A 54697-nucleotide genomic window follows, 5' to 3' on the forward strand; every position below is an offset into this window, starting at 1 on the left:
ATTCTGGATCGGCTGCTGCGGTGCGCTGACCTGATTGAGTTCGTAGGGCAGGCGCTGGCGCAACAGGCTCAGCACCCACGGCTGGATCAACGACAGCAGGGCAATCTGGTTTTGGTCAAAGCGCTGCCTAGATCCCAGTGACAGGCACAGCGTGCGACCATCAGGCAGGTGGCAATTGAACTGGATCTCATCGGCCACCACGTTCAGACGGAAGTAGCGTTGATAATACTCGGTGAGTTCAAAGTGCTCCGGCGCGACTTCGGCCAGGCGCAACAGACCGGTACGCGAATGCTCGCGGCTGGCGATGTAGAAGGGGTCGAGCAGGTAAAGGCCGTTGAGGTAGTCCTGGAACAGATGGTCCGGCGTGCCATCGGCGCCAGGGCACTCGGCGAATACCAACGGCCGGTGCTCACTGCTGAACAGCAGCACTACCCAACTGTCGAACGGCACGTATTGGTCCAGCAACCGCACCAGTTGGGTCCAGAAGTTGGCCTGGTCCAGGGCGTCTATCATTTGCCCCACCGAACGGTGCCAGGCGATGTCTTGCAGCGACATGGTCATTATCTACCCCTATCGGGTTACCCCCGCCGCGTAATTCCCTGGCCTGGTGTGGCTGCGCATACTGCGGCACAGATTGAGAACAAGGAATACCCATGAAGGTCGAATTTGCCCAGTTGGCGGGCCGTGATAACGGTACAGCTTACAACCTTGAGCGCGCTTTGGCGGCGATTGCTGCCAGTGCCGGCGATACGCAGCTGATCGTCTTCCCGGAAACCCACCTGATGGGCTTCCCGTCGGCCGAGACCGTCGCCGACATTGCCGAGCCGCTGGACGGCCCGACCGTGCAGGCCGTTATCCAGGCCGCCCGCGAGCGCAACATCGCCGTGGTGATCGGCATGGCCGAGAACGATAACGGCCAGTTCTACAACACCACCTTGCTGATTACCCCCGAGGGCATCGCCCTGCGTTATCGCAAGACCCACCTCTGGGCCTCGGATCGCGGTGTGTTTACCCCGGGCGACCGCTACGCCACCTGTGTGTGGAACGGCGTACGCATCGGCCTGTTGATCTGCTACGACATCGAATTTCCGGAAACCGCCCGCGCCAATGCGCAATTGGGCGCCGAACTGTTGATCGTCACCAACGGCAACATGGACCCGTACGGTCCCACCCATCGCACCGCCATCATGGCTCGTGCCCAGGAAAACCAGGCGTTTGCGCTGATGGTCAACCGGGTAGGCGAGGGCGATGGCGGCCTGTTGTTCGCCGGCGGCAGCGCTCTTGTGGACCCGATAGGCACCTTGCTGTTCGAGGCCGGGCGCGAGGAAGGGCAATTCACGGTCGAGCTGGACCTTGACCAACTGGCAGCGGCGCGCAAGGACTACCGCTACCTGGATGACCAGCGCTTGAAATTGCCGGGTGAGGTGATCGAGCGCGCAGACGGCATACGGGAGCTTCTGATCCCCAATTTCCCCGGCTGACGGCAACCCTGTAGTGAGCGAGCTTGCCTCGCGCTGGGGGGCGAAGCCACCCCAACCAGGCCGCCGCAGTGTTTCAGTAAGACCGAGGTGCCTGGGTTTGGGGCGACTTCGCCACCCAGCGCGAGGCAAGCTCGCTCACTACAACCCCGTGCAGTCCATAAGAAAAAAGACACCTGCAACACCCATTTCAGTTCTGCCATAAATCTAATAAATCAGCGGAGAATCGCTCATGGCTCGTTTGCAACGCACCCTGTCATTAGGGTCGGTGGTGCTGTTTGGCATCGCCTATATGACGCCGATCATTGTGCTCGGCACCTTTGGCATCCTGGCGCAATCCACTGCGGGCATGGTCCCCGCCGCGTATCTGGCGGCGCTGGTAGCGATGTTCTTTACCGCCATGAGCTACGGGCGCATGGCCTCGGCCTTTCCGGTCGCCGGTTCCGCCTACAGTTATGTGCGCAAGGCAATCAGCCCGAAACTGGGGTTTATCGCGGGTTGGGCGGTGTTGCTCGACTACCTGTTCTTGCCCATGGCCATTTGGCTGATCGGTGCGGCGTACCTCAATTCGGCGTTCCCGGCAGTGCCGCAATGGATCTGGGTGCTGGCGTTTATCGGCATCACCAGCGCCATCAACATCGTCGGCCTCAAGCTGGCCAACGGCATCAATGCGTTGCTGATGCTGGTGCAGTTCCTGGTGCTGATCGCGTTCGTGGCGCTGTGCATCCATTACATCGGCGGCGACGCCAGCAAGCCGCTGTGGACCATCACCCCGTTCTTCAACGGCCAGATGCAGATGCCGTTGATCATGAGCGGGGCGGCCATTGCCTGCTATTCGTTCCTGGGCTTTGACGCGGTCAGCACCCTGACCGAAGAAACCCGCGACCCACGTCGCACCATTCCACGGGCCATCATGTTGATCACCTTGATCGGCGGCCTGATTTTTGTGGCGGTGTCCTACTTCGTGCAGATCGCTCATCCGTCGTTCGAATTCGCCAACGTCGATTCGGCGGCGTACGAAATTGCGCGCAATATCGGCGGCGACCTGTTTGTGTCGATCTTCCTGATCGGCCTGATCGTCGGTCAATTCGCTTCGGGGCTGTCGGCCCAGGCCAGTGGTTCGCGGTTGTTGTTTGCCATGGGCCGTGACGGTGTGTTGCCCAAGTCGTTCTTCGGCACCTTGCATGCGCGCTTCGGCACACCGGTCAACAGCATCCTGTTGTGTGCAGTGGTGGCGCTGCTGGCGTTGAAGCTAGACGTGACCACCTCCACCTCGTTCATCAACTTCGGTGCGTTCCTGGCGTTCAGCCTGGTGAACCTGTCGGTGATCTTCCACTACTGGATCGGCGCCAAGCAGCGCGGCGTGCGGGAGTTGATCCTGTTTCTGGTGTTCCCGACCATCGGCCTGGTCGCGGATTTATGGCTGATGGTCAGCCTCGACCACTTGGCGATTTACCTGGGCCTGGTGTGGTTGGCGATTGGTTTGGTGTACCTGGGCGTACTGACCCGTGGCTTCTCGCAACAGCCACCGGAGATGGATTTCCAGGAAGCTGCATAGACTTTCCCGGCCTATTCTTATTGCAATCGGTTCTCGTTTGGGTGCATGATTTGTGTTATTGTATAACACTTGTTTTGCACCCAGACGCCCCGGAGGCCTTATGAAAGCTGGAATCCATCCCGACTACCGTACCGTGCTGTTCCATGACACTGCCGCCGACGTGTTCTTCCTGATCGGCTCCACCGCCGACAGCGATCGCACCCATAAACACAGCGACGGCAATACTTACCCTTATATCCCGTTGGACGTGTCCAGCGCCTCGCACCCGATCTACACCGGCCAACAACGCAAGACCCAGGCCGAAGGCCGGATTGCCGGGTTCAACAAGCGCTTTGCGTCGTTCGGCTCAAGCCCGAAAAAAGCCGACGCGTGAGGCGTACCGGTTTCACCTCGAAGGCCGCTCCCGTTTATGGAGCGGCTTTTTTTTGCATTGATATCGGAAGGCCATCATTTTGCCAAAAACCGACTAAACTACTCAGTAATCGCCAAGGAGGCAGGCCCAGACTGTAGGGAGCGCATACCGACGATCCGAGGTGTCCCATGGGAGAGTCAGTTACTTTCACCGATACCGACCGCGCCGTGGTGCTGTTGATCGATGCCCACCCGGACGTACTCCGCAGCCTCACCCACCTGCTGCGGCTGGAGCCCTTCGACCTGTACAGCGCTGCTTGCGCCGCTGATGCCTTGGCGATCCTCGCCAGCCAACCCGTCGACCTGGTGATGAGCGCCGCACGCCTGCCAGACATGGACGGCGCTTCGCTGCTGGCGCACATCCACCAACACTATCCCCACACCGTGCGCATCCTGCTTACAGGTGAGACCGACCTGACGCTGATCATCAAGGCCATCAACGAAGGCGAGATCTACCGCTACCTCAGCAAACCCTGGAACGATGAAGAACTGCTGTCGGCGTTGCGCCAATCCCTGGCTCATCAGCATTCCGAGCGTGAGCGACTGCGCCTGGAACAGCTGATCTTGCAGCAGAACGAAGCACTCAAGCAGCTCAACGCCACGCTGGAAAAACGCGTGGCCGCACGCACCAGCGAACTGCAGCAAACCGCTGACATGCTCGACCTGGCCTACGAAGAACTCAAACACAGCTACGCCACCGGCGCCGAAGTGTTCTCGCTGCTGGCCAACCTGCGCCTGCCGCGTGCCAAGCAGACCAACCGGCAGATCATCGAACTGGTGCGCACCTGGTGCATCGCCCATGGCGTGGACTCTGCCAGCAACCGCGACCTGACCATGGCCGCAGCGCTCTACAACATCGGCAAGTTGAGTTGGAGCGACAGCATGATGGCCTCGCCCTCGGACCTGCTGCACAGCAGCGACCGTGAACGCTATCGCGCCTACGCCACGCAAAGCGAGTCGCTGTTGATGGCCCTGGAACCGATGAAAGACGCCGCACGGCTGATCCGCCATCACCAGGAACGCTGGGACGGCAGCGGTTTCCCCGACCACCTCAAGGGCGAGGCGATTCCCGCAGGTTCACGCCTGCTCAAACTGGCGGTGGATTTCATCGAGCTGCAAAAAGGCCTGATCCTGGAGCGGCAGATGAACAGTGACGAAGCGCTGCTGTACATCCGCAAATACGCAGGGCGGCTGTATGACCCGAACATGGTCGAGGACTTTGTGCAGGTGTGCGCCACCTACCTCAATGACGTGACCCTGGGCGACCCCAACGTCAAGGTGCTCGGTACTCGGGAACTGGAGGAGGGCATGGTGCTGGCGCGCAGTCTGAACGCCGATAACGGTATGTTGCTGCTTAATGCCGGCAAGGTGTTGAACTTGCCGTTGGTGGATAAGTTGATTGCCTTCGAGACCATGGAAGGCGCGCGATACAGCGTGTTTATCAAAGATACCGCCGTGAACACGGTCTGAAAATGTGGGAGCTGGCTTGCCTGCGATAACGATAGCCATGCCAGCAAATAGGCAGGCTGACACTCCGCCATCGCAGGCAAGCCAGCTCCCACATTGATTGCGGCGAGCCTGTCGGTCATGTGATCCTTGCGCCCTTTGCCGCCAAGGAAGACCACTCATGCCCTCCACCATCCGCATCGCCGCCGCCCTCCTGATCGGCACTGACGGCCAGACCCTGCTGGTGCGCAAGCGCGGTACCCAGGCCTTCATGCAGCCTGGCGGCAAAATCGACGCCGGCGAGCAACCCGCCGAAGCACTGGCCCGTGAGTTGCACGAAGAACTCAACCTGCGCATCGACCCCAGCGCCGCCGTTTACCTGGGCACGTTCTCTGCTCCGGCCGTCAATGAGCCGGGTTTCACCGTGGAAGCCGAGTTGTTCCAGGTGAACATCGACGTAAATGTCACCCCGGCGGCCGAGATTGAAGAGGTGCGTTGGATCGACCCGGCTGGCGACGGTGGCCTGCAGTTGGCGCCGTTGACGCGCGATTTGATCCTGCCGTTCTACCGCGAATCGTTGACGGCGTAATTCTCTGGTGAAACCCTATCGAATGTGGGAGCGGGCTTGCTCGCGAATGCGGTGGGTCAGTCAATACCTCTGTGACTGATCCACCACATTCGCGAGCAAGCCCGCTCCCACATTTTGATCTTCATTGTTTCCAACTTCAGCGCACCGCGCTGACGCCATCCAGTGTGGAAAAGGATGTGTCCTTCGCCGTCAGCAGGAAGTCGCGCATGTACGGCGCATCCAGCATGTCCGCACGGATCCCCGCATACAGCGTCGCGAACAAACCTTTTTCACCCAGGCGCTTGCCCTTCACGTACCCGCGCGAGCTGTATTCATGCAGCGCCCAGTGCGGCATGCCGCACACACCACGGCCGCTGGCCACCAGTTGCATCATCATCACCGTCAATTCAGAGGTCCGCACCTGGGCCGGCTCGATGTCGGCGGGTTCCAGGAAGCGCGTGAAGATGTCCAGGCGGTCGCGTTCCACGGGGTAGGTGATCAGGGTTTCGGTCAGCAGGTCTTCCGGCACGACGTACGCCTTGTTGGCCAGCGCATGCTGGTTAGCCACGGCCAACATGGCCTCATAGGTGAACAGCGGCACATAGGTGATGCCCGGCAGCTCCAACGGATCGGAGGTCACCACCAGGTCCAGGTCACCACGGGCCAGGGCCGGCAGCGGGGCGAAGGCGAAGCCCGAGGCCAGGTCCAGCTCGACTTCGGGCCAGGCATCGCGGAACTGGTCGATGGTCGGCATCAACCACTGAAAGCAGCTGTGGCATTCAATCGCCATGTGCAAACGCCCAGCGGTGCCGCCGGCCAACCGCGCAATATCGCGCTCGGCACCGCGCAGCAACGGCAAGGTCGCGTCAGCCAATTGCAGCAGGCGCAGGCCGGCGCTGGTGAAGCGCAGCGGCTTGGTCTTGCGCACGAACAGAGGCATACCCAGGCGCTCTTCCAGCTCTTTGAACTGGTGGGACAGTGCCGACTGCGTCAGGTGCAGGCGCTCGGCGGCTTCCACCAGGCTGTCGGCTTCACGCAGGGCGTGCAGGGTCTTGAGGTGACGGATCTCGAGCACGGGCTCTCCATGAATATAATTTGTGATGATTAAGAATGGCGTGAGTTTGTCTCATGTTGCCAGGTCTGTCGATAAGCAGGTTGAACATGACCGCTGAGCACTCTTCATCAAACTGTCACGCAACTGTGGCAGCGCGCTTGAACAAACTTCATCAGACTCGCGCTCTACTGGGGTTCTGCGTTTCGGTGTTTTTCATGCGCGTGTTTTTTCTATTGGCCGCTCTCTTGTTCGGCCTGCCGTCTTTTGCGGCTTCTCGATGTGATGTCAATGTCCCGACCCAAACGGTCGACCTGGAAAAGGTCAGCATCGCTTACCAGAGTATCGGCCGTGCGTCCGACCCGGCTTTGCTGCTGGTGATGGGTTTGGGCGGGCAGTTGATTCACTGGCCAGATGAAGTGGTCGTCGCGCTGTGCCAGCAAGGCTTTCGGGTCATCCGCTATGATAACCGCGATGTCGGCCTGTCGACCTGGCGCCAGGCGCCCGCGAGCGCCAACCTGACCTTTGAAGTGCTGCGCTACAAGCTCGGCCTACCCGTGGCAGCGCCATATACCTTGAGCGATATGGCCGACGACGCGCTGGGCTTGATGGATGCCTTGCAGATCCAGCAATTCCACGTATTGGGCGCGAGCATGGGCGGCATGATCGCCCAGCACTTGGCCGCGATGGCGCCGCAGCGGGTGGAAAGCCTCACCTTGATCATGACCAGCTCCGGCGCCGAAGGCCTGCCTGCGCCGAGTGCGGCGTTGGTGCAACTGCTGTCGCGACGCAGCGCGCCTAATCGTGAAGTGGCCCTGGAACAACAGGCCGATTTGCTGGCGGCGTTGGGCAGCCCGAATGTGAAGGATGACCGTCAGGCGCTGTTGCACCAGGCTGCGCTGTCCTACGATCGGGCGTTCAACCCGGACGGCGTGAAGCGTCAGATCATGGCGATCCTCGCCGAGCCGAGCCGCGTGCCGTTGCTCAACCAACTGCGCGTGCCGACGCTGGTGGTGCACGGCACCGCCGACCCGCTGTTGCCGGTGATGCACGGCGTGCACCTGGCGGCGCATATCCAGGGCAGCCAGTTGAAGCTGATTCCCGGCATGGCCCATCGTTTCCAGGAAGCGTTCAAGGCGCCGCTGCTGACGGCCGTGTTGCCCTACCTTCAAGCTCATCGCGAAGACGCAGCGCACTGGGCGCAGATTGACCTGGGCGAGCCTTCGAAGGTGCTGTGACATTGGTGTATCGTGAGCCTTTTACGGCACGTTTCTGCCTGCGAGGTTGCCCACCATGAGTACTCCCCTGAAAATCGATTTCGTCAGCGACGTGTCCTGCCCCTGGTGCATAATCGGCCTGCGCGGCCTGACCGAAGCCTTGGACCAGCTTGGCGCCGAGGTGCAGGCCGAGATCCATTTCCAGCCGTTCGAACTGAACCCGAACATGCCCGCCGAAGGGCAAAACATCGTCGAGCACATCACCGAAAAATACGGCTCCACCGCCGAACAATCCCAGGCCAACCGCGAGCGTATCCGCGACATGGGCGCCGCACTGGGCTTTGCCTTTCGTACCGATGGCCAGAGCCGCATCTACAACACGTTCGATGCGCACCGCCTGTTGCATTGGGCCGGGCTGGAAGGCTTGCAGTACAACCTCAAGGAAGCGTTGTTCAAGGCTTATTTCAGCGACGGCCAGGACCCTTCCGACCACGCCACCCTGGCGATCATCGCCGAGAGCGTCGGGCTGGACTTGAAACGCGCCGCCGAGATCCTTGCCAGCGACGAATACGCCGCCCAAGTGCGTGAGCAGGAGCAACTGTGGGTGTCGCGTGGTGTGAGCTCGGTCCCGACCATCGTGTTCAACGACCAATACGCGGTGAGCGGTGGCCAGCCGGCCGAGGCGTTTGTGGGCGCGATTCGGCAGATCATCAACGAGTCCCGAGCCTGACACCGTGCTGATGTGGGAGCTGGCTTGCCTGCGATAGCGATGCAAGATTCACGACCGCTATCGCAGGCAAGCCAGCTCCCACATGTGTTTCTTGTTGTTCTTGAAATAAGTGCTGGCCCGGCCCTTGCATTGCCCCCTTAAAGCCTAAGGGGAACACTGCCTTGAATATTCTTGACCTCGACCACAGCCTAACAAGCCAGGCTCCGATTGCCCGGCGGTTGGCCAGCGGTCAGGCCACGCGCCTCGACCTGCTGGACCTGGGCCCGAAGCTGCGCCTGTGGTCCACCGAAAAAACCTGGAAGGTCTTCGCCGAGCGCCTGGCCAAGCGGCCCCGGCCGGTGGATGCGCGACCGGAAATCCTGTTTGTCGGCTCTGGTGACTACCACCACCTCACCCCGGCTTTTCTGGCCGACCTTAAAGAACCCATCAGCCTGATCCACTTCGATAACCACCCTGACTGGGTGCGCTTTGCGCCCAAGCGCCACTGCGGCTCGTGGGTCAACCGCGCGTTGAAGATGCCGGCGATCAAACGCATCGTCACGCTGGGCCCGTGCAGCGACGACCTGCATAACCCGCAACTGCGCGGCGGCAACCTGGGCGCCCTCAAGCGTGGGCACTTGCAGCTGTTTCCCTGGCAGCATCCGCCGTCGAAAGTCTGGGGGCGGGTGGGCGATGGCGCCGGTCACCAGCAGCAGGAAAACCACCTGCACTGGCGCAACCTCGCGGAGTTGGATTGGGCGCAGTTTCTGGAACAGATGATCACCAGCCTGCCCACTGAGGCCATCTGGATCACCATCGACAAAGACGTATTGGCCAGCGAGGACGCCGCCACCAACTGGGACCAGGGCGGCATGCGCTTGACCCACTTGTTGCAAGCCCTGCGAGCGTTGGCGGCGCGTAAACGCATCATTGGCATCGACGTGTGCGGCGAGTTCGCCACGCCTGCGTTCAGTAACGCGTTCAAGCGCTGGGAGGCCAAGTCCGACCAGCCTCCGCCCGAGCGTTGGAGCGCCGAGGATATACAGCGCAATGCCGCCACCAATGAAGCCCTGATCGACCTGTTTGAGGAGTTGTTCCCGTGACCCTGACCGTGGTGTTGCTGGTGGCCTTTTCCATCGTGCTCGATGTGATCGGCCAGTTGTGTTTCAAGATCGGCCTGGACCGCCTGCCCGAGCTGGAAGGTGGTTTTCGCCTGAATGCGTTCTGGGGCCAGGTGTTCAATGCGCCATTGCTGTGGGCCGGGATCGGTGCCTATGCCATCGAGTTTTTCGTGTGGCTTGAAGCGTTGTCGCGTGCGCCGCTGAGCCTGCTGTTCCCGGCGGCCGCGCTGGCCTATTGCGGCGTGGTGCTGGCGGGCAAGGTGGTGCTCAAGGAAACCGTCAGCCGACGCCGATGGGCGGGCACATTGGTGATTACCGTGGGTGTGATGTTGGTGGCAATTGCCGGGAGTCAGGCATGAATTCGCAGGAAATGGTGGTGGAACGTCCAAGCGGATGGCTGCACGGTCGCCTTGGCACCGTGGTGCTGTGGGCGTTGCTGATCGGCTTTGAAAGCGCCGGCCAGTTGTTTACCAAGGTGGCCGGTGACCAGTTGGGCCAGATGGACCTCACTTGGCAGTGGTTGGCGGATGTGGCACGCAACCCAGGGATCCTGGCGGCGATCGGCAGCTACATCGGCGCCTTCTTCGTGTGGATGCTGATTTTGCGACGCAGCAGCCTGTCCCTGGCGTTCCCGCTGAGTTCACTGGTGTTTGTGGTGGTGTTGCTGGGCTCGTGGCTGGGGCTGGGGGAACATATCAGCCCACTGCACTGGGTGGGCGTGGCGGTGATTATCGGCGGCATTGCGCTGTTGGCCGAAGGCGAAGAAAACTGAGGCCACCGCTGTTTGTAGTGAGCGGGCTTGCCGCGCGCCGCGGTGTACCAGGCACATCACGCTTACCTGGCACACCGCCGCGCGTACTGTCAGGGTTATTTACGGTGTGCAACCAGGAAACCCAAGCCGTGGGACACCGGCAGCGTCTTGACCCCGGCTTCACGCTGTTGCTCGGCGATCTCGCGGTGAAACGCCTTCACTTTGGTCCAGTGCATCTTTGGCCGGTAGTGATGCTCGGCGTGATAGCCGTTGTTCATCCAGATCAGGTTGTACAGCACGCTGTAGGAACTCACGCCCCAGGCAATCGGCAGGTCCGGGTTGCCGCCGAAGTGTTCGTAGTAGCCATTGAGCGATGACAGGCACTGGCCCAGGTACCAGAACGGCAGCAGCCACAGCACCGCCTGCCAGTTGTAGAACGCCAGGGCGATATAGAACGCCACCGTCACGACGATTTCTACCTTGACCCAACGTGCGTCCGCCGGGCGTTTGCGCTTCATTTCGTCGTAGAACGGCTTGGGATCGTCACGGAAAAAGCTCAGGAACGTGTAGGCCCACGGGTTTTCCGGCTGGCCATTTTTGCCGCGCTGGTAGATCGACAGCGGGTCGATGGTTTGCCCATCCGGCCCCGGTAGGTCGGCGTTGCCACGGTGATGGCGGTTGTGGATGTCGCGGTACAGCGTCTGGGAAAAACCGATGGTTACCGACAGCAGCAGGTCGAAGGCACGGTTCACTGCGCGATGGGTGAAATAGGCATTGTGGATCTGGTTGTGGGAGATGCTGTTGATGCTCCACGACAGGCTCACCGCGTACACCAACGCCAGCGGCACCAAGGCCCACCAGCTCAGGCTATGGAAGGCTGCGACCAACCAGATCACAAAGGCGAAATGCGCCAGGCCCATGGCAATGGGGATCAGGTCCCACAGCGAGTGATGGAGCAGGCGGTAAGCGGGGCGAGCCATGAAGAACGTCCTGGAAAAATGGATTCAGGGGCGTTATTGCAAGGCTCAGACCAGTTTGTAAAAAAGTGTGTGGTTTTAGTCGAACTTGTAGCTGATCGCCGTCTGCACCTGGCCTTGGTTCACGTCGCCGGTCTCCTTGACGATGGTGCTGTTGGCCGCCGAGCCCACCAGGTGGACCCAGCTGGCGCTGGTCAGCAGGGACCAGTTGGAGGCCAGTGGGAATTCAAAGCTCTGGGTCAGCGTGAGGTTCTGGAAGCCCGCGCTGGCGTTGTAGGGGCGAATGCCGGAGGCCGCGGATTCGTCGGCATCGACGCCGAAATAGGTCTGGGTTTGGCGGGCGTCGGCGAAGTGCGCCATCAGGCCGCTGCTGCCGATAATTCCGCCACCCAGCGGGTAGCCCAGCTCGCCGCCGAGTTTGCCGACCACGCCACTTTGGTCGCGCCCGCCGCCGACGGTTTGGCCCATCTGGGCGTACACCCGCCAGAACTCGGCCGGTGCGTACTGCACAAAACCACCGACTTCGGCCATGTCCGAGACGTTGCGCAGGCCCTGCAGCGAGCCATTTGACGTACGCCCTTGCAGGTAGTTGATGTAGGGGCCAGCCGTGAAACCGTTGGTGTTCAGCGCGCTCCAGGTCAGGCCGTCATCGGTGCTCAGGCTGACGTTGCCCCAGTCCAGGTCCAGGTAGGGCACGGGACGTGTTTCGTAGCGGCTGCCGGTAGGGTCGTGGGGTTGATAGCTGAGGCCCGCGCCCACTTCACCGGTGATCGGATCGGCCAGGGCCGTGCTGGAAAAGCCCCACAGCCCCAGCAAACCGATGAATACAGCAGAACTGACCTTGAGCATGAAACGGTTTCCTTGTGTGGACATGCGCGCATGAACGCGCGAAGGGCCCCCCTCGCGCAAGCACTCATCTTGTTTGTAGCAAGCTCCAAAAATTGTAGCTTGTGCGACACATATCATCATCGATACCTGCCAAACCCCCAGCCCCGCTGGGCGATCGCCAGTTGGCACACTCCCTGCTGTACACCCTCTGCAAGCGCACAGAGCGCTCTCTTCCAAGGCCCTTCACCTCAAGGAAAGGCAGATGATCCACTGGCATATCGTGTGTGACTTCGACGGGACCATTACCCCCACCGATGTCATCGACAACGTCCTCCAACGCTTCGCCGGCCCCGAGTGGGAAACCATCGAACAGGAATGGCTGGATGGGCATATCGGTTCACGCGAATGCCTGAGCCGCCAACTGGCGCTGATCAAGGCCACCCCAACCGAACTGCTGACGTATTTCGACAGCGTCGAGATCGACCCGGACTTCCCGGACTTCGTCGACCACGTCATGGGCTTGGGCGCGACCATCGAAGTGGTCAGCGACGGCATCGAGCAAGGCATCGCGCGGATCCTGTCGCGCAACTACGTGACCTTGCTGCCGATCCTCGCCAACCGCCTGCGCCAAGTCGACCAGAACAGCTGGCGCATCGACTTCCCGTATTCCAGCGATGCCTGCCGTGCGGCCTCCGGCAACTGCAAGTGCAAATCCACGCCGCGCAACAAGCGCGTGCTGGTGATCGGCGACGGCAAGTCCGACATGTGCGTGGCCTCGACCGCCGACTTCGTCTTCGCCAAAGGCAGCCTCGCCGACTACTGCGTGACCCACAACATTCCCCATGCGCGCTTCGACACGTTCGCCGAAGTGCCTGCATTGCTGGCCCAACTGCCTCAAGGCATTGCTGCCAACGCCACCACCTTTACTGCTGCTGACAATCAGGAACTCTTCCACCATGTCTGATATCCGTATCGCTACCGCCGAAGACCAGATTCTTCTGGATAAAGAAGCCAAGTATTGCTCCTACGGCGACACCGTTCACTACATCGAGCCACCGCGCATTTTCAGCCGTTGCGAAGGCTCCTACGTGTGGGACACCGAAGACCAGGCCTACCTCGACCTGCAAATGTGGTACTCGGCTGTCAACTTCGGCTACGCCAACCCACGCCTGAACAATGCACTGAAACAACAGATCGACACCCTGCCGCAAATTGCCAGCCAGTACCTGCACAAAGGCAAGATCGAGCTGTCGGAAATGATCGCAGTCGACGCCAAGAAAAAGTTCGGCCTCGACGGTCGCGTGCACTTCAACGTTGGTGGTTCGCAGTCCATCGAAGACTCCCTGAAGGTCGTGCGTAACGCCACCAACGGCAAGAGCCTGATGTTCGCCTTCGAAGGCGGCTACCACGGCCGCACCCTCGGTGCATCGTCGATCACCTCCAGCTACCGCTACCGTCGTCGCTACGGCCACTTCGGCGAGCGCGCGCAGTTCATCCCGTTCCCGTACCACTTCCGCGGCCCTAAAGGCATGACCAAGGAAGAATACGGCAGCCACTGCGTGCAGCAATTCGCGCGTCTGTTCGAGACTGAATACAACGGTGTGTGGGACCCGAAAGTCGGTTCCAGCGAATACGCCGCGTTCTACGTCGAGCCGATCCAAGGCACCGGCGGCTACGTGATCCCACCGATGAACTTCTACCGCGAGTTGAAGCATGTGCTGGATCAGCACGGCATCCTGATGGTGTCCGACGAAATCCAGATGGGCTTCTATCGCACCGGCAAACTGTGGTCGATCGAGCACTTCGACGTGCAGCCGGACGTGATCGTCTTCGGCAAGGCGCTGACCAACGGCCTTAACCCACTGGGCGGCATCTGGGCCCGTGAAGAGTTGATCAACCCGAAGATCTTCCCACCAGGTTCGACCCACTCCACCTTCGCCTCCAACCCACTGGGGACGGCGGTAGGCCTGGAAATGTTCAAGATGACCAGCGAAGTCGACTACGGCGCGATGGTCATGGCCAAGGGCAAATACTTCCTGGAAGGATTGCAAGACCTGCAAAAACGCTTCCCGATCATCGGCGACGTCGACGGCCTGGGCCTGGCGCTGCGCTGCGAAATCTGCGGCCCGGACGGTTTCACCCCGGACAAGGCGACCCTGGACTACATGGTCGAAGAAGGCATGAAAGGCGACATGATCGTCGATGGCCAGAAACTCGGCCTGATCCTCGACGTGGGCGGCTACTACAAAAACGTGATCACCCTGGCACCGTCCCTGGAAATCAGCTACCCGGAAATCGACCTGGGCCTGAAACTCCTGGAACAACTGCTGGTGCGGGCAACCAAACGGTGAGCAACATCGAGATCGACCTCGGTGAAGGTGATGCCGGCTTCGTTCTCGGTGAAGGTCCGGTCGGGATCCTGCTGATCCACGGCCTGACCGGCACCCCGACGGAATTGCGCCAGGTCGCCAAGGGCCTGGCCAAGGCGGGCAACTGCACGGTGTACGTGCCGACCCTGGCCGGGCATTGCGGTGGCAACAGCGACCTGCAGGCTACCGGCTGGCTGGACTGGTACGAAGGGGTGCGCAAGACCTTCGTCCAGGTCAAGCAGCGGCACGAACAGGTGTTTGTCGGTGGCTTGTCCATGGGCGCGGTGATGTCGATGTACGTGGCGTCCGAGCACCCTGGCCAAGTGGCCGGGTTGCTGATGTATTCCACCACCTTGAAGTACGACGGCTGGAGCATTCACAAGCTGGCGTTCCTGACGCCGTTGCTGATGAAGATTCCGTTCGGCGTGCATATCTGTCGCTTCGAAGAGAAGCCGCCGTATGGCATCAAGAACGAGCGCCTGCGGGCGATCGTCGAGCGCCAGATGAAGGAAGGGCACAGCAGCGAGGCGGGCTTGCTGACGATGGAGGGCATCACGGTGCGCGAGTTGCACCGGATGAACGCCGTGGTCAAGAAGCGCATGCCCCAGGTCAAGGTGCCAGCGTTGGTGCTGCACTCCATCGAGGATGACATTACCAGCCGCTGGAACGCCGATTACGTGGAGCGCCACCTCGGTGGTCCGGTGACCAAGATCCTGTTGGACAACTGCTATCACATGATCACCGTCGACCTGCAATACCGCCGCGTGATCGAGTTGAGTGCCGAGTTCATCGAACAACATGCCCACGCCATCGAGGCACCCGAAGACTATCGACAGCGGGCGTAAGCCTTAAGGACCTGACGTGATAACCGCCCAAGCCTTCTCGACTGTCCGGGCCATCCAGCGCAGTGCCTGGAACGACTGTTTCCCCGGTGCCCTGGAGGACTGGGACTATTACGTTGCCGTGGAAAACGCCGCTATCGATGACTTCCGGTGGCGTTACCTGGCTGTTTACGAAGATGGAACGCTGGTGGCGGTAGCTGCCGCGTTCATCACGCATTATCGCCTCGACACTACGGTGTCGGGCGCCGGCAAGCGTTTGACCGAACGCCTGGAGCGACTGTGGCCGGGTGTTTTGCAGTTGGGCCTGTATGCCATCGGCTCGCCGGTGGCCGAGCGCTGCGACGCAGGTTTTGCCAGCAGCGTGCCCGAGGCGCATCGCCCGCTGCTGCTCAAGCATGTGCTCGCGGCTGCACGCCAGGATGCCGACGAGTTCGGTATCGGCCTGGTGGCGGTCAAGGACGCGCCGACCAACGACCCGCACTGGGCAGAAAGCTGCCGTGCCGCGGGTTTCCAAAGCATGCCAAGCCTGCCTACCGGGCTGTTGCCGCTGCCTTATGGCTCGGTGGACGCCTACCTCGGTTCGTTGGGTAAATCCACCCGCAAAGACCTGCGCCGCAAACTGCGAGCGCCGGGGCCGCGGGTAGAGTGGCGGCGCAACATCGACGATGTGTTGCCCGAGATCATGCGCCTGTACGAAGCCACGCTGACCCGTGCCGACCTGCAATTCGAACGCTTGCCTGCCGGTTACTTCACCGGGGTGCTTGAACGCCTTGAAGAACGTGCGGTGTGTGTTCTTTACTGGGTCGACGAGCATCTGGTGGCATTCAACCTGATCCTGGTGGACGAGCACCGGCTGGTGGACAAGTTTTTCGGGCATGACGTTGAGTTCACCCGTGAATACAACCTGTACTTCCGCAGTTGGCTGACCAATGTCGACTACTGTATTCAACACAATATTGCGTTGTACGAGTGCGGGCAGGCCGGGTATGCCAGTAAGCTGCGCCTGGGCTGCGAGTTCCAGGGCAACAGCCTGTTTTTCCGGCACCGTAACCGGCTGGTGAACGGCCTGCTCAAAGTAGTAAAAATGTTTATTCGACCGGACCGTTCCGACCCTGCCATGGCTGCTGCGATAAGCGAAACCTGATGATCACCAAGACCCGCCAAAAAGCCCGCCCCTTTGCCATATCGCGCTGGAGCGTCCAGCGTAAGCTGGTGCTGGCGTTCTGGTTGGTCAGCGTAATTCCCACGATGATTGCGGCGGAGTTGGCGGCGACCACGCTGTCGCAGATTTTCGACAGCAACGTGCGCATCTGGCTGCAGGAGTCGACCAAGATCGTCAAGGACGAGATTGGCGACATCCTTCACGACAACGCGCGCATGGCCAAATTGTTCCTGCGCTACACCAGCCCGCCATCGTCCAGGCAGGCCGCCAAGCATGATCGACTGACCGCCGACATTGCCGACGCCACGGACATTGACGTGGTGGCGCTGATTCGCGTCAGCGACCACAAGGTGGTGTTCAGCACGGCTGCCGATGACATCGTCAAGCAGATCAACCTGACCAGCAACGCCGTGTTGCAGACCGTACAAGTAGCGGGGGTGAGCACGGGGCTGGTGGTCTCGACCTTCGAGACCAACCGTGACGGCGAGGACTATTTGTTGCTGGTGGCGACCTACCTGGACAGCAGCTTCCTCACCAGCGTGGCCGATGTGCACTCCCTCGACCTGCGTCTATACCTGGCTAACCCTGAAGGGTTCTCGGAGATTTTTTCGACCCAACGCTTCGTGGATCATCCCTCGCGCATCCCGAAGAGTGTTGAAACCGAGATGCGTAGCACCAAGCAACCCAGCGAGCAATTCACCAGCAAGTACAGCGGCCTGTACTGGCCGATCTTCAATGATGCCGGTGAGCTGCAAGGCGTGATTTTCAGCGGGCTGCTGCGCCATACCAGCCTGGTCGGGCTGGTGAACCAGAGCAATCTGTTCGTGCTGATTTTCTTGCTCAGCTCAGCGCTGTCGCTGGCAGCCGGGGTGTTGGTGTCGCGGCGCCTGACCAAGCCGCTGCGGGACTTGTCACAAGGCGTGGATGCGGTGATTTCCGGCAATTATGAACACCGTGTGCTGGTCAGCGGCGGTGACGAGCTGGCGCAATTGAGCAGCACCTTCAACCACATGACCGAACGCCTGGGTGAACTGCATCACCTTGAAGCCCAGTTGCGCCGGCGCGACCGCTTGCACGCTCTGGGTGAAGTCGCTATGGGCCTGGCCCACGAGATCCGCAACCCGCTGGGCATCATCAAAACCGCCACGCAGCTGCTGCATCGGCGTGCCGATCTGGCGGAAACCGACAAGCGCCATCTGGAGTACGTGATCAGCGAGGTCAGCCGAATCAACGACCTGATTACCGAGTTCCTCGACTTCGCCAAGCCCAACCCGCCCATCCGGGTGTTGCAGGCGGCGCGTCCGCTGGTGGATGAAATCCTCGGCTTCTGCGCGCCGGAGCTCGCCAGCCACACCATCGACGCACAAATCGATGACCAGGCGCCGGATGCGAAGATCTACGCGGACGCCAAGCAACTCAAGCAGGCCTGCCTCAACCTGATTCTCAACGCCATCGACGCAATGCCCGAAGGCGGGCGATTGATCCTGGGCATTCGCAGCGTGGGCGACAACACCTTGATCAGCATCGCCGACACCGGCCAGGGTATCCCGGCGGATATGATCGAGCGCATCTTCACGCCATTCGTCACCACCAAGGCGTCCGGCACCGGTTTGGGCCTGGCCAAAGTCTATTCGATCATGGAAAGTCACGACGGCAGCATTGAATGCGCCAGTGAGAAAGATGCCGGCGCCACCTTCAGCCTGTACATTCCGGCTCAGGGTGACGATGACGGAGACGACGAGGAAGGTCATGACGCATAACGTATTGGTAGTCGATGACGAGCCCAAGCTCTGTGACTTGCTGTCGTCAGCCCTGAGCCAGAGCGGTATCCAGGTGTTCACCGCCGGTAACGGCCTGCATGCGCTCAAGGTACTGGAACAGGAAGACATCGACCTGGTCATCAGTGACTGGCGCATGCCGGGCATGGACGGGCCGGCATTGTTGGCCGAGATCAAGGTGCGTTACCCGCACTTGCCAGTGATCGTGATGACGGCGTACAGCACGGTGAAAAATGCGGTGCAGTCGATGCGCAACGGCGCTTACGACTACATCGCCAAACCGTTCGATATCGACGAGCTGGACATCACCGTGGCCAAGGCCCTGCAGTTTCGCGACATCATGCGCGACAACGCCCGCCTGCGCGCCGAACTGGACGAGCATGCGCAATTCGACAGCCTGGTGGGCGACAGCCCGGCGTTTCGCAAAGTGCTGCAAGCGGTGGATTCGGTGCGCGACAGCAGCGCCACCATCCTGCTCACCGGCGAAAGCGGCACCGGCAAGGAAATGGTCGCGCGGGCTATCCACAAGCACGGCAGCCGTGCCGACAAGCCCTTTGTGGCGGTCAACTGCGCGGCCATCCCCGAAGGCTTGCTGGAAAGCGAAATGTTCGGCCATCGCAAAGGCGCGTTTACCGGAGCTGTGTCGGACCGGGTAGGGCGCTTCCAGCAGGCTGACAAGGGCACGCTGTTTCTCGATGAAGTAGGCGATATGCCGCTGGCGTTGCAGGCCAAGATCTTGCGCGCCTTGCAGGAACGGGTGATCGAGCCGGTGGGCGATCCGCGTGAGCGCAAGGTGGATGTGCGAGTGATCGCCGCCACCAACAAAAACCTGCTGGACGCGGTGGCCAACAAGGAGTTTCGCGAAGACCTGTATTACCGCCTCAACGTGTTCCCGATCCCGCTGCCGGCATTGCGCGAGCGTGTGGAAGATATCGCGCCGTTGGCCCGGCACTTTGCCCAGACCTTGAGCGCTACCGCCGGCAAACGCATCACGGGTTTCAGCCCCGAGGCGTTGCAGGCCATGGCGGCGTATCACTGGCCGGGCAACATTCGTGAACTGCAAAACTGCGTGGAGCGGGCGACGATCGTCGCGGCCACGCCGGTGATCGAGGACATCGACCTGCCGGGGTATCTGTTTGCCTCCAAACCGAGCGAGGGTGATGTGACAGCGATTCTCAGCGACGGCCCCGGCATTCCCCAGGACCTGGATGCGGCGTTGGCGGAGGTTGAGAAGGCTTATATCCTGGCCGCCTTGCACGAGAGCAACGGCGTGCAGGCCGCAGCGGCGCAGAAGATCGGGATATCAGAAAGAAGCTTCTGGTATCGCCTGAAAAAGCTGGGCATTCAAGTCGACAAGATCGTACGGTGATCTAAAGGTGGGAGCTGGCTTGCCTGCGATAGCGGTGTATCAGCCCACCCATCTTGCACAGACATACCGCCATCGCAGGCAAGCCAGCTCCCACAGTTTTTGACCGAGTTGGGTCAGGTGTGCAGGCGTATCCAGACGCTGACCAGCACGGTAGCGGCGATCAACCACGCCACTGCTGCTACCGCCAGCGACGCCTCCAACCGCATCCGATCCACCATCACGTACAACGTCGCCAGGTACACAAAGTACGGAATGATCGACCACATCCCGAACAGGATGGTGGTCTTTAAATCCTCCACCGAGCGGCCCTTGCCGACGATGTAATGGGCGATCAGCGCAAAGGTCGGAAACAGCGGCACCAGACCTGCGATGTAGTAGTTCTTGGTCTTGGCCAGCGCCGCCAGGACCAACACCATTGCTGCGCCAAGGGCGGCCTTCAATAGCAGATCCATCAGTGGCTCAACCCGTATTTCTTGACCTTGTCGAACAGCGTGGTCTTGGCCAGCCCCAGTTCCTGGCTCGCCTGGGTCAAGTTGCCGCCGCTGCGTTGCAAGGCATCGCTGAGCAGGTTGCGTTCGAAGGCTTCCACCGCTTCGGTAAAGGCCAAGCCACCGCTGCCGCCGCCGGCGCCGCTTTTCTTGAAGGCGGGCAGGCCAAGGGCGAAACGTTCGGCGACGTTGCGCAGTTCGCGTACGTTGCCCGGCCAGTCGTGGCTCATCAGGGTCGACAGGGTCTGGTTGTCCAGCTCCGGCACACTGCGGTCGAAACGTAGCGACGACTGCTGCAGGAAGTGTTCGAACAATTGCAGGATGTCTTCACGGCGCTCGCGCAGCGGAGGCAGTTCCAGGGTGACCACGTTGAGGCGGTAATACAGGTCGCTGCGAAATTGGCTGGCGCGGCTCAGCTCGTCGAGGTCGGACTTGGTGGCCGCGATCACCCGGCAATCCACCGCTACGCTCTGGTTGGAACCCAGGCGTTCCAGGGTGCGTTCCTGCAACACGCGCAGCAGTTTTATCTGCAGGTTGATCGGCATGCTTTCCACTTCATCGAGGAACAACGTGCCTTCGTGAGCGTGCTCGATCTTGCCGATGCGGCGTTTGCCGGCGCCGGTAAAGGCGTTGGCTTCGTGGCCGAATATCTCGCTTTCGAACAGGTTCTCCGGCAGGCCGCCGCAGTTCAGGGCAACGAACTGGTGATCGTGGCGGCGGCTGAAATCATGCAGGCAACGGGCGACCAGTTCCTTGCCGGTGCCGGTCTCGCCTTCGATCAAGACGTTGGCCGAGGTGTCGGCGACGTTGGCGATCAATTCGCGCAGGTTCTGCATGGCCGGCGAGCGGCCGATGATGCGGCCTTCCAGGGAGTCGCGCTCGGCCAACTGGCGACGCAGCGACCAGACTTCACGTGCCAGTCCGCGTTGTTCCAGGGCGCGGCGGGCCACGTCCACCAGGCGTTCGGGGGAGAAGGGTTTCTCCATGAAATCGTAGGCGCCGTTGCGCATCGCGCCGACCGCCATGGAGATATCACCATGGCCTGTGATCAACACCACCGGCAGGCTTTTATCCAGGGCCTTGAGGCGGGTGAGCAACTCCAGGCCGTCGATGCCCGGCAAGCGGATATCGCTGATCACAATGCCCGCGAAGTTCTCGCCGATGCGCTTCAGCGCCTCTTCGGCACTGCCCACGCCGACGCTGGGAATGTCTTCCAGGGTCAGGGCCTGCTGGCAGCCGAGCAGCACATGGGGATCGTCTTCGACAATCAGGACGGTGAGGTCTTTAGGGTCAGTATTCATGTGGACTCAGCTTTTTGAGCGCCCACCAACGGCAGGCACAAGACAAAGGCAGTACCACCACCGGCGGGGTGCTCCACGGCGAGGTTGCCGCCGGTGGCCGCCGCAAGGCTGGCGGACAGGGTCAGGCCCAGGCCCAGGCCTTGCTCGCCGGGTTTGGTGGTGAAGAACGGTTCGAACAAATGCTTGCGCGCCTCGGGGTCGATGCCGTGGCCGTTGTCGCGCACCAGCAGGCGGTATTTACCTTCGCTGGTGCTGCCTTCCAGCCACAGTTGCGGGGCCGGCTGGGCTTGCATGGCGTCGAGGGCATTGCCGATCAGGTTGACCAGAATCTGCTCCAGGCGCGTCTGGTCGATCTGCAATTGCGCGGGGGAAAAGTCGCTGTGCAGGGTTAGCGGCAGGCTGTCCAGGCGTGCGCCGAGTACCTGGAACGCGGCATCCACCGCTTTCGTCAGGCTGGCCTCGCCTTGATCGTCACCGCGCCGGGCAAAGGAGCGCAGGCTGGCGGTGATGCGGCCCATGCGGTCGATCAGTTCGTTGATGGTCTTGAGGTTGGCGCTGGCGGTGTCCAAGGCGCCGCGTTCGAGGAAACGCACGGTGTTGCCGGACAAGGTGCGCAGCGCGGCCAAGGGCTGGTTGAGTTCATGGGCGATGCTGGTGGACATCTGGCCGATGGCCGCCAATTTGCCGGCCTGCACCAGTTCGTCCTGGGCGCGGCGCAGGGTTTCTTCGGCCTGGCGTCGTTCGCGGATCTGGCCCTTGAGCCGTTCGTTGCTGGCGCGCAAGTCGGCGGTGCGTTCGGCAATCCGACGCTCCAGCTGGCTGTTGGCTTCCTGCAAGGCTTCCCGCGCAGCGAGGCGGGTGGCGATGACCTTGCGCCGCTCATTCCAGGCAATCAACAAGAACGCCACCAAACCAAAAGCGACGGCCACCAGGATGCCCTGGTTGATCGCGGCGCGGCGCAGGTCATTCAGGGGCGTGAGCAGGGTGAAGTTCCACGGCGTGTCGTTGAGCGGACGCGTCTGCGCCAGGTAGCTGACTTCGTGCTCGTCGTTGACCACTTCGCTGTTGGCCGGGAACGTGAGCTTCTCAGTGCCTTCGTTGAGGCGTTCGCGGGCCAGGGGTTCGAGTTCGTTCAGCGTGGCCCAGTAATATTGCAGGCTGTGGGCCAGGCGCTCTTTAGTGTCATCGCTCAGCGGCCGCACGGCTTTGAGGCGGCGGGCCGGGTCGCTGGAGAGGATGATGATGCCGTTCTCGTCGCTCACAAAGGCCTCAAGGCGAGCGCGCTGCCAGCGTTCTTCCAGCGCTTCTAGGCGCACCTTGACCACGGCCACGCCGATGATTTTGCCGTGTTCTTCCAGGCCATGGGCCAGGTAATAACCGGGTTCACCGTTGGTGCTGCCGATACCGTAGAAGCGCCCGGGTTGGCCACGTACGGCATTCTGGAAATAGGCACGGAAGGACAGGTCTTCACCCTGGTAACTGTCGGCATCGCGCCAGTTACTGGTGGCCAGCACACGGCCGGTGGTGTCCATCACGTAGATGGCCCGGCTGCGACTGCGTCGGTTCAGGCCTTCGAGGTAATCGTTGACGGTCTTGCGGGTTTCCTGGCTCGGGTCGGCCAGCAACTTGGAAACGCTGGACTCCAGCTCCAGGAGGCTGGGCAGGTAGGTATATTTGCTCAGTTCGCTTTCGACGGTACGGGCGTGCAGCTCCAACTGGCGTTCGCCGGTGTCGCTGAGGGTGCGGATGCCATAGTACTCACTGACCCAGAAGCCGATAAAACCCAAGCCGATCATCAGGGCGACGATCAACGGCGGCAGGAACAGCTGGCGAATCAGACGAGGCTTCACGGCAAGTGATGGCGGCGCGGCGCGATATTGATTGGGGTCGCATTTCATCACAGATGCCTTGGGTCAACCAGAGCTGTTGGCCCCGCCACGAACCTGCTTATGTGGGAGCTGGCTTGCCTGCGATAGGATCGCCGCGGTTCTATTGATAGACCGAGGTGTCTGCATCGCAGGCAAGCCAGCTCCCACACAAATCCGGTTCCCACAGGGAGAACAAGGCCGGTTTTAGTGCTGCAGGATTTTCTCAAGGAAGTGCTGCGCGCGTTCGGAGCGGGCGCTGATGTCGCCGAAGAACTCTTCTTTCGGGCAGTCTTCGATGATCTTGCCGGCGTCCATGAAGATCACGCGGTCGGCCACTTTGCGGGCAAAGCCCATTTCGTGGGTTACGCACATCATGGTCATGCCTTCGTGAGCCAGTTGCACCATCACGTCCAGCACTTCGTTGACCATTTCCGGGTCGAGGGCGGAGGTCGGTTCGTCGAACAGCATGACGATCGGGTCCATGGCCAGCGCGCGGGCGATAGCCACACGTTGTTGCTGGCCGCCAGACAACTGGCCCGGATGCTTGTGGGCATGCGCCGACAGGCCAACGCGGTCGAGTAGTTGCAGGCCTTTCTTGGTGGCCTCTTCCTTGCTGCGGCCGAGTACCTTGATCTGTGCGATGGTCAGGTTTTCGGTGATGGTCAGGTGTGGGAACAGCTCAAAGTGCTGGAACACCATGCCCACGCGCGAGCGCAGTTTCGGCAGGTTGGTCTTCGGGTCGGCGATGGAGGTGCCGTCGACCACGATGTCGCCCTTCTGGAACGGTTCCAGCGCGTTGACGCACTTGATCAGGGTGGATTTGCCCGAGCCCGAGGGCCCGCACACCACGATCACTTCGCCTTTTTTGACATCAGTGCTGCAATCGGTCAGCACTTGGAAGTCGCCATACCACTTGTTGATGTTCTTGATAGAGATCATACGGCAAACCTTTTTTGCAGACGCTTGACCAGCAGCGAGGCGGAAAAGCTGATGATGAAGTAGACGACACCGGCAAAGATCAGGAACTCATTGGAGCGGCCGATGATGTCGCCGTTGGAGCGGGCGGAGTTGAGGAAGTCCACCAGGCCCACGGTGTAGACCAGCGAGGTGTCCTGGAACAGGATGATCGACTGTTGCAGCAGCAACGGGGTCATCTTGCGGAACGCCTGGGGCAGGATGATCAGGCGCATGGTCTGGCCATAGGTCATGCCCATCGCTTGCGCTGCGCCCATCTGGCCCTTGGGGATCGACTGCACGCCGGCCCGCACGATTTCACAGAAGTACGCGGCTTCGAACATCATGAAAGCCACGACGCAGGAAGTGAACGCACCGATCGGGGTGTCTTCGCCAGTGATCCAGCGCAGCACGAATGGCACCGCCAGGTAGAACCAGGTGATCACCAACAGCAGCGGGATCGAGCGGAAGTAGTTCACGTAGGCGCCGGCCAGGCGTGACAGCAGTTTGCTGGACGACAGGCGCATCAGCGCAAGCACGGTGCCCAACGCGATGCCGCCGACCACGCCCATGACCATCAACTGCAAGGTCATGACCATGCCGTTCCACAGGCCTGGGATTGCGGGGATGATGCCGCTGAAATCGAAGTCCATTATTTACCCCCCACGGAGATCAGGCCGGGCACCGCGACTTTCTTCTCGACCAGGCGCATGAGCAGCATCAGGCTCATGTTCAGGGTGAAGTAGATCAGCGTGGCCAGGGTGAAGGCTTCAAACAGGTTGGCCGAGAATTCGGCGGTCTGTTTGGTTTGCGCCAGCAACTCCATCAGGCCGATCAAGGACGCCACGGAGGAGTTCTTGAAGACGTTGAGGAATTCCGAGGTAAGCGGCGGAATGATGATCCGGTACGCCTGGGGCAGCAGCACGTTCCAGTAGATCTGCGGCAGCTTGAAGCCCATGGCGCGCGCGGCAGATTCCTGGCCACGTGGCAGCGCCTGGATACCCGTACGCACTTGCTCACACACACGAGCGGCGGTGAACAGGCCGAGGCACACTACGACGCTCAGGTAGGCCGACGTGGTCGGGTTGAGGTCTTGCTTGTACCAGTCCTGCAGGTTTTGCGGCAGCAGGTCGGGTATCAGGAAGTACCAGATGAACAGCTGCACGAGCAGCGGCACGTTACGAAACAGTTCCACGTAGCAGGTCGCGATGCCCGATACGATGCGGTTTGGCACAGTGCGCATGACCCCCAGAATGGAGCCCAGCAGCAAGGCGATAATCCATGCCACGACAGCGATGGCGATGGTCCAGCCCAAGCCAGCGATGTACCAGTCGAGATAGGTCTCGCTGCCAACGCCGGTGGACTTGAAGAACACGCCCCAGTCCCAGTTGTAATTCATTAGGGTCTCCCCTCGAGATCGATCAATGTACAAGCACCCGCTTGGGGAAAATCCATTCCCGCCTGGCGGTGAACGCCAGGCACACAAGATCGGCTCGAAAACCGCCAGGTCGAGTGTTCCAAAATAAAACCAGCAGGTAGTAACAGACGCCTGAGGGAGGGTTGGCTCCCTCAGGAGATAAGCTTAGTCAGGTATCAGATTTTTACGTCAGGCGCTGGCTTGTCGCTTGGGTTTGCGATCAGCTCCTTCACCTTCTCGCTCATCGGGAAGTTCAGGTTCAGGCCTTTTGGTGGAATCGGGCTCTCGAACCACTTGCTGTAGATCTTGTTGATCTCACCGGATTTGTACAGGCCAACGATGGCGTCATCGACAGCTTTCTTGAACGCAGGGTCGTCTTTACGAACCATGCATGCGTAGGCTTCGAAGGACTGCGGAGTACCGGTGATAACCCAGTCATCCGGCTTCTTGGCCTTGGCTTCTTCACCGGCCAGTAGGGCGTCGTCCATCATGAAGGCGACGGCACGGCCGCTTTCCAGCATCTGGAAGGATTCGCCGTGGTCTTTGGCGGAGATGACGTTCATGCCCATTTGCTTGTCGGCGTTCATCGCTTTGATGATGCGCTCGGACGTGGTGCCAGCGGTGGTCACAACGTTCTTGCCTTTGAGATCGGCAAAATCAGCGTAGGACGGCTTGCCATCCTTGTCTTTCTTGACCAGCAGACGGGTGCCGATCTCGAAGATGTTGACGGTGAAATCGACTTGCTGGGCGCGCTCGGCGTTGTTGGTGGTGGAGCCGCACTCGAGGTCCGCGGTGCCGTTCTGGATCAACGGGATACGGGTTTGCGAAGTAACGAGGTTGTATTTGACCTTGAGATCGGGTTTGTTCAGGTCTTTTTTCAGGGCTTCGACAACAGCCAGCTGAACGTCGTGGGAGTAGCCCACAGGTTTGCCCGAACCATCCGCGATGTAGGAAAACGGAATGGAGCTGTCGCGGTGCGCGAGGGTGATGGTGCCGGAGTCGTTGATTTTCTTCAGTGTGCCGGTGAGTTCGGCGGCGAAAACTGGAGTGCTGATCAGAGCAGCAGCGATAGCTGCGCCCAGGATATGGGGAACGATGCGCATCAATACTTCCTCGACATTTGTTTTTTTTATGAAGCCGGCTAAACGGCTCTCTTGTACAGCGAATGCCCGTGACGGCTCCTGAGGCGTCTCAGGCAATCGTCAGGGAGTGTAGAGCATGAGTCGTGCCAGACCAGGGATAAAAGGTTAACTACTTGATTTATATCGAGATTAAATTTGTGTGACGAGGAGTTTGTAACTTGGGAGTCCGGCAAACCGAATAGGGTTGGGAGTGGTGTTCGGAAAACCGAATGGCAGGCGGCGCAATCATCGGACGTGAAAAAGCCCCGCGAGGGTTAGCTGCGGGGCTTTTTCCAACGAAGTGATCAGAACGTATAGTCGGCCGACACCACCGCCGCACGACCATCACCCGGAACGGCCCAACCGTTGTTACGGATGCGCGTCAGGTATTCCTTGTCGAACAGGTTGTTGACGTTCAACTGCAGGTTCAACTGTTTGTTCACTTTGTAACCCAGCATCGCGCGCTGCACCGCGTAGCCGGGCGCAGTCGGTGCTCCGGCGGCGCTCACCAGATACTGCTTGGACTGCGCGGTGATGCCGTAGCCCACCTGGAAGTCGTATGGCAGGTCGTACACCGTCCAGAGGCTGGCCGCGTGTTTTGGCGTGAACGGCAGCGGTTCACCTTTCTGCGTATCGATACCGGTCGTCGCCAGGGTGTAGTCGCTGGCACTGCGCAGTACGCGGGTGTCGAGGTAGGTGTAGTTGGCGAAGACCTTCCAGCGATCGGTCAGTGCACCGCTCAGGCCCAATGCCACACCATCGGCCCGCGCTTTACCGTCCAGGGTTTGCGTGCCGCTCAGGTTGGTTGGGTCGTTATCGGCAACCTTGTAGTTGGTGCGGTCATTGCGGAAGATCGCGCCGGTGACCGACAGGGCGTTGTCGAGGAAGTCCCACTTGGTGCCGATTTCATAGCTGACGGCGGTTTCCGGGGCGACGTTGCAGTTATTGGTGGCCACACTTGAGGTTTTGGCCGGGGTGTAGCAACCGCCGTTGACGCTGGCTTGAGACGGGGTCTTGCTGTTGCCATAGGCGACGTAGAAGCTGCCGTTCTCCGCAGGTTTGTAAACCAATGCCAGGCGATAGGACGTCAGGTCATCCGCTTGGCCATAGCGGGTGCCCGGTGTTTCCACGCCGGTGGCGGAGTAGGCATTGCTGACTGAGCTGCCCGCGTTGTGCTCGTAGCGCAAGCCACCGTTGATTTCCCATTGTGGGTTCAGTTTGAGCGTGTCGAAGGCGTAGGCGGCGCGGTTGTTCAACGCACCATCGACGTGGGCTGCACGGGTGAAGTTGACGGGGCCTGACCAATAGGAATTCGGGTCACTGAAACTGACCGGCGGCGGCACTATCGTGCTGCCGTTGCTGTTGGTCAGCCATTTTCCGGTATCCGCTTCGTATTCCTCGCGGCTGATGGCGATGCCGGTCACCAGCGTATGGTCGATAAAGCCCGTGCTGAAGTGGCTGGTCACGTCCGTCTGGTTGGTGAACATCTTGTTCTGGGTATTGCGCTCGTTGCCCAGCGAGCCGCCGCTCGGCTGGAAGACGCCCGGCTTCAGGCCTGCGGCGCAAGGCGCGCCGGTAATCTGGGTGCCGCTGGCCAGGCAGCCGGCTTGCGCGCCTTCGGGGCCGGAGGCGCGCAAGTCTTGGCGCACGCGTTCAACGCGGGTGAAGTTGCGCACGGACACGGCGTCGTTGAAGTCGTGCTCAAGCTTCAGGCTGAACGCGTCCGAGGTGATTTGCTGGTCATTGATGTTGTGGTAGCCGTAGTAGTCGCTCCAGCCCACACCCGGCATGGGTTTGCCGTTGTAGATCGGGATGCCGTACTGCGGTGTGTTGTCATCTTTCTGGTGCTCATAACTGACGGTGACACGTGTCGGCGTGCCCAGGCCAAACGCGATGGAGGGTGCAATGCCCCAGCGCGAGTAATCTTCATAATCGCGCCCCGGCACATCATTACCATGGGCCATGAGGTTCAGGCGAAACGCCGTGGTGTCGTTGAGTTGCTGGTTGGAGTCCAGGGTGATGCGCTTGTAGCTGTCGGTACCGATACCGGCGCTGAGCGTGGTTTTGTCACGCAGTTCCGGGGTTTTGCTCACCAGGTTGATGGTGCCGCCGACTGCGCCCGAACCCGAATACACGGAGCTTGCACCGCTGACGACCTCGACCTGCTCCAGGTTGAACGGGTCGGTGCGGCTGTATTGCGCGCTGTCGCGAACGCCGTCAACGTAAATGTCGCCGCTGGCGGAAAACCCGCGCAGGTTGATGCTGTCGCCATAGCCACTGCCGCCTTCGCCGGCACCGAAGGTGATGCCCGGCACGGTGCTGAGCACATCGCGCAGGGTCAGCAGGTTTTGATCATGAATGACTTCCTTGGGCACGACCGTGATCGTCTGCGGCGTGTCGCGCAGGGCTTCGGTGTACTTGGGGGAAGAAGGAGCCACAGGGTTGTAGGTGCTTTGGGCCTGACCTTCGATGCTGGTCGCGCCTAGCTGGATTACCCCTGTGCCGTCATCTGCCGCAGTCTCCGCTGCATAACTGAATCCTCCTTGCGCAGCCACTGCCAAACCCACCGCCGATGCGAGCAAATGCCGCGTTGAGAGGGGGGCAGAACTGATCCCGGTAGCCATTGAGTGATCTCTTGTGAATAGAATTGATATACGGTCGTAATTGATAACCGATCTCAAATGTAATAGTTTGTAATCAAATGTTTCATGAAACTTTCGTCAGGTTTGATCATCGAGGCACACACACAAATGCACAGTGAACCGTCGGACATCGGCGAGAACCCGCGTGCCTATACACGGTGGGTAATGCACGCCGCGCAATTGGGCGACGTGGACGCCCAGGCGACCCTCGGGCAGTTGTTGCTGGACGGGCATGGCATCCAGAAAGACCACGCGTTGGCGTTGAGTTGGTTCCGCATCGCTGCACAACAGCGCCATCCGATGGCGATCAACATGATCGGCCGTTGCCTGGAAAATGGCTGGGGCAGTGACATCGACTTGCCGCAGGCGGCCCTGCATTACCGGCAGGCGGCCGGGCTGGGCCTGGATTGGGGGTTGTATAACTACGGTCAGTTGTTGACCCGTGGTCGTGGTGTGGAGAAAAACCTCTCAGCCGCCTTCACGCTGTTCGGTCAGGCCGCAGCAAAGGGCCACGCCAAGTCGATGAACCTGCTCGGGCGTTTTCATCATGAGGGCGTGGTGGTGCCCAAGGATGTGTCGCTGGCTCGACAGTGGTATCAGCGCGCGGCTGAGGCTGGGGATTTTCGTGGGCAATACAACCACGCTGCGGAGCTGGCACAACAGGGCGATGAAGCCCAGGCGTGCCTGTGGCTGGAGCGGGCACTGCTGACGGCGACACCGGGCTTTCTGCAGGCGGCTTATCCGGTGTTGCTGGGGTCTGCCTTCACGGGAATTCGAGACATGGGTTTGCGCTATCAGCAGCAGGCGCTCAACCCATGAAAAAGCCCCTGGACCTTTCGGTGCAGGGGCTTTGATTGGGCGTTGTATCAGGCCGCTTCGATCTTGCCGCGGTTGTGCTCGACCTTGGCCAGGTAGCGCTGCACGTTGTCCTGTTCTTCCGGGGTGGTGAACAGGCCCAACTTGGTACGACGCCACAGCACATCTTGGGGCTGGGTCGCCCATTCTTCAGTGCACAGGTAATCGACTTCACGGGTGTACAACCCGCCACCCAAGTGGTCGCCGAGGTCGGCCAACGACTGCACGCCTTCCAGCAAGCGCCAAGTGCGGCTGCCGTAGGTGGTAGACCAACGGCGGGCGATTTCACTCGGCACCCAGTCAAATTTGTTGCGAATGGCGTCGGCCAGGGCTTCTGGCGTGGTCATGTTTTCGCCGCCAGGCAGGCTGGCCGTGGCGGTCCAGCTTGGGCGCATCTGAGTGAAGTACGGGGCCAATTGCGCCATCGCCGACTCGGCGAGCTTGCGATAGGTGGTCAGCTTGCCGCCAAACACCGACAGAATCGGCGCTTCGCCCGTGCCGCCGGACAGTGCCAGGGTGTAGTCGCGGGTGATGGCCGACGGGTTGTCCGACTCGTCGTTGCACAGCGGGCGCACGCCGGAATAGGTGTGCACGATGTCGTCGCGGCTCAGCTGTTTCTTGAAGTGTGCGTTGACCACCTTGAGCATGTAGTCGGTTTCACCTTCGGTAATCGCCACTGCAGCCGGGTCGCCGGTGTACTCGCGGTCGGTGGTGCCGATGATGGTCAGGTGGTTCAGGTACGGAATGGTGAAGACGATGCGCTGGTCTTCGTTCTGCAGGATGTGCGCGTGGGCGCCTTCGTACAGTTTCGGCACGATCAGGTGGCTGCCCTGGATCAGGCGGATGCCGTAGGGCGAATCGAGCTTGAGGTCGTCCTTGATGAACTTGGCGACCCACGGGCCGGCGGCGTTCACCAGTGCGCGGGCACGGATCGAGAACAGGCTGCCGTCGGCACGTTCCATGTTCATTTCCCACAGGCCCTTGCTGCGATGGGCGCTGATGCAACGGGTCTGGGTGTGGATGTGTGCGCCTTTTTCGCGGGCGGCCATGGCGTTCAGTACCACGAGGCGGGCGTCATCGACCCAGCAATCGGAGTATTCGAAGCCTTTGGTGATTTCGCTTTTCAGCGGGCTCTCGGCGCCGAACTTGAGGCTTTTGGAACCGGCGAGTTTTTCGCGCTTGCCCAGGTGGTCGTACAAGAACAAGCCTGCGCGAATCATCCAGGCCGGACGCAGGTGCGGGCGGTGCGGGAGTACGAAGCGCATCTGCTTGACGATGTGCGGCGCCTTGGCCAGCAACACCTCACGTTCGGCCAGGGCTTCGCGCACCAAGCGAAATTCGTAATGTTCGAGATAGCGCAGGCCGCCGTGGATCAGCTTGCTGCTGGCAGATGAGGTGTGGCTGGCCAGGTCGTCCTTTTCGCAAAGGAATACCGACAAACCGCGCCCGGCTGCGTCTGCTGCAATGCCGACGCCATTGATCCCGCCGCCGATAACGGCCACGTCATAGACTTCGGCAAGCGGTGGAGCAGGCAAGGTGGAAGGGGTCATCGGCTGGCCTCGCGACTGTTTTTCGTCTTGGAATTCGAACATTAATGTTCATTTGCGAAAATGGTAGCTGATAAACGCGGGCACAGCCACCCGACTTCGATTGAAAAAACTCATCGAAGGGCGGGGAAAGGAAAATTTGTGAACAATTTTGTGCGGGTGGAGTTGTTATGTAGTGAGCGGGCTTGCCCCGCGCTGGGGGGCAAGCCCGCTCACTACAGGTTTACACGACTTCCAGTCGGACCTTGTGCTGATTCAAAAGCTGCACCAGCGCCGGAACTGGCTGCTGATCCGTCACCAGGCAATCCACCAGGCTGATCGGCCCCAGGCGAATCATGGCGTTGCGCCCGAATTTGCTGGAGTCCGCCGCCAGGATGACCTGGCGCGCATTGGCAATGATCGCCTGGGAGACGCGTACTTCCTGGTAATCAAAGTCCAACAGACTGCCATCTTCATCAATCCCGCTGATGCCCACCAAGGCAAAGTCCACTTTGAACTGGTTGATGAAGTCGACACTCGCCTGGCCCACCACACCGCCGTCACGCCGCACGTTACCGCCGGTCAACAGCACGTCGAAGTCGTCCTTGGCGCTGAGCATGGTGGCGACGTTGAGGTTGTTGGTGATGATTTTCAGGTGGCTGTGGTTGAGCAGCGCACGGGCGATGGACTCGGTGGTGGTACCGATATTGATGAACAGCGAGGCATGGTCGGGGATTTGCGCGGCAATGGCTTCGCCGATGCGCTGTTTCTCGTCACGCATCTGGTCGGCACGCATGGCGTACGCGGTGTTTTCGACACTGGAGTCATAGGCCGCGCCGCCGTGGTAGCGGCGCAGCAGGTTGGCGTCCGCCAGTTGGTTGATATCGCGGCGGATGGTTTGCGGGGTGACGACGAAGAGCTGCGCCATTTCCTCGATACTGACGTAGCCGCGTTCGCGGACCAGTTCGAGGATTTGTTGTTGGCGGGGAGGCAGATTCATGAGGCGTCCTTTGGGCTGCCGTACAAAAGTGGCCCATGATGACGCAGGAACCTGCTCCCTGCCAGTTACAACCCGAGGTTGGCTTATTCAGCGCCTTCGTGGGGCTCCCAGTCACGGGTGCGGCTGACCGCTTTTTGCCAGCCGGCGTAGAGCTTCTCTTTTTCGCTCTCTTCGAGTTGCGGTTCGAATTCGCGCTCGATCACGGCCTTGCCACGCAACTCGTCCAGGCTGCCCCAGAAGCCGCACGCCAGGCCCGCCAAGTAGGCGGCGCCCAATGCGGTGGTCTCGCGCATTTGCGGGCGCTCGACCTGGGTGCCGAGGATGTCGGCCTGGAATTGCATCAAGAAGTTGTTGGCCACCGCGCCGCCGTCCACGCGCAGGGCTTTGAGGCGTTCGCCGGAGTCTTGCTGCATGGCGTCGAGTACGTCACGGGTCTGGTAGGCAATCGACTCCAGGGCTGCGCGAATAATGTGATCCACGCGTACGCCACGGGTCAGGCCGAACAGTGCGCCACGGGCGTACGGGTCCCAGTACGGCGCGCCCAGGCCGGTAAACGCGGGTACCAGGTACACGCCGTTGCTGTCTTTGACTTTGCCAGCGAAGTATTCGGTGTCATGGGCATCGTTGATGATTTTCAGCTCATCACGCAGCCACTGCACGGTGGAGCCACCGTTGAACACGGCACCTTCCAGGGCGTAGGCCACTTCGCCACGTGGGCCGCAAGCGATGGTGGTGAGCATGCCGTGCTTGGATTTCACCGCTTTGTCGCCGGTGTTCATCAGCAGGAAGCAGCCGGTGCCGTAAGTATTCTTGGCTTGGCCGGCTTCGACGCACATCTGGCCGAACAGTGCGGCCTGCTGGTCACCGGCGATACCTCCGATGGCGATGCCGCTTTTGGTGCGGCCGTAGATTTCCGACGACGACTTAACTTCCGGCAACATCTCACGCGGGATGTCGAGAATCTCGAGCATCTTCGCATCCCACTCCAGGGTGTGGATGTTGAAGAGCATGGTGCGAGAGGCGTTGGTGTAGTCGGTGACGTGAGTCTTGCCGCCGGTAAACTTCCAGATCAGCCAGCTGTCGACGGTGCCGAACAGCAGTTCGCCGTTGCGCGCACGTTCGCGGCTGCCTTCGACGTTGTCGAGGATCCATTTGAGCTTGGTGCCGGAGAAGTACGGGTCGGTGACCAGGCCCGTGGTGTCGCTGATGTATTGCTCGTGGCCATCGCGCTTGAGTTGCTGGCAGATCTCAGTGCTGCGGCGGCATTGCCAGACGATAGCGTTGTAGATCGGGCGGCCGGTGACCTTGTCCCACACCACGGTGGTTTCACGTTGGTTGGTGATGCCGATGGCAGCGACCTGGTCATGGTGCAGGCCGGCTTGTGCCAGTGCTTCAACCATCACCGCACTTTGGGTGGCGAAGATTTCCATTGGGTCATGTTCTACCCAACCGGCTTGCGGGTAATGCTGGGCGAATTCACGCTGGGCGGTGCAGACCACGTTGGCGTCACGATCAAAGATGATCGCCCGGGAACTGGTGGTGCCTTGGTCGAGGGCGATGATGTAGTTCTTATTCTGAATATCGGTCATGTCGAATGCCTTGGAAAATAAGAAAATCGGTAATCAGCCTGGGCCGCGAAGAGGGCAGGTGCGTCCAGGCTGGCGCTATCAGGAAATACGGGTCTTGCCGTTGACAGCCGTGTCAGTTGTTTCAGCTATAGCAGGTGCGGCGCTCGGCAAGTGACGGGCGATCAGCCCGCGATAGGCCGCAGCACCGAGGCATGCACCAACAATCGGCGCGAAAATCGGTACAAGGAAGTAGGGAATATCGCGGCCACCAGTGAAAGCCATTTCACCCCAGCCAGCGAAAAAGGTCATCAGCTTGGGGCCGAAATCCCGCGCCGGGTTCATCGCAAAACCGGTCAAGGGCCCCATGGCGCTGCCGATTACTGCGATCAGCAAGCCGATCAGCAGGGGCGCCAGCGGGCCACGTGGCAGGCCGTTGTTGTCATCGGTGAGGGCCATGATCACGCCCATCAGGATCGCGGTGATGACCACTTCTACCAGGAACGCCTGGGCGGTGCTCAGCAGCGCATGGGGGTAGGTGGAGAACACCGACGCCAATTCCAGGCTGGCTTGGGAGCCGCGAACCATATGGTGGGTTTGTTCGTAATCGAAAAACAGGTTGCTATAGAGGGTGTACACCAGCGCTGCCGAGCAGAAGGCACCGGCAACTTGGGCAAGGATATAGAAGGGCAGTTTGCGTTTTTCGAAGTCGGCGAAAATACACAGGGCGATACTCACCGCTGGGTTGAGGTGAGCTCCGGAAATGCCGGCACTCAGGTAGATCGCCATGCTGACGCCAACCCCCCAGATAATACTGATTTCCCATAAACCAAAGCTGGCACCCGCCACCTTGAGCGCAGCGACACATCCTGTACCGAAGAAGATCAGAAGCGCAGTCCCCAGGAATTCGGCCATGCATTGACTCGAAAGCGAGGGCTGTTGAAGAGCAGTAGTCATGGAAAACCTCAGTTGTTGTTCTTGTCTGGCGCACGCCCTCAACGGAGCGTTGCGCGATTTTCACCGTGGCAAGGATCCCCATCCCGGCCGCGGCTTCCTGCTCGATTGCTGTAGGTGCATTCCTACAGTATTCGGAAACGAAAAAATATAGACAAGAATCACGGCTGTCAAAGGTCGAAAGTGAACCATTGGTCACTTTCGAACTATTGGTCTGATGAATGATCGCGCTTGTCACATTGCGCGTGCACCTTAAGAGTGGGCGCACTAGAGCGTTTTGCGCGGGCTTGGCCTAGAATTGGCCATCTGTTTGCACGCCTGGAGCCAGCATGACCCCTGCATTGGACCTGTTGAAAAAAGTTCGCGCCGAACATCGTATCCACAGTTACGAACATGACCCCAAGGCGGCGTCGTATGGCCTGGAGGCCGTGGAAAAGTTGGGGCTCGACCCGGCGCAGGTGTTCAAGACCTTGCTGGCAAGCAGTGAGAAAGGTGAGTTGCTGGTGGCGGTGGTGCCAGTCGTCGGAAGTCTGGACCTGAAGGCCCTGGCGCACGCCGCAGGAGTGAAAAAAGTAGAGATGGCTGACCCGGCGGCGGCGCAACGCTCTACTGGCTATTTGCTAGGCGGCATCAGCCCGTTGGGGCAGAAAAAGCGTTTGCGCACGTTTATCGATGAGACGGCGCAGCCTTTTGCGACGATTTTTGTGAGCGCGGGGAGAAGGGGATTGGAAGTGGAGCTGCCAGCGGCGGTGCTGGCGGAACATACCCAGGCCAAATTTGCATTGATTGGCAGGGCCTGAATCTATTTTGAAGTGTATGGAAATCTAAGTGTGGGAGCGGGCTTGCTCGCGAATACGGTGTGTCAGTCACAGATTTACTGGCTGATCCACTGCATTCGCGAGCAAGCCCGCTCCCACATTTTTGATCCGGTTTTTTCAGTGGGCTGGGCTGTAGCGCCGCACGCCCGAATCGGACTGCGGAATCTGCGCTGCCACACTGCCCGAGGCCTGGAACAACACCAGATGCTCCGCAGCCACCCGAATCCCCACGTCTGTCCCGACCTGATGGTCTGCATGGCTTGGGAAAATCGATTCCAGCTGCGCGCCAGTCGGCAATTGCAGGCGGTATAACGTCGACGCACCCAGAAACGTCTTGCCGACGATCCGTGCTTTCAACGCGCTGTCCGGCGCATAGACGATGTCGTCCGGACGCAGAAGAACATCTACGGCTCCACCGGTCGGCCAGGTGTAAGCGCGATTGCCACGCAGGTCGCCCAGCTCGGTGCTCACGGACTCAGGCGAACTCAACTGACCTCGGATGAAATAACCCTGGCCGATAAAGCTTGCGACGTAAGGCGTTTGCGGTTCGTGGTACAGGTTGTAGGGCGTGTCCCACTGCTCCAGGCGGCCTTCCTTGAACACGCCGACCTGATCACTCACCGCGAACGCTTCTTCCTGGTCGTGGGTGACCAGGATTGCACTGGTACCGCGCGCCTTGAGAATGTCGCGCACCTCGTGGCTGAGCTTGCGCCGCAGTTCACCATCAAGGTTGGAGAAGGGTTCGTCCAGCAACAGCAGTTGTGGCTCAGGCGCCAAGGCACGGGCGAGGGCGACGCGTTGTTGCTGGCCGCCGGAAAGCTCGTGCGGGAAGCGTTTACCCAGGTTCTTCAGGTTGACCAGCTCCAGCAACTCGGCCACCACGCGGTCTTTTTGCGGGTGCTTGCGAATGCCGAAGGCGATGTTGTCGGCCACGCTCAAGTGGGGAAACAGCGCGTAGTCCTGGAACACCATGCCGATACGACGTTTCTCCGGCGCGAGGGTGAAACCGGCACTGGAGATCACTTCGCCTGCCAGGCTGATTTCGCCTTCGTGTACCGGCTCAAAACCAGCAATCGCGCGCAAGGTGGTGGTCTTGCCGCACCCAGAGGAGCCCAACAGGCAGCCGATGTCGCCAGCGTTGAGGTGCAGATTGAGGTTCTGCACCACCCGTTGATCTTGATAGCCGCATGCCAGATTGCGCAGGTTCAGCAGTAATGGCTGGCTCATGCGTGGTGATACGACGGTGCAACGAGGAATTCGAGCAGCGCTTTTTGCGCGTGCAGGCGGTTCTCGGCCTGGTCCCAGGCGACCGAACGCGGGTCGTCCAGCAAGTCGAGGCTGATTTCTTCGCCACGGTGCGCCGGCAGGCAGTGCATGAACAGCACGTCCGGTGCTGCCAGATCGAGCAGGGCGCGTGTCACCTGATACGGGGCGAACAGGGCAAGGCGCTTGGCGGTTTCGTCTTCCTGGCCCATGGAGGTCCAGACGTCGGTGCTCACCAGGTGTGCACCCGTCACCGCATCACGCGGGTCACGCACCAGGGTCACGCGGTCACCGGCTTGCTCGAGGAAACGCGCATCCGGCTCGTAGCCTTCCGGGCAGGCAACGCGCAATTTGAAGTCAAACTGGATCGCCGCTTCTATATAGCTGTTGCACATGTTGTTGCCATCGCCGATCCAGGCCACGGTCTTGCCCTGGATCGAGCCACGGTGCTCAAGGAAGGTTTGCATGTCGGCCAGCAACTGGCACGGGTGCAGGTCATCGGACAGGCCGTTGATCACTGGCACGCGGGAGTTGGCGGAAAATTCGGTCACGGTGCTGTGGGCAAACGTACGGATCATCACCGCATCGAGCATGCTCGACATGACGATGGCGCTGTCGGCAATCGTCTCGCCACGGCCCAGTTGGGTGTCGCGCGACGACAGGAAGATGGCTTGGCCACCCAGTTGGATCATGCCGGCTTCGAACGACACACGGGTACGGGTCGACGACTTCTCGAAAATCATCCCGAGTACACGGTTTTTCAAAGGCTCGAACAGTACGCCGCGGTTACGCAGGTCTTTAAGCTCAATGCCTCGACGGATCACGCTGACCAGCTCTTCGGGCGTGCAATCCATCAGGGAGAGAAAGTGCCTTGCGCTCATCATTAACTACCTTTTTGCAACAGACCGCAGATACTCAAAGCCTTGTTTATTGTGACAACGGGCGAGACCTGCGGCGAAAGCCGCACGGGGCGACGAAATAGGGGAAGGCGCGATCTTATAATTAAATGTCGCGTCTTACCAATAGGGCTACGGTTTTTAAGGGTGTTCAAGAAGGGCGCGAGAGCGCTTTTGAAGACGATTTCCAGACAGCAGCGGGCCATTTGTACACTGGCGTCACGACCTTTTGCAATCTGCTGAGGCGGGCCTGAGCCAGGTTGTATCGGTTTCAACGACAGTGTGGGAGGTTTCTGAAACATTTGCTCATGCTTAGCCATGGTCCGGGCTGATGCCCCGCGATTCACGGGGCGAACGTTAGTGGTGCCTGCCCAGGTCGAGGCCCATAGTGAGCTCAAAGCCCTGATCAAGAGACTGGCCATGACCAAGACTCTCCACCACCGTGCCTGCCATCTGTGTGAAGCCATCTGCGGCCTGACCCTGGAAACCACACAAGCCGACGACGGCAGCCTGGCGATTACGTCGATCAAGGGTGATGCGCTGGATACTTTCAGCCGTGGGCATATCTGCCCCAAGGCTGTGGCGCTGCAGGATATCCAGAACGACCCGGACCGCCTGCACCAACCCATGTTGCGGGTGGGCAGCGAATGGCAGCCGATCCCGTGGGAAGACGCCTTCGCATTAGTAGCCGAACGGCTGGCGGGCATTCAGACCCGTCATGGGCAGAACGCGGTGGCGGTGTATCAGGGCAACCCCAGCGTGCACAATTATGGGCTGATGACCCACAGCAACTACTTCCTGGGCCAACTTAAGACGCGCAATCGCTTCTCTGCTACCTCGGTGGACCAGTTGCCCCATCACCTCACCAGTCATTTGATGTACGGCCATGGCTTGCTGCTGCCAATTCCGGACGTCGACCACACCGACTTCATGCTGATCCTGGGTGGCAATCCACTGGCGTCCAACGGCAGCATCATGACCGTGCCCGATGTGGAGAAGCGCCTAAAAGCCATCCAGGCGCGGGGCGGAAAAGTCGTGGTGGTCGACCCTCGGCGCAGCGAGACCGCGGCGATGGCTGACCAGCACCTGTTCGTGCGTCCCGGTGGTGATGCGGCGCTGCTGTTCGGGGTGCTCAATACGTTGTTTACCGAGCAGCTGACTCGCGACAGTCACCTGCCGGTTGAAGGCCTGGAGGACGTTCGGCGAGCCATTGCCGGGTTTACCGCCGACGCGATGAGCGCGCAGTGTGCTGTGCCCGCCAAGCAGATCCGCCAGTTGGCGCGGGACTTTGCGGCAGCCGACAAGGCCGTGTGTTACGGGCGCATGGGTGTGTCGACCCAGGCGTTTGGCACGTTGTGCCATTGGCTTGTGCAACTGATCAACCTGGTTACCGGTAATTTGGACCGTGTTGGCGGGGCGCTGTGCACTACGCCGGCAGTCGACCTGGTTGCGTCCACTGGCGGCGGGCATTTCAATCGCTGGCAGAGTCGGGTTTCCGGGCGTCCGGAATACGGTGGCGAGTTGCCTGTATCGGCGTTGGCGGAGGAAATGCTGACTGAGGGCGAAGGACAAATCCGCGCGTTGGTGACGGTGGCGGGTAATCCGGTGTTATCGACGCCGAACGGTCGGCAGTTGGAGCAGGCGCTGGATGGCTTGGAGTTCATGGTCAGCGTCGACCTGTATATCAACGAGACCACGCGTTATGCCGACCTGATCCTGCCGTCCACGTCTGCATTGGAGAACGATCACTACGACACCACTTTCAATATGTTCGCGGTGCGTAATGTCACGCGCTTCAATCGCGCGATCCTGCCCAAGCCGGAAGGCGCGCTGCATGACTGGGAGATATTCGTCGGCCTGGCCCAGGCATTTGCTGCGCAGACAGGCGCGGTGCTCAAACCGACCATGGCACCTGCGCAGATGATCGACTTTGGGTTGCGCGCCGGGCTTTACGGCGACGCGTCCGAGCATAAGCTGTCGGTGGCGATGTTGGCGGATCATCCCCATGGCGTGGACTTGGGGCCGCTCAAGGCCAACCTTGCCGCGCGCCTGAAAACCGCTGATGGCAAGGTGCAGGCTGCGCCTGCGGTAATCCTCGCCGACCTTGCGCGGTTTGGCGCACAACCGGTGCCTGTGGCTGACGAGCTACTGCTGATAGGGCGTCGGCATGTGCGCAGCAATAATTCGTGGATGCATAACTATCATCGGCTGGTGAAGGGCAAGCCACGGCACCAATTGCTGATGCATCCCGATGACCTGGCGAGCCGGCAGTTGAGTGACGGCCAGCGTGTGCGGGTGAGTTCGCGCATCGGCATGATCGAGGTGGAAGTGGTGGCCAGCCTGGACATGATGCCCGGTGTGGTCAGCCTGCCCCATGGTTGGGGGCATGGGCGCCCAGGTGTACAGATGACGATTGCCAGCGGCCAGCCCGGGGCGAGCGCCAATGACTTGACCGACGAACGGCAGTTGGACGAGTTATCGGGCAACGCTGCGCTGAATGGTGTTCCCGTTCAGGTAGCAGCGGCCTGAGCACCACGCTGGAATTTTGCGTTACAATGCGCCACCGTGCCGACCTGTGAGTCGCAAAGTTCCAGCCGAGGTGTTACCATGGATATCATCGAAACGATCAAAGAGCAGATTGCCAACAACACCATTCTGCTTTACATGAAGGGCGCACCTAACGCTCCTCAGTGCGGTTTCTCCGCGAAAGCTTCCCAGGCCATCATGGCGTGCGGCGAGAAATTCGCTTACGTGGATATCCTGCAAAACCCTGAAATCCGCGCCAACCTGCCGAAGTACGCCAACTGGCCAACCTTCCCACAACTGTGGGTGGCCGGTGAACTGGTCGGCGGTAGCGACATCATCGTTGAGATGGCGGCCGATGGCTCGCTGCAAACGCTGATCAAAGAAGCAGCGGCAAACGCGGCAGCCAAGACTGACGCTTGATCCGTCTGCAATAAAAAGCCCCGCTTCTCGAAAGAGAGCGGGGCTTTTTTATGCCTGCGTGCGCGAGCGTTATTCGCCCATCTGCGATTGCAGGTAGTTTTCCAGGCTGACTTTGTCGATCAGGCCCAATTGGGTTTCCAGCCAGTCGATGTGTTCTTCCTGGTCTTCCAGAATGTCTTCCAACAGTTCACGACTGCCGAAGTCACCCTTGGTCTCGGCGTGAGCAATGGCGGCCTTGAGGTCGCTATGGCTTTTCTGCTCGAACTTCAGGTCGCTGCTGATCATTTCCTGGGTATGTTCGCCGATGTTCAGCTTGCCCAGGTCCTGTACGTTTGGCAGGCCTTCCAGGAACAGGATGCGCTTGATCAGCGCGTCGGCGTCCTTCATGGCCTTGATGGATTCTTTGTATTCACGTTTGCCCAGCTTTTCCAGGCCCCAATCGTCGTACATGCGCGCATGCAGAAAGTACTGATTGATCGCGACCAGTTCATTGGCAAGGATTTTGTTGAGTTGCTGGATGACTGAGATGTCGCCTTTCATGACTGGGGTCCTGCCCTGTAATAGCTGTGTATAGGGCGGAGTTTGAGCGGCGAAAACCCTAGTGTCAAACCTAAGTTATTGAATAATAAATGAAAATTAATCGGAATAAGAATGTTTGTGTTCCGCGTCTTGACGCTAACTAATTGAATTGTGGGCATAAAAAAACCGGACACTAAGTCCGGTTCTTTAAAACACGCCATATTAAGCGTGTGTAAATTCTGCTGAGTAGGGGATCGCGGCCTGGGCTGTTTGCAGCTGCGTCAGGGTTTCCCGTACCACTTGCTTGGCCAGGCAAGCACATTTACCGCACTGGCTGGCAACGCCGGTGGTTTCACGCACTTCCTTGTAGCTGCAGCAACCTTCATAGATTGCTTCGCGGATTTGTCCGTCGGTGACGCCAGTACAGAGGCACACATACATAGGGGAGAACCGTCGCGGGTTTAAGGCTTAAGTGCGTTGGATCTTAATGTTAACGAGAATGATTGTCAAAGTAGAATCGTAGGGTATTCGCTGGCACCGCGCCCTCACTGACGAACGGTTTTTTCAGTGTATGATGGTCGGTCTTCACGAAGCGTGACCGCGTCACAGGGCTGTCGCTTATACACGGCAGACTTGGAAGCGGTCCTTTTACTTCAATCGTCACCCTTACATCAGGAGATACCCAATGAGCGTACTCGTCGGCAAACAAGCCCCGGATTTCGACGTACCTGCCGTTCTCGGCAATGGCGAAATCGTAGACAGCTTCAAACTGTCTGAAGCCATCAAAGGCAAATACGGCCTGGTGTTCTTTTACCCGCTGGACTTCACCTTCGTCTGCCCTTCGGAGCTGATCGCCCTGGACCACCGCATGGACGATTTCAAGGCGCGTAACGTTGAAGTGGTTGCCGTTTCCATCGACTCCCATTTCACCCACAACGCCTGGCGCAACACTGCCATCAATGATGGCGGCATCGGCAAAGTCAAATACACCATGGCTGCCGACCTGAAGCACGACATCGCCAAGGCCTACGACGTTGAGTCTGAAGGCGGCGTGGCGTTCCGTGGCGCATTCCTGATCGACGACAAAGGCGTTGTTCGCTCCCAGATCGTTAACGACCTGCCACTGGGCCGTAACATGGAAGAGCTGATCCGCCTGGTTGACGCCCTGCAATTCCACGAAGAGCACGGCGAAGTTTGCCCGGCCAACTGGAAAAAAGGCGACAAAGGCATGAACGCTTCGCCAGAAGGCGTTGCAGCTTACCTGACCGAGAACGCTGGCAAGCTGTAAGCCAGATTCGCGGTACAAAAAAACCGGCCTGAGAAGGCCGGTTTTTTTATGAGCGGGAAACGATCTCAGTCGTTGAAGTCTTCCCAGCCGCCCATGTCTTTCCAGCGGTTGACGATGCCGCAGAACAGCTCAGCCGTCTTTTCGGTGTCGTAGCGAGCCGAGTGGGCCTCACGGCCATCAAAGTCGATACCCGCCGCTTGGCAGGCCTTGGCCAGTACCGTCTGGCCATACGCCAGGCCTGCGAGGGTGGCGGTGTCGAAGCTGGAGAACGGGTGAAACGGGTTGCGTTTCATGTCCAAGCGCGCCACGGCGGCATTCAGGAAGCCCAGGTCGAAGCTGCTGTTGTGGCCCACCAGGATCGCGCGTTTGCAGCCATTGGCCTTCAACGCCTTGCGTACGCCACGGAAGATATCCGTCAGCGCCGCTTCTTCACTCACCGCCATACGCAATGGGTGATCAAGCTTGATCCCGGTGAACTCCAGCGCTGCCGCTTCGATGTTGGCACCTTCAAACGGTTCGACGCGAAAGAAGTGGGTGTGCTCCGGGAACACAAAACCCTGCTCATCCATGCCGATGGTGGTTGCGGCGATTTCCAGCAGTGCGTCGGTGGCGCAATTGAAGCCACCGGTTTCTACGTCGATGACAACCGGCAGATAGCCGCGAAACCGCTCGGCCATCGGATGGCGGGAACCGCCACCACTGTGCTCGTGTTCGTCGTCGTAATGGTCTTCACTCACTTGCTTTCCTCCAGCAGGCGCCAGCGCAGTGTTTCACCGGCGCGCAGCGGGATGACAGTCAGCTCGCCGAACGGCAGGCTGGCAGGGGCGGTCCAGTCTTCACGAACCAGGGTGATGCGGTCGGTATTCGCCGGCAGGCCGTAGAAACGCGGGCCGTTGAGGCTGGCGAAACCTTCGAGCTTGTCCAGGGCGTTACGTTGTTCGAACGCTTCAGCGTACAGCTCGATCGCCGCGTAGGCGGTGTAGCAACCGGCACAACCACATGCTGCTTCCTTGGCATGCTGGGCGTGGGGCGCCGAGTCGGTGCCGAGGAAGAACTTCGGGTTGCCACTGGTGGCAGCATCCAGCAGGGCCACCTGGTGGGTGTTGCGCTTGAGGATCGGCAGGCAATAGAAGTGCGGCCGAATCCCGCCCACCAGCATGTGGTTGCGGTTGTACAGCAGGTGATGAGCGGTGATGGTCGCGCCGACATTGGCCGAGGCCTCGGTGACGAACTGCACGGCATCGGCCGTGGTGATGTGTTCGAACACCACCTTGAGGGTCGGGAACAGCTCGACCACACGGCGCATATGCTCGTCGATGAAGATCTTCTCACGGTCGAACACGTCCACGTCGCCACGGGTGACTTCACCGTGGATCAGCAGTGGCATGCCGACTTCGGCCATGGCTTCGATGGCCGGCAGGATCTTGTCGATACTGGTCACGCCGGAATCGGAGTTGGTGGTCGCGCCCGCCGGGTACAGCTTGGCGGCGTGCACGTAGCCGCTGGCCTTGGCTTCACGAATTTCTTCGGGCTGGGTGCGGTCGGTGAGGTAGAGCACCATCAACGGTTCGAAGCGGCTGCCGGCCGGCCGCGCAGCGAGGATACGCTGGCGATAGGCGTCGGCTTCAGCGGCGTTACGCACCGGTGGTACCAGGTTAGGCATGATGATGGCGCGGCCAAACGTGCGCGCAACATCGGCCACGGTTTGGGGCAACGCAGCACCATCGCGAAGATGAATATGCCAGTCGTCGGGACGCAGCAGGGTCAGGCGGTCGGACATTGGGGATTCCAGGCGGGTCAATCTGGTGGGAATGCTACCGGAAAAGACTCTTGCAGGCACTCGCTATCAAGTTTTGCAGGATGCATCCGATAGCCTTTCGTATGCCTTATCGATGTATGACGCTTTGAAGTGTTGTAGAAACCAGTGGAGCCTCCCGTGCGCCAGCAATATCTAGCCCTGCTCAGTGTGTTCGCCAGCCTGCCTGCGATGGCCCTCACGTTCCAGACGCGTCTGGAGAATATTGAGTGGAAGGTAGAAGGTGACCAGTTCGAGTGCCGCCTGACCCAGCCGATTACCGATTTCGGCTCGGGTGAGTTCGTGCGCCGGGCCGGCGAGCAGGCAACATTTCGTCTGAAAGCCTATAGCGGCTCGCTGGGCGCCGGTTCCGCAACGCTGTTGGCCGCCGCTGCACCTTGGCAGCCAGGGCGAGGCGATATCAATCTCGGTGCGGTACGTGCGGGCAGTGGCGATGTGTTGTTCAACAGCTCCCAGGCGCAGGCAGGTCGCCTGTTCAATGGCCTGTTGGAAGGACGCAGCCCTACTGTGCGGCACTACGGACGGGAGGGCGGTTACTCGGAAATCCGCCTGTTGCCGGTCAAGTTCAACAAGGCCTACAACGACTATCAGCTGTGCACTACCAAGCTGCTGCCGATGAATTACGATCAGGTCAAGCAGACAGAGGTCGGGTTTCCAGGCGGTGGCATCGAGCTGGATGCCGCAGCCAAGAAGAAACTGTCGGTGATTCTGGCCTATATGAAAGCCGATCCCACGGTTAACCATATCGAGCTCAATGGCCACTCGGACAACAGTGGTAACCGCCTGACCAACCGCGACGTGTCACGTCGCCGCGCGCTCGCGGTGATGGATTACTTCAAGGCCAACGGTATCCAGGAATCGCAGATCACCATGCGTTTCCACGGTGAAAGCTATCCGCTGGCGCCTAATACCAATGCCGCCAATCGGGCGCGCAACCGCCGGGTCAATATTCAGCTGGAGCGGGTGGCAACCCCCGAGAAACCGGCGCCCCAGGCCGCTGCACCGAGCAACCCGGCCGCTACCTCGTAGGGTGCGACCATCGGTCGCCCGCTCGACATAATCTGTCGCTTTATCTTCATTTGCTGTCGCGCCCCTGTAATTTCACGGTTTTGGTCGGTAGAATCGACGGCTTTCCGTACAACCCCGTGGAGTGATGGCATGGCCGACGTAAACAAGGTCGTTCTCGCGTATTCCGGCGGCCTGGACACTTCGGTGATCCTCAAGTGGCTGCAGGATACTTATAACTGTGAAGTGGTGACCTTCACCGCTGACCTGGGTCAGGGCGAAGAGGTCGAACCTGCACGTGCCAAGGCGCAAGCCATGGGCGTGAAAGAGATCTACATTGACGACCTGCGCGAAGAGTTCGTCCGCGATTTCGTTTTCCCGATGTTTCGCGCCAACACTGTCTACGAAGGCGAGTACCTGCTGGGTACCTCCATCGCACGCCCGCTGATCGCCAAACGCCTGATTGAAATCGCCAACGAAACCGGCGCTGACGCTATTTCCCATGGCGCCACCGGCAAGGGTAACGACCAGGTACGTTTCGAGCTGGGCGCCTACGCCCTCAAGCCAGGTGTGAAAGTGATTGCCCCTTGGCGTGAATGGGACCTGTTGTCCCGTGAAAAGCTGATGGATTACGCTGAAAAGCACGCAATCCCGATCGAGCGTCACGGCAAGAAGAAGTCCCCGTACTCGATGGACGCCAACCTGCTGCATATCTCCTATGAAGGCGGTGTGCTGGAAGACACCTGGACCGAGCACGAAGAAGACATGTGGAAATGGACCGTCTCCCCGGAGAACGCTCCTGACAAGCCGCAGTACCTGGAACTGACCTACCGCAACGGCGACATCGTCGCGCTGGACGGCGTCGAAATGACCCCGGCCACCGTGCTGGCGACCCTGAACCGTATCGGTGGCGAACACGGCATCGGCCGCCTCGACATCGTCGAGAACCGCTACGTGGGCATGAAGTCCCGTGGCTGCTATGAAACCCCAGGTGGCACCATCATGCTGCGCGCTCACCGCGCGATCGAGTCCATCACCCTGGACCGCGAAGTGGCTCACCTCAAAGACGAGTTGATGCCCAAGTACGCCAGCCTGATCTACACCGGCTACTGGTGGAGCCCTGAGCGTCTGATGCTGCAACAGATGATCGATGCCTCCCAGGCCCACGTGAACGGCGTCGTGCGCCTGAAGCTGTACAAGGGCAACGTGATCGTGACCGGTCGCAAATCCGACGAGTCACTGTTCGACGCCAATATCGCCACCTTCGAAGAAGATGGCGGCGCCTACAACCAGGCGGACGCGGCAGGCTTTATCAAGTTGAACGCATTGCGTATGCGTATTGCTGCAAACAAAGGTCGCTCGTTGTTCTGAGTGTTTTGCCTGTTGTGAAAAATGGCCCCTGTTAAGGGGCCATTTTTTTTGCCTGTGGATTTAATGAGATGCTCATGTTTAAGTTTTTAAACGTGCGTACAGGCAATGTTTGATTGTTTTAAACGTGCGGATTTATCGGTGGGGGTATTTTGAGGCTGTGAATGAAAGTTTTACATCTGATTGGGAACTAGTCTTACAGAAAATTCACTCATGAAAGTGCGGCGGCTCTGTAAGTTGCCGAAAATTCTGTAGGAAATAAGGGTGTAAAAAAATATGTTTAATGGAACTGAAACAGCAGAATTTTTTCGGCTTGCTTGTTTGACCTCAGTGGTAAGGCAAGGGGCATTTCCTGAAAGTCGTGTGCGGCACATTTACCATTCCCCCCAAATCTCCGGCAGATTTGACTCTAAATATGTATGGCACGGGAAAGGTCTGAAAGGCTCCATAAAACTGGATACATCTAAGCTTGCAGTTTTTTGTAGGGCGTTTCCTTTATCGTTGTGGGTTGGGTCTCTGCCTGCTGTTGCTCGGGGGGGAATGCTATGCCAACTAGGAAACGACTAGGCTATTGTGCTTGCTCTAAATAATTCGAACAGCGAAATTGGACTTTCTCATGAATAAAGTGCTGATCGTGGATGATCATCCCGTCATTCGTCTTGCTGTGCGTATGCTAATGGAGCGTCATGGTTATGAGGTCGTTGCCGAGACTGATAACGGTGTCGATGCCTTGCAACTTGCGCGGGAGCATATGCCGGACATTGTCATTCTGGATATTGGAATTCCTAAACTCGATGGCCTGGAAGTTATTTGCCGGCTGTCTTCCACCAAACAGCCGACGCCATTCAAGGTGCTGGTGCTGACGTCTCAGGCCCCAGGCCATTTTTCCATGCGCTGCATGCAGGCGGGGGCAGCTGGGTACGTGTGCAAGCAGCAGGACCTGACTGAGTTATTGAGCGCGATCAAGGCGGTTCTGTCGGGCTACAGCTATTTCCCGAACCAGGCGCTCAATTCGGTGCGTTCCACAATGGGCAATGCCAGCGAGGCCGACATGGTCGAGCGTCTGTCGGGCCGGGAAATGATGGTGTTGCAGCAACTGGCCCGGGGCAAGACCAACAAGGAAATTGCAGATGGCATGTTTCTCAGCAACAAGACGGTCAGTACCTATAAAACGCGCCTGCTGCTCAAGCTCAACGCTCGCTCACTGGTGGACCTGATCGAGCTGGCTCAGCGTAACGGCCTGGTATAGCTGAGGAGTTGCAACACGTTTTAGCCTGGGCCATCGGCGAAAAAAAGCCTCCGTCAGGGAGGCTTCCGGTCGTCGACTGCTCGCTCAGAGGTCGAAGTCGTAATCGGCCAGTTGTTTTTGCAAGCGTCGCTCTTCCAGAAGATTGTCGATAGTGCGGCGTTTGCTCAGATTGGTCTTGGCCACTTCTGCCACAGGTGCTTCTGCTCCATCGTCATCCGACTCAACGAGCTCGTCTTCCACTTCCAGTTGTTCTTTGCCAGTGCTCATAAGGTTCACTCCGGGCTAAGACTGCCGTTGGCGCTCCTTATAACGATAATCCATGAAAGGGTAAAAAAGATTTTTTCAATCGGCTGATCGAGAAAACCAATGATCCTTCAATCGTCAGAAGTCTTCTCCTTGAATTCGCACAGGTCTTCGATGCGACAGCTCCCGCAGCGCGGCTTGCGCGCCTGGCAAACGTAGCGTCCGTGAAGGATCAGCCAGTGATGGGAGTCGAGCAGATACGGCTTGGGTACAAATTTCATCAGCTGCTTTTCCACTTCCACCACGTTCTTCCCGCGGGCAATGCCGGTGCGATTGCTTACCCGAAAGATATGAGTGTCCACGGCCATCGTCAGTTGGCGAAAAGCGGTGTTCAATACCACGTTCGCGGTTTTACGACCTACACCCGGCAGGGCCTCCAGTGCTTCGCGGGTTTGCGGTACCTCGCTGCCATGCAGTTCTACCAGGAGGCGGCAGGTCTCGATAACGTTCTTGGCCTTGCTGTTATATAAACCGATGGTCTTGATGTATTCAGACAAGCCTTCCACGCCGAGGGCATAGATGGCTTCAGGTGTATTGGCTACCGGATACAGTTTGGCCGTGGCCTTGTTCACGCCAACGTCCGTGGACTGGGCCGACAGAATCACCGCAATCAGCAACTCAAACGGCGAGGAGTAGGCCAGTTCCGTCTTGGGTTCGGGATTGTCTTCGTGAAGCCTGCGGAAAATTTCCAGGCGTTTTGCGGCGTTCATGGGGCTGATGATTCCTTGCAGGCGGTCAGCGGAATGTCAGAGCGGGAGCAGGATAAACCCGGACGCTATCAATATGGTGTCGTCAGTGGCACGTTACAAGCTACCGGTTACCCACCACCATGGGCATCTACCTGGCGCTGTGCTTCTTCCAGTTTGTGTTGAGCGGCGTTTAGTTCATCCATGCTGGCTTCTGGCTGACGTTGCAGCTTGCTGAGATCGGCACGGGCGTAGGCCAAGGCAGTTTTTAGTTGGCGCAGTTGGCTGTCGATGGGCCGCTTTTGTAGGCGCTGCAAATCCGGCAGAGGTTGTTCGGATATCGCTTCGGCGGTATGCAGGGCCTGATCAGCAGCGGCCAGCGCAGCGCTCAATGTTGCCAGTTGCTGCGGGTCCGCATTCTGGTCCTGGGCCTTTTTCAGTTCGGCGCGGCGCAAGGCCAGTTGGATTTTTGCGCGCTTGAGTTCAGGGTCTTTGGCTGGCGGTGCGGGCGGTGGGCTACTTGCTTGCAGTGCCGCGAGCGCTTGCTCTGCGACTTCGAATTGGTTTTGCAGGACGATCAGCTGCGATTGCTGTTCAAAGGTCGGCGGATGACCGAATGCCTTCAAGGACTTGAGCAACTGCGCACGGCTCATTGCAACGCTGATCTTGGCCTTCTTGATCGCCGCATCATTAGCGGCTTGAAGGGTATTTTCCGCAGTTGCATCAACGGGCGCTGAGCGCTTGGCGCGGGCCAGGCGTTCTGCGAGCTTGAGTTCTTCTTCGCGGTGCAGACGTGCGTTGCGTTGCTCAAATCGGCGCCGAGCACGATCGCGCTTGAGGGCACGCTCACTACGCTCGATATCAGTGTTTGCCAGACCGCCCACGATGGGCAGCACTGTTGCCAGCGGGCGCATCTCGATGCAATCGACGGGGCAGGGCGCCACACACAGGTCACAGCCGGTGCATTCATCAATGATCACGGTATGCATCACTTTGGCGGCACCGACAATCGCATCCACCGGGCACGCCTGGATACATTTGGTGCAACCGATGCACTCAGCTTCACGGATATAGGCAATTTGCGCAGGGGTCTCGCCACGCGTGGTGTCCAGTTCCATCACGGGAACGCTTAATAACTGCGCGAGCCCAGCAATGGTTTCCTGCCCACCGGGCGGGCACTTATTGATTGCTTCGCCTTGAGCAATGCCCTCGGCGTAAGGCTTGCAGCCCGGGTGCCCGCACTTGCCGCATTGGGTCTGCGGCAACAGTGCGTCGATACGTTGAATGAGGTTCATGCAGTGATCATTGGCATGCCGGTTAAACAAACAGAGGCTGATTATCCGACAAGCGAGAAGGGGGGACTAGCTGAAAAAGCCCTGTCGCCGAAACGACAGGGCTGTTTTGCGGGCTTACTTGATGCGTTGACCCGGCTTCGCGCCGCTGTCAGGGCTCAGCAGGTAGATCTCTTCGCCGCCAGGGCCGGCTGCCATCACCATACCTTCGGAGATGCCGAACTTCATTTTCCGAGGCTTGAGGTTGGCGATCATCATGGTCAGGCGGCCATCGAGCTTGGACGGGTCCGGGTAGGCGCTCTTGATGCCCGAAAACACGTTGCGTTGCTCGTCACCGATGTCCAGTGTCAGGCGCAGCAGCTTGTCGGCACCTTCTACGGCTTCGGCCTTGATGATCAGTGCCACACGCAGGTCGACGGCAGCGAACGCGTCGAACTCGATTTCCGGCGACAGCGGGTCCTTGGCCAACTCACCGTTACCGGCAGGCGCCGATTCGCCCGTGTCGGTCTGGCTGGCGACCAGGTCTTCTTTCGAAGCATCGGTCATGGCCTGGACTTTCACCGGGTCGATGCGGGTCATCAGCGGCTTGAACTCGTTCAGCTGATGGTTGCTCAGCAGGGTGGCGTGGTCTTTCCAGGTCAGCGGTGCGACGTTGAGGAACGCTTCCGCATCGGCGGTCAACAACGGCAGCACTGGCTTGAGGAAGATCACCAACTGACGGAACAGGTTGACGCCCGTGGCGCAGATCGCCTGGACTTCCGCCTGCTTGCCTTCCTGTTTGTTCAGCGACCACGGTGCCTTGTCGGCGATCCAGGCGTTGGCGCGGTCTGCCAGGCCCATGATTTCACGCATGGCGCGTGCAAAGTCGCGGGCCTCGTAGGCATCGGCGATGCTTGGCGCAGCGGCCAGGAACGCGTCCGTCAATTCCGGCGCGGCATTCTCTGCCACCAGCAGGCCGGCGTTACCCTTCTGGATAAACCCGGCGCAACGGCTGGCGATGTTGACGACTTTACCCACCAGGTCTGAGTTGACCTTCTGTACGAAGTCTTCCAGGTTCAGGTCCAGGTCATCGACGCCACGGCCCAGCTTGGAGGCGTAGTAGTAGCGCAGGTATTCCGGCGACAGGTGGTCCAGGTAGGTGCGCGCCTTGATAAAGGTGCCACGGGACTTGGACATCTTCTGGCCGTTGACAGTCAAGTAGCCGTGCACTGCGATGCCGGTCGGCTTGCGGTAGCCCGAGCCTTCGAGCATCGCCGGCCAGAACAGGGCGTGGAAGTTGACGATGTCCTTGCCGATGAAGTGGTACAGCTCGGCGGTAGAATCCTTGTTCCAGAACGCGTCGAAGTCCAGCTCCGGCGTGCGATCGCACAGGTTCTTGAAGCTGGCCATGTAGCCGATTGGCGCATCCAGCCACACATAGAAATACTTGCCCGGCTCGCCCGGAATCTCGAAGCCGAAGTACGGCGCATCGCGGGAGATGTCCCACTGTTGCAGGCCGCTGTCGAGCCATTCGGCGAGCTTGTTGGCCACGGCGTCCTGCAGGGTGCCGCTGCGGGTCCAGGCTTGCAGCATCTGCTGGAAGTCCGGCAGCTTGAAGAAGAAGTGCTGGGAATCCTTGAGCACCGGGGTAGCGCCAGAGATCGCCGACTTCGGATTCTTCAATTCAGTCGGTGCGTAGGTCGCACCGCATTTCTCGCAGTTGTCGCCGTACTGGTCTTCGGTGCCGCATTTGGGGCAGGTGCCCTTGATGAAGCGGTCGGCCAGGAACATTTTCTTTTCCGGGTCGAAATACTGGGTCACCGAACGCTGGTCGATGTGCCCAGCTTCCTTTAGACGCAGGTAGATCTGGCTCGACAACTCGCGGTTTTCCTCGGAGTGGGTCGAGTGGAAATTGTCGAAATCCACCAGGAACTCGGCAAAGTCGGCGCTGTGTTCAGCCTGCACGTTGGCGATCAGTTGTTCCGGGGTGATGCCTTCCTTTTCGGCGCGCAACATGATGGCCGAACCATGGGCGTCGTCCGCGCAGACATAGATGCATTGATTGCCGCGATGCTTCTGGAAGCGCACCCACATATCGGTCTGGATGTACTCAAGCATATGGCCAAGATGGATGGAACCATTGGCATAGGGCAGGGCGCTGGTGACGAGGATCTTGCGTGGCTCGGACATGGGGCTCGGCTACTTGATGAAACGGAGGTCGGCCACTATAAAGCGCCGGGAAATATATTTCACCCCGTCGCGAGGTTTCCGCTTCTTCAAAGCATGCCGCTGGGCGGCCGGAACGGTTAGGATAGCCGCCTGTTTCAGTCAGTCTTTTTTCGGGAGTAGCCCATGAGCGCCGTCAATCGCGCAGCGGTGGAAGCCGTTCTTCGCCAGTACACCGACCCCTATTTGAACCAGGACCCGGTCAGTGCCGGCTGTGTACGTACCATCGAGGTTCAGGGCGACCAGGTCTCGGTCCAGCTGGAACTGGGCTATGCCGCAGGCCTGTTCAAGAGCGGTTGGGCGCAAATGCTGCAAATGGCCATTGAAGGTCTGGACGGCGTGCGCTCGGCCAAGGTCGACATTCAGTGCGTGATTGCTCCGCACAAGGCCCAGGCGCAGATCCCTGGCCTGGCCAACGTCAAGAACGTGGTCGCCGTGGCGTCCGGCAAAGGCGGCGTGGGCAAATCCACCACTGCGGCCAACCTGGCCTTGGCGTTGGCGCGTGAAGGCGCGCGCGTCGGCATTCTCGACGCCGATATCTACGGCCCGAGCCAGGGCGTGATGTTCGGTATCGCCGAAGGCACACGACCGAAGGTCAAGGACCAGAAATGGTTTGTGCCGATCGAGTCCCTGGGTGTGGAAGTCATGTCGATGGCTTTCCTGACCGACGACAACACCCCGATGGTCTGGCGCGGGCCTATGGTCTCCGGTGCCTTGTTGCAACTGGTCACTCAGACGGCCTGGGGCGACCTGGACTACCTGGTGATCGATATGCCACCCGGCACCGGCGATATCCAATTGACCTTGGCGCAGAAAGTCCCGGTGGCCGGTTCGGTGATCGTCACCACGCCCCAGGACCTGGCGCTGCTCGACGCCAAGAAAGGCGTCGAGATGTTCCGCAAGGTCAATATTCCGGTACTGGGCGTCGTGGAAAACATGGCGGTGCACATCTGCTCCAATTGCGGCCATGCAGAGCATCTGTTCGGCGAAGGCGGCGGTGAGAAGCTCGCGACCCAATACGGTGTTGAACTGCTGGCCTCGTTGCCGCTGTCAATGCTGATCCGCGAGCAGGCCGACGGCGGCAAACCTACCGTGGTCGCCGAGCCGGACAGCCAGATCGCCATGATCTACCAGGAACTGGCCCGCCATGTGGGGGCGCGTATTGTCCTGCAGGAAGCCGCGGCGCCAGCCATGCCGACGATAACTGTCAGCGACGACTGAGTGAGAAAAGGTGCTTGTTACGCTTTTACGCAATTGCTGGTGTAAGCATTCGCTTACTTTTTCGTAAGTGAATGGTTTTTTCGGCCGACAAGAGCGGCTCGAAAGAACGAGAGATTTTTCTATCCATTTGAAATATAACAAATATTTATCGTCGTTCTTGTCCGCTAGGCTGTCAGTTCTTAAGTTGCATCCCGTTGAACTTCTTTTGGAACTCTTTAAGATCAGCCCTGTGTCCACGGATTGACACAGCCATCAAGGAACGATGGTTTGAAGGAACGTCGCAGGAAGCGATTCATCAGGATGATGAAAAGGAATACAGGGACTAGGGAAAAAATGTGGGCGGGTCAAACCGCCCCTTTTTTTTGCCCGTGTCTCGTCCTGAATAAGGTTTACACCTTCTGACCCAATCTCAGGAGGGCGTAATGAATGCAGGAAAAAGGCGCAGTCAGCGTGATTACTCGCTGACCTTTAAATTGTCCGTCGTCGACCAGGTCGA

General features: G+C 59.6%; 51 protein-coding genes (1 of these 51 only partly in view). 25 read left to right on the plus strand and 26 right to left on the minus strand.

Going from position 1 to position 54697, the window contains the following annotated elements:
• Positions 1-561, minus strand: the 5' portion of a protein-coding gene (locus CFE47_RS09385; protein ID WP_286836443.1) for a helix-turn-helix transcriptional regulator. The gene continues 204 nt to the left of window position 1, outside the view; only the first 561 of its 765 coding nucleotides appear in the window; the start codon lies at positions 559-561; the stop codon falls past the left edge of the window.
• Between the two features lie 92 nt (positions 562-653).
• Between CFE47_RS09385 and CFE47_RS09390 the strand changes: the two genes are divergently transcribed.
• From CFE47_RS09390 to CFE47_RS09410, 5 genes are all read left to right on the plus strand, one after another.
• A complete protein-coding gene (locus CFE47_RS09390) occupies positions 654-1481 on the plus strand; it encodes a carbon-nitrogen hydrolase family protein (protein WP_286836445.1) in 828 nt (275 codons plus the stop codon).
• A 229-nt stretch (positions 1482-1710) separates the two neighbouring features.
• Complete coding sequence (locus CFE47_RS09395; RefSeq protein ID WP_185707648.1) at positions 1711-3036, plus strand: APC family permease; 1326 nt, start codon at positions 1711-1713, stop codon at positions 3034-3036.
• Between the two features lie 100 nt (positions 3037-3136).
• Entirely contained in the window at positions 3137-3409 is a 273-nt protein-coding gene (locus CFE47_RS09400) for a type B 50S ribosomal protein L31 (RefSeq protein WP_016970719.1), read from the plus strand.
• A gap of 167 nt (positions 3410-3576) precedes the next feature.
• Positions 3577-4917, plus strand: a complete 1341-nt coding sequence (gene nosR, locus CFE47_RS09405) for a response regulator c-di-GMP phosphodiesterase, NosR family (protein ID WP_286836447.1) — start codon at positions 3577-3579, stop codon at positions 4915-4917.
• Between the two features lie 157 nt (positions 4918-5074).
• Positions 5075-5482, plus strand: a complete 408-nt coding sequence (locus CFE47_RS09410; RefSeq protein ID WP_286836449.1) for an NUDIX hydrolase — start codon at positions 5075-5077, stop codon at positions 5480-5482.
• Positions 5483-5618: 136 nt separating this feature from the next.
• Here CFE47_RS09410 and metR read toward each other — a convergent pair whose 3' ends face one another.
• On the minus strand, positions 5619-6536 hold the full coding sequence (gene metR / locus CFE47_RS09415; RefSeq protein WP_185707642.1) for a transcriptional regulator MetR: 918 nt from the start codon (positions 6534-6536) through the stop codon (positions 5619-5621).
• A 194-nt stretch (positions 6537-6730) separates the two neighbouring features.
• Here metR and CFE47_RS09420 point away from each other — a divergent pair, with 194 nt between their 5' ends.
• The 5 genes from CFE47_RS09420 (at position 6731) to CFE47_RS09440 (ending at position 10331) form a co-directional block, all read left to right on the plus strand.
• Positions 6731-7750 carry an alpha/beta fold hydrolase gene (locus CFE47_RS09420; protein WP_185707640.1) on the plus strand — a complete coding sequence of 340 codons (1020 nt, stop codon included), beginning with the start codon at positions 6731-6733 and terminating at the stop codon, positions 7748-7750.
• Positions 7751-7805: 55 nt separating this feature from the next.
• Entirely contained in the window at positions 7806-8459 is a 654-nt protein-coding gene (locus CFE47_RS09425) for a DsbA family oxidoreductase (RefSeq protein ID WP_286836452.1), read from the plus strand.
• Between the two features lie 161 nt (positions 8460-8620).
• Positions 8621-9541, plus strand: coding sequence for an arginase family protein (locus CFE47_RS09430; protein ID WP_286836454.1), 921 nt, complete (start codon positions 8621-8623; stop codon positions 9539-9541).
• Positions 9538-9918: a DMT family transporter gene (locus tag CFE47_RS09435; RefSeq protein WP_185707634.1), complete on the plus strand. Its 381-nt coding sequence runs from the start codon at positions 9538-9540 to the stop codon at positions 9916-9918. The genes CFE47_RS09430 and CFE47_RS09435 overlap by 4 nt, the downstream gene beginning before the upstream one ends.
• Entirely contained in the window at positions 9915-10331 is a 417-nt protein-coding gene (locus CFE47_RS09440; RefSeq protein ID WP_286836457.1) for a DMT family transporter, read from the plus strand. The genes CFE47_RS09435 and CFE47_RS09440 overlap by 4 nt, the downstream gene beginning before the upstream one ends.
• A gap of 95 nt (positions 10332-10426) precedes the next feature.
• Here CFE47_RS09440 and CFE47_RS09445 read toward each other — a convergent pair whose 3' ends face one another.
• Both CFE47_RS09445 and CFE47_RS09450 read right to left on the minus strand, forming a co-directional pair.
• On the minus strand, positions 10427-11290 hold the full coding sequence (locus CFE47_RS09445) for a fatty acid desaturase family protein (RefSeq protein WP_286836459.1): 864 nt from the start codon (positions 11288-11290) through the stop codon (positions 10427-10429).
• A gap of 75 nt (positions 11291-11365) precedes the next feature.
• Positions 11366-12136 (minus strand): MipA/OmpV family protein, encoded by a 771-nt coding sequence (locus tag CFE47_RS09450; protein WP_286836461.1) that lies wholly within the window; start codon positions 12134-12136, stop codon positions 11366-11368.
• A gap of 241 nt (positions 12137-12377) precedes the next feature.
• On the opposite strand from CFE47_RS09450, the gene CFE47_RS09455 reads away from it, so the two are divergent.
• From CFE47_RS09455 to CFE47_RS09480, 6 genes are read left to right on the plus strand one after another with little or no spacing between them, the layout of a single operon-like run.
• Complete coding sequence (locus tag CFE47_RS09455) at positions 12378-13079, plus strand: MtnX-like HAD-IB family phosphatase (RefSeq protein ID WP_185707625.1); 702 nt, start codon at positions 12378-12380, stop codon at positions 13077-13079.
• Complete coding sequence (locus CFE47_RS09460; protein ID WP_286836463.1) at positions 13072-14466, plus strand: aspartate aminotransferase family protein; 1395 nt, start codon at positions 13072-13074, stop codon at positions 14464-14466. Before CFE47_RS09455 ends, CFE47_RS09460 begins: the two co-directional genes overlap by 8 nt.
• A complete protein-coding gene (locus CFE47_RS09465; protein WP_286836465.1) occupies positions 14463-15329 on the plus strand; it encodes an alpha/beta hydrolase in 867 nt (288 codons plus the stop codon). The genes CFE47_RS09460 and CFE47_RS09465 overlap by 4 nt, the downstream gene beginning before the upstream one ends.
• Before the next feature lie 16 nt (positions 15330-15345).
• The gene (locus CFE47_RS09470; RefSeq protein ID WP_286836467.1) at positions 15346-16470 is read left to right on the plus strand and encodes a GNAT family N-acetyltransferase; all 1125 of its coding nucleotides are present in this window, start codon (positions 15346-15348) and stop codon (positions 16468-16470) included.
• Positions 16470-18248 carry a HAMP domain-containing sensor histidine kinase gene (locus CFE47_RS09475; RefSeq protein WP_286836469.1) on the plus strand — a complete coding sequence of 593 codons (1779 nt, stop codon included), beginning with the start codon at positions 16470-16472 and terminating at the stop codon, positions 18246-18248. The genes CFE47_RS09470 and CFE47_RS09475 overlap by 1 nt, the downstream gene beginning before the upstream one ends.
• Positions 18238-19635 (plus strand): sigma-54-dependent transcriptional regulator, encoded by a 1398-nt coding sequence (locus tag CFE47_RS09480; RefSeq protein WP_286836471.1) that lies wholly within the window; start codon positions 18238-18240, stop codon positions 19633-19635. The genes CFE47_RS09475 and CFE47_RS09480 overlap by 11 nt, the downstream gene beginning before the upstream one ends.
• 113 nt (positions 19636-19748) lie before the next feature.
• On the opposite strand, the gene CFE47_RS09485 is transcribed toward CFE47_RS09480, so the two are convergent.
• The 8 genes from CFE47_RS09485 to CFE47_RS09520 form a co-directional block, all read right to left on the minus strand.
• On the minus strand, positions 19749-20087 hold the full coding sequence (locus tag CFE47_RS09485) for a GlpM family protein (protein WP_286836473.1): 339 nt from the start codon (positions 20085-20087) through the stop codon (positions 19749-19751).
• Entirely contained in the window at positions 20087-21424 is a 1338-nt protein-coding gene (gene aauR, locus CFE47_RS09490; protein ID WP_286836475.1) for a two-component response regulator AauR, read from the minus strand. The genes CFE47_RS09485 and aauR overlap by 1 nt, the downstream gene beginning before the upstream one ends.
• A complete protein-coding gene (gene aauS, locus CFE47_RS09495) occupies positions 21421-23322 on the minus strand; it encodes a two-component sensor histidine kinase AauS (protein WP_286836477.1) in 1902 nt (633 codons plus the stop codon). Before aauS ends, aauR begins: the two co-directional genes overlap by 4 nt.
• Before the next feature lie 174 nt (positions 23323-23496).
• Complete coding sequence (locus CFE47_RS09500) at positions 23497-24231, minus strand: amino acid ABC transporter ATP-binding protein (RefSeq protein ID WP_017137029.1); 735 nt, start codon at positions 24229-24231, stop codon at positions 23497-23499.
• Positions 24228-24899: an amino acid ABC transporter permease gene (locus CFE47_RS09505; RefSeq protein WP_017137030.1), complete on the minus strand. Its 672-nt coding sequence runs from the start codon at positions 24897-24899 to the stop codon at positions 24228-24230. Before CFE47_RS09505 ends, CFE47_RS09500 begins: the two co-directional genes overlap by 4 nt.
• Positions 24899-25645, minus strand: coding sequence for an amino acid ABC transporter permease (locus CFE47_RS09510; RefSeq protein WP_065906793.1), 747 nt, complete (start codon positions 25643-25645; stop codon positions 24899-24901). The genes CFE47_RS09505 and CFE47_RS09510 overlap by 1 nt, the downstream gene beginning before the upstream one ends.
• Positions 25646-25839: 194 nt before the next feature.
• Positions 25840-26766 carry a glutamate/aspartate ABC transporter substrate-binding protein gene (locus CFE47_RS09515; RefSeq protein ID WP_090366491.1) on the minus strand — a complete coding sequence of 309 codons (927 nt, stop codon included), beginning with the start codon at positions 26764-26766 and terminating at the stop codon, positions 25840-25842.
• Positions 26767-27089: 323 nt separating this feature from the next.
• Entirely contained in the window at positions 27090-29408 is a 2319-nt protein-coding gene (locus CFE47_RS09520; RefSeq protein WP_286836482.1) for a TonB-dependent receptor, read from the minus strand.
• An 84-nt stretch (positions 29409-29492) separates the two neighbouring features.
• Here CFE47_RS09520 and CFE47_RS09525 point away from each other — a divergent pair, with 84 nt between their 5' ends.
• On the plus strand, positions 29493-30245 hold the full coding sequence (locus tag CFE47_RS09525) for a tetratricopeptide repeat protein (protein WP_286836484.1): 753 nt from the start codon (positions 29493-29495) through the stop codon (positions 30243-30245).
• A gap of 47 nt (positions 30246-30292) precedes the next feature.
• On the opposite strand, the gene glpD is transcribed toward CFE47_RS09525, so the two are convergent.
• The 4 genes from glpD to CFE47_RS09545 form a co-directional block, all read right to left on the minus strand.
• The gene (gene glpD, locus CFE47_RS09530; RefSeq protein ID WP_286836510.1) at positions 30293-31831 is read right to left on the minus strand and encodes a glycerol-3-phosphate dehydrogenase; all 1539 of its coding nucleotides are present in this window, start codon (positions 31829-31831) and stop codon (positions 30293-30295) included.
• 220 nt (positions 31832-32051) lie between these two features.
• A complete protein-coding gene (locus tag CFE47_RS09535) occupies positions 32052-32807 on the minus strand; it encodes a DeoR/GlpR family transcriptional regulator (protein WP_176994865.1) in 756 nt (251 codons plus the stop codon).
• An 83-nt stretch (positions 32808-32890) separates the two neighbouring features.
• Positions 32891-34396 (minus strand): glycerol kinase GlpK, encoded by a 1506-nt coding sequence (glpK, locus tag CFE47_RS09540; RefSeq protein WP_286836486.1) that lies wholly within the window; start codon positions 34394-34396, stop codon positions 32891-32893.
• A gap of 78 nt (positions 34397-34474) precedes the next feature.
• Positions 34475-35329 carry an MIP/aquaporin family protein gene (locus tag CFE47_RS09545; protein ID WP_185707600.1) on the minus strand — a complete coding sequence of 285 codons (855 nt, stop codon included), beginning with the start codon at positions 35327-35329 and terminating at the stop codon, positions 34475-34477.
• 326 nt (positions 35330-35655) lie between these two features.
• On the opposite strand from CFE47_RS09545, the gene ybaK reads away from it, so the two are divergent.
• The gene (ybaK, locus tag CFE47_RS09550; RefSeq protein ID WP_286836489.1) at positions 35656-36126 is read left to right on the plus strand and encodes a Cys-tRNA(Pro) deacylase; all 471 of its coding nucleotides are present in this window, start codon (positions 35656-35658) and stop codon (positions 36124-36126) included.
• 135 nt (positions 36127-36261) lie between these two features.
• Here ybaK and CFE47_RS09555 read toward each other — a convergent pair whose 3' ends face one another.
• Positions 36262-37371, minus strand: coding sequence for an ABC transporter ATP-binding protein (locus tag CFE47_RS09555; protein ID WP_286836491.1), 1110 nt, complete (start codon positions 37369-37371; stop codon positions 36262-36264).
• Complete coding sequence (gene argF / locus CFE47_RS09560) at positions 37368-38288, minus strand: ornithine carbamoyltransferase (RefSeq protein ID WP_286836493.1); 921 nt, start codon at positions 38286-38288, stop codon at positions 37368-37370. The genes CFE47_RS09555 and argF overlap by 4 nt, the downstream gene beginning before the upstream one ends.
• 435 nt (positions 38289-38723) lie before the next feature.
• Between argF and CFE47_RS09565 the strand changes: the two genes are divergently transcribed.
• Both CFE47_RS09565 and grxD read left to right on the plus strand, forming a co-directional pair.
• Positions 38724-40832, plus strand: a complete 2109-nt coding sequence (locus CFE47_RS09565; RefSeq protein WP_286836495.1) for a molybdopterin oxidoreductase family protein — start codon at positions 38724-38726, stop codon at positions 40830-40832.
• Between the two features lie 78 nt (positions 40833-40910).
• On the plus strand, positions 40911-41249 hold the full coding sequence (gene grxD, locus CFE47_RS09570; RefSeq protein ID WP_016970749.1) for a Grx4 family monothiol glutaredoxin: 339 nt from the start codon (positions 40911-40913) through the stop codon (positions 41247-41249).
• A gap of 69 nt (positions 41250-41318) precedes the next feature.
• Here grxD and bfr read toward each other — a convergent pair whose 3' ends face one another.
• Both bfr and CFE47_RS09580 read right to left on the minus strand, forming a co-directional pair.
• Positions 41319-41789: a bacterioferritin gene (gene bfr, locus CFE47_RS09575; protein ID WP_185707590.1), complete on the minus strand. Its 471-nt coding sequence runs from the start codon at positions 41787-41789 to the stop codon at positions 41319-41321.
• Between the two features lie 201 nt (positions 41790-41990).
• Positions 41991-42209 carry a bacterioferritin-associated ferredoxin gene (locus CFE47_RS09580; RefSeq protein WP_003208706.1) on the minus strand — a complete coding sequence of 73 codons (219 nt, stop codon included), beginning with the start codon at positions 42207-42209 and terminating at the stop codon, positions 41991-41993.
• A 244-nt stretch (positions 42210-42453) separates the two neighbouring features.
• On the opposite strand from CFE47_RS09580, the gene CFE47_RS09585 reads away from it, so the two are divergent.
• On the plus strand, positions 42454-43056 hold the full coding sequence (locus CFE47_RS09585) for a peroxiredoxin (protein ID WP_185707588.1): 603 nt from the start codon (positions 42454-42456) through the stop codon (positions 43054-43056).
• A gap of 65 nt (positions 43057-43121) precedes the next feature.
• Here the strand turns inward: CFE47_RS09585 and rnt are convergent, their stop codons facing one another.
• Positions 43122-43793, minus strand: a complete 672-nt coding sequence (gene rnt / locus CFE47_RS09590) for a ribonuclease T (RefSeq protein WP_010212742.1) — start codon at positions 43791-43793, stop codon at positions 43122-43124.
• Positions 43790-44836 (minus strand): dihydroorotase, encoded by a 1047-nt coding sequence (gene pyrC / locus CFE47_RS09595; protein ID WP_032891786.1) that lies wholly within the window; start codon positions 44834-44836, stop codon positions 43790-43792. Before pyrC ends, rnt begins: the two co-directional genes overlap by 4 nt.
• Before the next feature lie 156 nt (positions 44837-44992).
• On the opposite strand from pyrC, the gene CFE47_RS09600 reads away from it, so the two are divergent.
• The 3 genes from CFE47_RS09600 (at position 44993) to CFE47_RS09610 (ending at position 48494) form a co-directional block, all read left to right on the plus strand.
• Complete coding sequence (locus tag CFE47_RS09600; RefSeq protein WP_286836499.1) at positions 44993-45901, plus strand: flagellar protein MotY; 909 nt, start codon at positions 44993-44995, stop codon at positions 45899-45901.
• Between the two features lie 129 nt (positions 45902-46030).
• Positions 46031-47248, plus strand: a complete 1218-nt coding sequence (locus CFE47_RS09605; RefSeq protein ID WP_038847848.1) for an argininosuccinate synthase — start codon at positions 46031-46033, stop codon at positions 47246-47248.
• Positions 47249-47861: 613 nt separating this feature from the next.
• Positions 47862-48494, plus strand: a complete 633-nt coding sequence (locus CFE47_RS09610; protein ID WP_094064811.1) for a response regulator transcription factor — start codon at positions 47862-47864, stop codon at positions 48492-48494.
• A gap of 84 nt (positions 48495-48578) precedes the next feature.
• On the opposite strand, the gene CFE47_RS09615 is transcribed toward CFE47_RS09610, so the two are convergent.
• The 4 genes from CFE47_RS09615 to metG form a co-directional block, all read right to left on the minus strand.
• Positions 48579-48761 carry a PA3496 family putative envelope integrity protein gene (locus CFE47_RS09615; protein WP_185707584.1) on the minus strand — a complete coding sequence of 61 codons (183 nt, stop codon included), beginning with the start codon at positions 48759-48761 and terminating at the stop codon, positions 48579-48581.
• 107 nt (positions 48762-48868) lie between these two features.
• Entirely contained in the window at positions 48869-49507 is a 639-nt protein-coding gene (nth, locus tag CFE47_RS09620) for an endonuclease III (RefSeq protein WP_185707582.1), read from the minus strand.
• A gap of 107 nt (positions 49508-49614) precedes the next feature.
• Positions 49615-50778, minus strand: a complete 1164-nt coding sequence (gene rsxB, locus CFE47_RS09625) for an electron transport complex subunit RsxB (protein WP_286836503.1) — start codon at positions 50776-50778, stop codon at positions 49615-49617.
• 114 nt (positions 50779-50892) lie between these two features.
• Entirely contained in the window at positions 50893-52944 is a 2052-nt protein-coding gene (gene metG, locus CFE47_RS09630; protein WP_286836504.1) for a methionine--tRNA ligase, read from the minus strand.
• Between the two features lie 162 nt (positions 52945-53106).
• Here metG and apbC point away from each other — a divergent pair, with 162 nt between their 5' ends.
• The gene (apbC, locus tag CFE47_RS09635) at positions 53107-54201 is read left to right on the plus strand and encodes an iron-sulfur cluster carrier protein ApbC (protein ID WP_286836505.1); all 1095 of its coding nucleotides are present in this window, start codon (positions 53107-53109) and stop codon (positions 54199-54201) included.
• Positions 54202-54697 lie beyond the last annotated feature (496 nt).

The sequence above is a fragment of the Pseudomonas sp. PGPPP1 genome, assembly GCF_002255865.1.
Classification (GTDB): Bacteria; Pseudomonadota; Gammaproteobacteria; order Pseudomonadales; family Pseudomonadaceae; genus Aquipseudomonas; species Aquipseudomonas cremoris.

Bases quoted from the DNA above. Each gene is read 5' to 3' on its own strand.
- CFE47_RS09390 (WP_286836445.1), top strand. From the start codon at position 654: ATGAAGGTCGAATTTGCCCAGTTGGCGGGCCGTGATAACGGTACAGCT.
- CFE47_RS09395 (WP_185707648.1), top strand. From the start codon at position 1,711: ATGGCTCGTTTGCAACGCACCCTGTCATTAGGGTCGGTGGTGCTGTTT.
- CFE47_RS09400 (WP_016970719.1), top strand. From the start codon at position 3,137: ATGAAAGCTGGAATCCATCCCGACTACCGTACCGTGCTGTTCCATGAC.
- nosR (WP_286836447.1), top strand. From the start codon at position 3,577: ATGGGAGAGTCAGTTACTTTCACCGATACCGACCGCGCCGTGGTGCTG.
- CFE47_RS09410 (WP_286836449.1), top strand. From the start codon at position 5,075: ATGCCCTCCACCATCCGCATCGCCGCCGCCCTCCTGATCGGCACTGAC.
- CFE47_RS09420 (WP_185707640.1), top strand. From the start codon at position 6,731: ATGCGCGTGTTTTTTCTATTGGCCGCTCTCTTGTTCGGCCTGCCGTCT.
- CFE47_RS09425 (WP_286836452.1), top strand. From the start codon at position 7,806: ATGAGTACTCCCCTGAAAATCGATTTCGTCAGCGACGTGTCCTGCCCC.
- CFE47_RS09440 (WP_286836457.1), top strand. From the start codon at position 9,915: ATGAATTCGCAGGAAATGGTGGTGGAACGTCCAAGCGGATGGCTGCAC.
- CFE47_RS09445 (WP_286836459.1), bottom strand. From the start codon at position 11,290: ATGGCTCGCCCCGCTTACCGCCTGCTCCATCACTCGCTGTGGGACCTG.
- CFE47_RS09450 (WP_286836461.1), bottom strand. From the start codon at position 12,136: ATGCTCAAGGTCAGTTCTGCTGTATTCATCGGTTTGCTGGGGCTGTGG.
- CFE47_RS09455 (WP_185707625.1), top strand. From the start codon at position 12,378: ATGATCCACTGGCATATCGTGTGTGACTTCGACGGGACCATTACCCCC.
- CFE47_RS09460 (WP_286836463.1), top strand. From the start codon at position 13,072: ATGTCTGATATCCGTATCGCTACCGCCGAAGACCAGATTCTTCTGGAT.
- CFE47_RS09475 (WP_286836469.1), top strand. From the start codon at position 16,470: ATGATCACCAAGACCCGCCAAAAAGCCCGCCCCTTTGCCATATCGCGC.
- CFE47_RS09480 (WP_286836471.1), top strand. From the start codon at position 18,238: ATGACGCATAACGTATTGGTAGTCGATGACGAGCCCAAGCTCTGTGAC.
- CFE47_RS09485 (WP_286836473.1), bottom strand. From the start codon at position 20,087: ATGGATCTGCTATTGAAGGCCGCCCTTGGCGCAGCAATGGTGTTGGTC.
- aauR (WP_286836475.1), bottom strand. From the start codon at position 21,424: ATGAATACTGACCCTAAAGACCTCACCGTCCTGATTGTCGAAGACGAT.
- aauS (WP_286836477.1), bottom strand. From the start codon at position 23,322: ATGAAATGCGACCCCAATCAATATCGCGCCGCGCCGCCATCACTTGCC.
- CFE47_RS09500 (WP_017137029.1), bottom strand. From the start codon at position 24,231: ATGATCTCTATCAAGAACATCAACAAGTGGTATGGCGACTTCCAAGTG.
- CFE47_RS09505 (WP_017137030.1), bottom strand. From the start codon at position 24,899: ATGGACTTCGATTTCAGCGGCATCATCCCCGCAATCCCAGGCCTGTGG.
- CFE47_RS09510 (WP_065906793.1), bottom strand. From the start codon at position 25,645: ATGAATTACAACTGGGACTGGGGCGTGTTCTTCAAGTCCACCGGCGTT.
- CFE47_RS09515 (WP_090366491.1), bottom strand. From the start codon at position 26,766: ATGCGCATCGTTCCCCATATCCTGGGCGCAGCTATCGCTGCTGCTCTG.
- CFE47_RS09520 (WP_286836482.1), bottom strand. From the start codon at position 29,408: ATGGCTACCGGGATCAGTTCTGCCCCCCTCTCAACGCGGCATTTGCTC.
- CFE47_RS09525 (WP_286836484.1), top strand. From the start codon at position 29,493: ATGAAACTTTCGTCAGGTTTGATCATCGAGGCACACACACAAATGCAC.
- glpD (WP_286836510.1), bottom strand. From the start codon at position 31,831: ATGACCCCTTCCACCTTGCCTGCTCCACCGCTTGCCGAAGTCTATGAC.
- CFE47_RS09535 (WP_176994865.1), bottom strand. From the start codon at position 32,807: ATGAATCTGCCTCCCCGCCAACAACAAATCCTCGAACTGGTCCGCGAA.
- glpK (WP_286836486.1), bottom strand. From the start codon at position 34,396: ATGACCGATATTCAGAATAAGAACTACATCATCGCCCTCGACCAAGGC.
- CFE47_RS09545 (WP_185707600.1), bottom strand. From the start codon at position 35,329: ATGACTACTGCTCTTCAACAGCCCTCGCTTTCGAGTCAATGCATGGCC.
- ybaK (WP_286836489.1), top strand. From the start codon at position 35,656: ATGACCCCTGCATTGGACCTGTTGAAAAAAGTTCGCGCCGAACATCGT.
- CFE47_RS09555 (WP_286836491.1), bottom strand. From the start codon at position 37,371: ATGAGCCAGCCATTACTGCTGAACCTGCGCAATCTGGCATGCGGCTAT.
- argF (WP_286836493.1), bottom strand. From the start codon at position 38,288: ATGAGCGCAAGGCACTTTCTCTCCCTGATGGATTGCACGCCCGAAGAG.
- CFE47_RS09565 (WP_286836495.1), top strand. From the start codon at position 38,724: ATGACCAAGACTCTCCACCACCGTGCCTGCCATCTGTGTGAAGCCATC.
- grxD (WP_016970749.1), top strand. From the start codon at position 40,911: ATGGATATCATCGAAACGATCAAAGAGCAGATTGCCAACAACACCATT.
- bfr (WP_185707590.1), bottom strand. From the start codon at position 41,789: ATGAAAGGCGACATCTCAGTCATCCAGCAACTCAACAAAATCCTTGCC.
- CFE47_RS09580 (WP_003208706.1), bottom strand. From the start codon at position 42,209: ATGTATGTGTGCCTCTGTACTGGCGTCACCGACGGACAAATCCGCGAA.
- CFE47_RS09585 (WP_185707588.1), top strand. From the start codon at position 42,454: ATGAGCGTACTCGTCGGCAAACAAGCCCCGGATTTCGACGTACCTGCC.
- pyrC (WP_032891786.1), bottom strand. From the start codon at position 44,836: ATGTCCGACCGCCTGACCCTGCTGCGTCCCGACGACTGGCATATTCAT.
- CFE47_RS09605 (WP_038847848.1), top strand. From the start codon at position 46,031: ATGGCCGACGTAAACAAGGTCGTTCTCGCGTATTCCGGCGGCCTGGAC.
- CFE47_RS09610 (WP_094064811.1), top strand. From the start codon at position 47,862: ATGAATAAAGTGCTGATCGTGGATGATCATCCCGTCATTCGTCTTGCT.
- CFE47_RS09615 (WP_185707584.1), bottom strand. From the start codon at position 48,761: ATGAGCACTGGCAAAGAACAACTGGAAGTGGAAGACGAGCTCGTTGAG.
- nth (WP_185707582.1), bottom strand. From the start codon at position 49,507: ATGAACGCCGCAAAACGCCTGGAAATTTTCCGCAGGCTTCACGAAGAC.
- rsxB (WP_286836503.1), bottom strand. From the start codon at position 50,778: ATGAACCTCATTCAACGTATCGACGCACTGTTGCCGCAGACCCAATGC.
- metG (WP_286836504.1), bottom strand. From the start codon at position 52,944: ATGTCCGAGCCACGCAAGATCCTCGTCACCAGCGCCCTGCCCTATGCC.
- apbC (WP_286836505.1), top strand. From the start codon at position 53,107: ATGAGCGCCGTCAATCGCGCAGCGGTGGAAGCCGTTCTTCGCCAGTAC.